Raw genomic sequence first — 56,438 nt, 5'->3', positions numbered from 1 at the left:
CCTGCGCATTCCCCCGCACTCCATCGAAGCAGAGCAGTCCGTCATCGGCGGCCTGCTGCGCGATAATGCCGCCTGGGACCGCATCGCCGACTTCATGCATGCGGAAGACTTCTACCGTTACGATCACCGCATCATCTTCGAACAGATGGTTCGCCTGATCAACGCCGGCAAGCCGGCCGACGTGATCACGGTCTATGAAGCCTGCAACCAGCTCGGCAAGGCCGAGGAAGTGGGTGGCCTGCAATACCTGAACGCGATGGCGCAGAACACGCCGTCGGCCGCCAATATCCGCCGCTACGCCGAGATCGTGCGCGACCGCGGCATCCTGCGCCAGCTGATCACCGTCGCCGACGAGATTTCCGGCAATGCCTTCAATCCGCAGGGCAAGGAAGTCAAGCAGATGCTCGACGAAGCGGAATCGCGGATCTTCGCCATCGCCGAGCAGGGCGCCCGTGGCGCCCAGGGCTGGCTGGCGGTGCAGCCGCTGCTGACCCAGGTGGTCGAGCGCATCGACGAACTGTACTCGCGCGAAAACCAGGGCGAGATCACCGGCGTGCCGACCGGCTTCATCGACCTCGACCGCATGACCTCCGGCCTGCAGCCGGGCGACCTGGTCATCGTCGCCGGCCGTCCATCGATGGGCAAGACCGCGTTCTCGGTGAACATCGGCGAGAACGTCGCGATCGAGGCCGGCCTGCCGGTCGCCGTGTTCTCGATGGAGATGGGCGGCGCCCAGCTGGCCATGCGTATGCTCGGCTCGGTCGGCCAGCTCGACCAGCACCGCCTGCGTACCGGCCGCCTGCACGACGAGGACTGGCCGCGCCTGACGCACGCCATCCAGAAGATGAACGATGCCCAGCTGTACATCGACGAAACCCCCGCATTGAACCCGATCGAGATGCGCGCGCGGGCACGCCGCCTGGCGCGCCAGTGCGGCAAGCTCGGCCTGATCATCGTCGACTACCTGCAGCTGATGCAGGGTTCGAAGCCGGGCGACAACCGCGCCTCCGAGATTTCCGAGATCTCGCGCTCGCTCAAGGGCCTGGCGAAGGAACTGCAGTGCCCCGTGATCGCGCTGTCGCAGCTGAACCGCTCGCTGGAACAACGCCCCAACAAACGTCCCGTGATGTCCGACCTGCGCGAATCCGGCGCTATCGAACAGGATGCGGACGTGATCATCTTCCTGTACCGCGACGAAGTCTATAACCCGGATTCGCCTGACAAAGGCACCGCCGAGATCATCATCGGCAAGCAGCGTAATGGCCCGATCGGGGCGATTCGTCTGACCTGGATTGGCCAATACACCAAATTTGGCAATTACAGCGGCAACCTGTCTATCTACCAGGGCGACTAAGCCGCATACCGCGGCCAGCGTCACGCCGCATACCATGCCGTCGCTTTTCCCGGAGCGTCGGCAATACCGAGAGAAAAACGGAGAAAAACAATGTTTGGACGCTTTTTGCCTAAAGAAGGCAATTTCTTTGAACTGTTCAACCAGCACGCGGCCTTGTGCGTGAAGGGTGCCCATGAAATGGTCGGCCTGATGACCAATTTCGACGATCTGGAAACCCGTACCCATGCGGTCGAAACGATCGAAAAACAGGCCGACAAGATCACCTACGCCACGGTCGACCTGCTGCACAAGACCTTCATCACTCCGCTCGACCGCGACGACATCCACAAGCTGATCACGCGCATGGACGACATCCTGGACATGATGGAAGACGCGGCCCAGACCGTGTCGCTGTACGACCTGCATGCGGTGACGCCGGAGGCGAAACGCCTGGCCGAGCTGTGCCTGTCGTGCTGCCTGAAGGTGCAGGAAGCGGTCTCGATGCTGCACGATATGGACAATGCGCCAAAGATCGTCGCCATCTGCGAAGAGATCGACCGCTTCGAGTCGGACGCCGACCACGTGATGCGCGCCGCCATGTCCAAGCTGTTCCGCGACGAACCGGACGTGCGCAACCTGATCAAGATGAAGGCGATCTACGAGATCCTGGAAACCGTGACCGACCGCTGCGAAGACGTGGCCAACATCATCGAAGGCATCATCGTCGAAAACGCGTAAGCGTCGTTCGAGCGAAACAACCATGGATACTGTTAACATCAGCATTTATGTGCTGGGCATGCTGGTGGTGCTGGCACTCATCTTCGACTTCATGAACGGCTTCCACGACTCGGCGAACTCGATCGCCACCGTCGTGTCGACCGGCGTCCTGAAGCCGCAGCATGCCGTCGCGATGGCCGCCTTCTTCAACTTCATCGCGATCTTCGTGGTCAACATGAAGGTCGCGCAGACCATCGGCAAGGGCACCATCGACCCGAGCGTGGTCGATCACTATGTCATCTTCGGCGCCCTGGTCGGCGCGATTTCCTGGAACCTGATCACCTGGTACTACGGCATCCCGTCCTCGTCCTCGCACGCCCTGATCGGCGGCCTGGTGGGCGCCGCGGTGGCCAAGGCCGGCACCGGCTCGCTGATCTCCGGCGGCCTGCTCAAGACCGTCGCCTTCATCGTCGTCGCGCCGCTGCTGGGCTTCGTGCTCGGTTCGGTCATCATGCTGATCGTGGCCTGGGTCTTCGTGAAGGCGACGCCGCGCAAGGTCGACGGCCTGTTCCGTAAACTGCAGCTGGTCTCGGCCGCGGCCTACTCGCTGGGCCACGGCGGCAACGATGCACAAAAAACCATGGGCATCATCTGGATGCTGCTGATCGCCGCCGGTTATGTCAGCGCCAACGACGCCCATCCGCCGGCCTGGGTCATCATCTCGTGCTACGCCGCGATCGCCTTCGGCACGCTGTTCGGCGGCTGGCGCATCGTCAAGACCATGGGCCAGAAGATCACCAAGCTCAAGCCGGTGGGCGGCTTCTGCGCCGAGACCGGCGGCGCGATGACGCTCCTGATGTCGAGCGCCTTCGGCATTCCGGTGTCGACCACCCACACCATCACCGGCGCGATCGTCGGCGTGGGCGCCGCGCAGAAGGCCTCGGCCGTGCGCTGGGGCGTGGCCGGCAACATCGTATGGGCCTGGATCTTCACCATTCCGGCATCGGCGTTCATCGCCGCGGTGGCGTGGTGGATCGGCACCCACATCATGTGACAAGCGCTGGGCGCAACGAAAAAGCGGAGCTGAATGGCTCCGCTTTTTTTACGCCTTGCGCGATCTACCCGAGATCGACTTCCAGTCCCTCGTAGGCGAGGAAGACCTGCAAGCCATCCAGCCGCCCCTCGTAGCGCGCCATCACCCCGGCAAACACCGCTTCCAGTTCGTCGTCCCCGCGCGTCGGTTCGTGATGCGTGCAATAGAGCGTGCGCGCGCCCACCCGCAGCGCCATGTCGAACGCGCCGTCGAAGGTGCCGTGGCCCCAGCCGAGCTTGGACGGGTATTCCTCGCGCGTGTAGGAGCAGTCGACGATCAGGGCGTCCACGCCGCGCATGACGGCGTCCATGCGGCGTTCGCGCTCGCGCAGCTGCTCTTCGCAGGCGGCGTGCCCGGCGCTCCCGGCCGGGTGCGGGTTGGGCCAGGGCTCGTGGTCGCCGGTGAAGAACAGCGACTTGCCGTTGCAGTCGATGCGGTAGCCGAGGTTGAGCACCGGATGGTTCATCGCCACGTTCGACACCACGGCGTCGTGCAGCGCGATCGGCACGCCGACATCGAGCGTGCGGTAGTCGAGGGTGGCGCTCATCTGCGCTTCGCCGACAGGGAAATAACTGTTCTGCAGCTGCGCGTTCATCACGTGCTCGATGCCGTGGCCCGTGATTTCGTCGTGGGCGCCGTGCAGGCGCACCCGGTTGCCCTTGACGAACAGCGGCGCGAAGAAGGGCAGGCCGTGGATGTGGTCCCAGTGGCTGTGGGTGATGAAGATATTGGCCGCCACCGGCCCTTGCTGGACCAGGTGCTGGGCCAGCGGGAACAGCCCGGTGCCGCCGTCCAGGATCAGGAGGGCGCCGGCGTCGGTGCGCACCTCGATGCAGGTGGTGTTGCCGCCGTAGCGCGCGGTGCGCGGACCCGGCGAAGGGATCGATCCACGCACTCCCCAGAACCGGAATTTCATTGCTGCTCTCCCGTCACGATCACTTGAGTTTTATTCTATCCAGCCTCGATCATAGCGGTATGTATCCTTCCGGCATAGACATCAATTAACGCGCAGTATTTGTTCAGGATCAGGCATCGGACGCATCGCGCACCCGCGCCAGCAGCAGTTCGCGCTCGGCCGCATTGGCGGCGAGCGCGGCCGCGCGCGCGAATTCGGCGCGGGCTTCCGGCCGGCGGCCGAGCTTGAACAGCAGGTCGCCGCGCACACTCGGCAGCCAGTGGTAGCCGTCCAGCCGGCCATCCGCAAGCAGCCGGTCGGCCAGCGCCAGGCCGGCCGCGGGGCCGTCGGCCATGCCCACCGCCACCGCGCGGTTGAGCTCGACGACGGGGGAGGGCTGGACCACGGCCAGTTCGCCGTACAGGTCGGCGATGCGGCGCCAGTCGGTCAGCCCGGCACGGTGGGCGCGCGCGTGGCAGGCGGCGATCTCGGCCTGCAGCACATAGGAAGCACGCGGGGCGCCAATGCGCGCGGCGCGCTCGAGGGCGGCCAGGCCGCGCCGCACCAGCACGCCGTCCCAGCGCGCGCGGTCCTGGTCGAGCAGCAGCACCGGCCGCCCGGCCGCGTCCAGGCGCGCCGCCATGCGCGACGCCTGCAGTTCCATCAGCGCCACCAGGCCATGCACCTCGGGTTCGTTCGGCGCCAGCTCGGCCAGGATGCGGCCCAGGCGCAGCGCCTCGTCGACCAGGGCCGGGCGCATCCAGTCGTCCCCCGCCGTGGCGGTATAGCCTTCGTTGAAGATCAGGTAGACCGCCTCCAGCACGGCGCCCAGGCGCTGGCCCAGCTCGGCTGGTGGCGGCAGTTCGAACGGCACCTTCGCCTCGCCCAGGGTGCGCTTGGCGCGCACGATGCGCTGGGCCATGGTGCTCTCTGGCACCAGGAAGGCGCGCGATCTCGGCGGTGGCCAGGCCGCCGAGCAGCTTGAGCGTCAGGGCCAGGCGCGCGTCGAGCGACAGCACCGGGTGGCAGGCGGTGAACATCAGGCGCAGCAGGTCGTCCTTGACCACGTCGTTGCGCCGGGCGTCGAGGTCGTCCACGAAATCCGGCACTGTCAGGGCCTCCTGGGCCTCGAGGTCGAGGCCGATCTGTTCCAGTTTCTGGCGCAGGCTGCGGTCGCGCCGCAGCAGGTCGAAGGCGCCGTTGTGCGCGGCCGTGAGCAGCCAGGCGCCGGGACGGTCGGGGATGCCGTCGTGCGGCCAGCGCTCCAGCGCCGCCACCAGGGCGTCCTGGGCCAGCTCCTCGGCCAGCCCGACGTCGCGCACGATGCGCGCGACGCTGCCGACGATGCGGCCGGATTCGATCCGCCACAGCGCGGCGATGGTGTCCTCGACCCTGCCTGTCATTGCGCCCGCATGCGTTCGATGGTCTCGGTGGGGGCGAAGTCGTCCAGTTCGAACAGCTGGCGCACTTCGATCTCGGCTTCCAGGCCGGGGCCGCGCGGGTTGGGAAAGCGGCGCGTCCATTCGAGCGCTTCCTCGCGCGAACGGACCTGGATCAGGGTATAGCCGGCGATCAGCTCCTTGGTCTCGGCGAACGGGCCGTCGACGACGCGCCGTGCGTTGCCTTCGTAGCGGATGCGCCAGCCCTGGCTGGTGGGCTTGAGTCCATTGCCGTCGAGGAGGACGCCGGCGCGCGCCAGCTCCTGGTGGTAGTCGTTCATTTCGGCGAGCAGCGGCTCTTGCGGCATCTCTCCCGCTTCGGACGCGGCGCTGGCCTTGACGATGATCATGAATCGCATGGGGTTCTCCGGTGGTGGTGAGTGGCCCGCGGCGGCAGGCCTTCATGCTCCACGACGAACGGCGTTCAGCGTATTCGACAGCCCTGAAAAAATAATCACCGCATGAAGCAGGGGGCCAGCGCGCGCACTTCGACCGTGGCCCATTCGGCGGCCGGGCACTCGGCGGCGAGCAGGACCGCCTCGTCGCGCGAGTCGACGTCGACCAAGAAGAACCCGCCCACCATTTCCTTGGCCTCGGCGAACGGGCCGTCGACGATGCGCGGCTTGCCGGCGGGGACGGTCACCCGCACCGCGCTGTCGAGGGACGCGAGCGACTCGGCCGCCAGCAGCAGGCCGCGTTCCTTCAGGTCCTCGCCCCAGCGCAGCATGCGCTCGTAGGCGGCGCGTCCTTCGGCGTCGCTGCGGGTGGCGCGCTGGCCGATCGGCTCGTGGATGAGCAGCATATGGGGCATAAGGTCTCCTTTGGGCGGGATCTGTCTGGACGCGTGGACGGCATGGCCGACCACCCTATGGTAGCGCTGTTTGCGGTTCAGGCAAAAAAAACGCCCGCCGGTGAGGGCGGGCGTTTGGCGGCACTGCCGCCTCTTGCAGGCGGCCTGCGGCGTTACAGCACGTCGCTGGCGTGGTCGGCCAGGCGCGAGCGTTCGCCGCGCGCCAGGGTCACGTGGCCGCCGTGGCTCCAGCCCTTGAAGCGGTCGACCACATAGGTCAGGCCGCTCGAACCTTCGGTGAGGTAAGGCGTGTCGATCTGCGCGATATTACCCAGGCACAGGATCTTGGTGCCGGGACCGGCGCGCGTGACCAGGGTCTTCATCTGCTTCGGCGTCAGGTTTTGCGCCTCGTCGATGATCAGGAACTTGTTCACGAAGGTGCGGCCGCGCATGAAGTTGAGCGACTTGATCTTGATGCGCGAGCGGATCAGGTCTTGCGTGGCGGCGCGGCCCCAGTCGCCGGCATCGCCGTCCGACTTCATCAGCACTTCGAGGTTGTCGTCGAAGGCGCCCATCCATGGCGACATCTTCTCTTCCTCGGTGCCCGGCAGGAAGCCGATGTCCTCGCCCACCGGCACCGTCACGCGGGTGACGATGATCTCGTTGTAGAGCTTGGTCTCGAGCACTTGCGCCAGGCCGGCAGCGAGGGCCAGCAGGGTTTTACCGGTGCCGGCCTGGCCCAGCAGGGTGACGAAGTCGACCTCGGGATTCATGAGCAGGTTGAGGGCGAAGTTCTGTTCGCGGTTGCGCGCCGTGATGCCCCAGACGTTGTTCTTGTTGTGGCTGTAGTCGCGCAGGGTCTGCAGCACGGCGGTCTTGCCGTTGATCGACTTGACCTGCGCGTACAGCGGCGACTGGCCATCCTTCGGTTCGAGGAACAGGAACTGGTTCACCAGCAAGGTCGGGATCAGGGGGCCGGTGACGCGGTAATAGGTCGCCGAGCTGCCGTTCTTGTTTTCCTGCCAGGATTCGACGTCCTTGCCGTGCTTGTCCCAGAAGTCGTCCGGCAGCTGGACGATGCCCGAGTACAGCAGGTCGGTGTCTTCCAGCACGTGGTCGTTGAAGTAATCCTCGGCCGGCAGGCCGATGGCGCGCGCCTTGATGCGCATATTGATGTCTTTCGACACCAGCACGATGGCGCGGCCCGCCATCTGCTGCTCGAGCGCGCGCACGACGCCCAGGATCTGGTTGTCGGCCTTGCCGGACGGCAGACCTTCGGGCAGGGCGGCGCTGTTCAGGCGGGTCTGGAACAAGAGGCGGCCCTTGGCATCCTTGTTGCCCAGCTTGGACAGCGGAATGCCCGACTCGATGGCGTCGTCGTCGACGTTGGCGATCAGGGCGTCGAGCGTGCGCGAGACCTGGCGCGCATTGCGCGCGACTTCGGACATGCCCTTCTTGTGGTTGTCCAGCTCCTCGAGCGTCATCATCGGCAGGTAGACGTCGTGCTCTTCGAAGCGGAACAGCGAGGTCGGATCGTGCATCAGCACATTGGTGTCGAGCACGAACACCTTGGTGGCGCCGGAGCGGTCGGCCTTGCGGCTGGTGGACGACTTGATGGTGACTTCGACCGGCTTGTGCTTGGCCGGATGCGGTTGATCGGCGTCGGTCTCGCGCAGCCTGGCTTGTGCAGGGGCGGCTTCAGGCCAGTTCTGCTTGCCTTGCCTGGTGGTCTTGCGGGCCGGTTGCCCAGCCTGTTCGGCGACGGCTGGAACGGCTGCGACGGGTTTGGCAGCCGCGGGCGCTTGCGCCGCGGCCAGGGTGTCTTGCGCCTTGCGGCGTGCGCGCGATTTCGGCGTCGGCACGGCCTGGCCGCTGATCAGGTCTTCGACGTCGTCGTTGGCCTGGGCCGAGACGGGACGTACCGGCGATTTGCCGGGTTCGGCCTTCGGGTAATCTTTTGCCAGCAGCATGGTCGCTGGCTGGGTAGGCATCTTTGGCAGTGGCATCAGGTTCTCAATCTAAAAAAAGTCTGGATGGCCGTGCGCGCGCGGGCCACGTGGCGCGCTGCCGCACGGAGTCGATGCTACTAACGGGAATGGCGGATGAGCCGCCGGGGTGATTGCGAGGAAAAATGTCTGCAGTACGGCCGAGCCCGGAAATGCTCCGGCCCGGCGGGAAACCAGATTGGAAGAATGTGGATGAATTACGGGTTGACTCAAAATAAGGGGTAGCGATCCAGCAGGTTGAACAAACTGGAGCCATCCGTAATTCAGGGCTGGCTCTTCAAAAATTCCAGCACTTCGGTGACGTGATCATTGACTTTCACGCCACGCCATTCTTTCACCAATCGGCCTTGAGCGTCAATGACAAACGTACTGCGCTCGACCCCACGCACTTGTTTGCCATACATATTCTTCATCTTCATGACATTGAATTGCGTGCAGACGGTTTCGTCCGGATCGGAGATCAGTTCGAAGGGCAGGCCCAGCTTGGCCTTGAAGTTCTCGTGCGAGCGCAGCGAATCGCGGCTCAGGCCAACGATCTCGGCGCCCAGCGCCTGGAACTCGGGCCAGGCTTCGCGAAAGGCGATGCTCTCGGTGGTGCAGCCCGGCGTATTGTCCTTGGGGTAGAAGTACAGCACGGTGTACCTGGCGGGACGGCCAGGCAGCTCGAAAGTCTGGCCACCGGTCATCGGGGCGGAAAATGGGGCGATGGTTGCTTGGCTCTCGGCCACGGGCTTCTCCTGGGCAGTGACAGCGCGCTGCGCTGCAAATATTAACCTCCCGGCGCATGGTGGCGGGGAGCGGCACTGGCATGATAATCCGGCGGTGCCACCTGCCGCTAGTGCTCCGGCTGGCCAGAATCACACTATTTACCCCGATTTGGAAATGTTTCTGGAGATTTAAGATCCGGCTAACGAAATCAGGCGCCGATAATCAGGGCCAGCGTTACCTTGCGTCCTTCACCCATCAGCACGTTATAGGTGCGGCAGGCGGCCTGGCTGTCCATGCTTTCGACGCCGACGTGCATGGCCGACAGGCTGGCTACCAGGCGCGGGTGCACGAAGCGCTGGCGCTCGCCGGTGCCGAGGATGACGACGTCGGGCGCGTCCTTCGCGATCTCTTCGAAGTGGGCGGCGGTCAGGTCGTCGAAGCGGGTCACGTTCCACGGCCGCGGCGGGATCTCCGGGAGCACCGTCAGGCTGTAATTGAAGCGTTCGGCATTGATTTCCACGCCCGAGGCGTCATAGCCGGTCACGGTCTGGTATTGTTGGGTGTTGTCGGAATGAAGCTTCATGGCGTTGGCTGAATCCGGTGGGCTGGCAAAGGCCCATTGTAACCGGATCGGCAAGGTTGCCTAAACGGGGCGCTTTCGGCAGAATGGTATTTTTCGCACTGCAACAGAGCACGCTCACATCTGAGGAAATTTTGAGACCGATCGCCAAATCCAACAAGCTCGACGACGTCTGCTACGAAATCCGCGGGCCGGCCCTGGACGTGGCGCGCCAGATGGAAGAAGACGGCCAGAAGATCATCAAGCTCAACATCGGCAACCTCGCCGTGTTCGGCTTCGATGCGCCTGACGAGATCGTCAGCGACATGATCCGCAATATGCATGGCGCGGCCGGCTATACCGATTCCAAAGGCATGTTCGCGCCGCGCAAGGCGGTCATGCATTACACGCAAGAGAAGAACATCGCCGGCGTGGGCATGGACGACATCTACCTGGGCAATGGCGCCTCGGAGCTGATCGTGATGTCGATGCAGGGGCTCTTGAACAACGGCGACGAAGTGCTGGTGCCGGCGCCCGATTACCCGCTGTGGACCGCGGCCGTGAGCCTGGCCGGCGGCGCGCCGGTGCACTATGTGTGCGACGAGCAGTCCGGCTGGCTGCCCGACATCGAGGACATGCGGCGCAAGATCACGCCGAACACGCGCGCGATCGTCGTCATCAATCCGAACAACCCGACCGGCGCCCTGTACCCGCGCGAAGTGCTGCTCGACATCATCGAGCTGGCGCGCCAGCACCAGTTGATCGTCTACGCCGACGAGATCTACGACAAGACCCTGTACGACGGCGCCGAACACGTCTCGATCGCCTCGCTGGCCGACGACGTGCTGTTCGTGACCCTGAATGGCCTGTCGAAGAACTACCGTTCCTGCGGCTACCGCGCCGGCTGGATGGTGGTCTCGGGCGAGAAACGCCACGCGAAAGGCTATATCGACGGCCTGAACATGCTGGCCTCGATGCGCCTGTGCGCCAATGCGCCGGGGCAGTTCGCCATCCAGACCGCCCTTGGCGGCCACCAGAGCATCAACGACCTGGTGGGGCCGGGCGGACGCCTCTTGAGGCAGCGCGACCTCGCGCATAAATTGCTTACCGATATACCGGGCGTGTCCTGCGTCAAGCCAAAAGCCGCGCTCTACATGTTCCCGCGCCTCGATCCGAAGATGTATCCGATCACGGACGACCAGCAGTTCATCTGCGAACTGCTGTCCGAGGAAAAAGTGCTGCTGGTGCAAGGCACCGGCTTCAACTGGATCGCCCCGGACCATTTCCGGCTGGTGTTCCTGCCCAATTCCGACGACCTGACCGACGCTTGCGGACGCATCGCGCGCTTCCTCGACGGTTACCGACGACGCCACGCCTGAACCGGACGGGCGTCCTGACCATCAAGAGATACAGATTTTATGAAACCGATTCAAGTTGGCCTCCTGGGCATCGGCACCGTGGGTGCCGGTACCTTCAACGTCCTTCAACGCAACCAGGAAGACATCCGCCGCCGCGCCGGACGCGGCATCGAGATTGCAATGATTGCGGCGCGCAATATTGAACGCGCGCGCGAAGTGACCGGCGGTGCGGTCGAGATCGTGAGCGACCCGTTTGCGGTGGTCAACCATCCGGACATCGACATCGTCGTCGAATTGATCGGCGGCTACGAACTGCCTCGCGAGCTGGTGCTGAAGGCGATCGCCAACGGCAAGCACGTCGTGACCGCCAACAAGGCGCTGCTGGCGCTGCACGGCAACGAGATCTTCGCCGCCGCCCAGGAAAAGGGCGTGATGGTGGCCTTCGAGGCGGCCGTGGCCGGCGGCGTGCCGATCATCAAGGCCCTGCGCGAAGGCCTGACCGCGAACCGCATCGAATCGGTGGCCGGCATCATCAACGGCACCACCAATTTCATCCTGACCGAGATGCGCGAGAAGGGTCTGGATTTTGCGACCGTGCTCAAGCAGGCGCAGGAGCTGGGCTATGCCGAGGCCGATCCGACCTTCGACATCGAGGGCGTCGATGCGGCCCATAAACTGACCATCATGTCGGCGATCGCCTTCGGCATTCCGGTGCAGTTCGACAAGGCCTATGTGGAAGGCATCAGCCAGCTGCAGGCGGCCGACATCCGCTACGCCGAACAGCTCGGCTACCGCATCAAGCTGCTGGGCATCACGCGCCGCACCCATACCGAGTCGGGCGAGGGCGTCGAGCTGCGCGTGCACCCGACCCTGATCCCGGCCGCGCGCCTGATCGCCAATGTCGAAGGCGCGATGAACGCGGTGCTGGTGCAGGCCGACGCGGTCGGCGCCACGCTGTACTACGGCAAGGGCGCCGGATCGGAGCCGACCGCATCGGCCGTGATCGCCGACCTGGTCGACGTGACCCGCCTCCTGACCGCCGACCCGTACAGCCGCGTGCCGCACCTGGCGTTCCAGCCGAACCAGATGACCGACGTCGCGATCATGCCGATGTCCGAGATCACCAGCAGCTATTACCTGCGCGTGCACGTGCAGGACAAGCTGGGCGTGATGGCCGACCTGACCCGCATCCTGGCCGACGCCGGCATCTCGATCGACGCCGTGCTGCAGAAGGAGCCGGGCGACCAGCTTGATATCGACATCATCATGCTGACGCACCAGACGCGCGAAAAGAACATCGACGCGGCGATCGCCAAGATCGAAGGATTACCGGCGGTGATCGGCAAGGTGACGCGGATTCGCCTGGAAACGCTGGGCTGACCTGACCGGCCATGCCACTGGAGCCGCCGTTGCCCGTGCTGGGCAACGGCGGTTTTTTCATGGCGGCGGCATGCCTTCATGGGCCAGCAACGTCGCTGGATACGGCTCGAAACGGCGCGGCAATTCCTCGTCATCGTCGAGGAGGGCGGTGGTGAGGAGCAGCAAGTCCTGCTCGATGTGCTCGAACAGCGCATTGGCAACGCTGGCGTAGCTGATGTGGAAGTTGGCGGAAGTCATCCGCGGATTCTACCTGCGCTGCATTGCACCAATGTGCCAGATCAAGCCCAATTTGACCGGCTTCAATCGTCAATCGCCCGCATGGCACTGTTTCGGTGCGCACGCTTGCCGTCGGCCGCGGTTTGTGCTCGCGCAAATGCTTCGTACTGTAGAGCAAGACCGGCGGTATTACATGCGGATACGCAAGCATGAATGTGAGAAACAGCGTTTGTTCCGCCATGCCTGCCGTTGTACATTACGCACTCCATCACAGCCGAGCTTTCGAGCATGAGCCTACCGAATCAGTTTTCCCTGCTGACCCAGCGCCGTTTCGGCCCGTTCTTCTGGACCCAGTTCCTGGGCGCCTTCAACGACAATCTGTTCAAGACCGCGCTGCTGGTCGTCATGACCTATGACGCGATCAACTGGACCACGCTCGATCCCTCCCTGCTCAACAACCTGATCCCGGGGCTGTTCATCCTGCCCTACGTGCTGTTCTCGGCCACCTCGGGCCAGATCGCCGACAAGTTCGACAAGGCGAAGCTGGCGCGCATCGTCAAGATCGCCGAGATCGCGATCATGCTGGTGGCCGGCATCGGCTGGATGACGCACACGCTGTGGCTCCTGATCGCGGCGGTGATCGGCATGGGCATGCATTCGACGCTGTTCGGTCCGGTGAAATACGCGTATCTGCCGCAGAACCTGAAGCCCGACGAGCTGGTGGGCGGCAATGGCGTGGTCGAGATGGGGACCTTCGTCGGCATCCTGCTGGGTGAGGTGGCCGGCGCGATCCTGGTCGGCTACAAGCCCAACGGCATCATGCTGGTGGCCGGTGCAACCTTGCTATTCGCCGTGCTGGGCCTGGCCGCCGCCTGGCGCATTCCGCCATCGCCGGCGCCGGCGCCCGAACTGCGCATCAGCCGCAATTTCATCGCCGAATCGTGGCGCAACCTGGCGTATTCGCGCCAGAACCGCACCGTGTTCCTGTCGATGCTCGGTAATTCCTGGTTCTGGTTCTATGGCGCCTTGCTGCTGGCCCAGTTCCCGGTGTTCTCGAAAGACTATCTGATGGGTGACCACAGCGTGTTCGTGCTGCTGCTGACCGTGTTCTCGCTCGGCATCGGGCTCGGCTCGCTGCTGTGCGAGCGCCTGTCGGGCCACAAGGTCGAGATCGGCCTGGTGCCGTTCGGCTCGATCGGCCTGTCGGTATTCGGCATCGACCTGTATTTCGCCAGCGAAGCCTTTATTGCCAGCACGACGGTGGTGGACTGGACCGGCCTGCTGAACCAACCCGGCGCCTGGCGCATCCTGGGCGACCTGGTGATGATCGGCGTGTTCGGCGGTTTCTTCATCGTGCCGCTGTTCGCCCTGATCCAGACCCGCTGCGACCAGAAGCACGTGTCGCGCACGATCGCCGGCATGAACATCCTGAACGCGATCTTCATGGTCGCATCGGCCGGGGTCGCCATCCTGCTGCTGGGGCAGGGCTTCAGCATCCCGGAACTGTTCCTGACCACGGCCCTGCTCAATGCGGTGGTGGCGGTGTACATCTTCTCGCTGGTGCCGGAATTCCTGATGCGCTTCCTGGCCTGGCTGTTGATTCACACCGTGTACCGGGTGCGCACCATCGACACCGCGCGCATCCCGAGCGAAGGCCCGGCGGTGCTGGTGTGCAACCACGTCAGCTACGTGGACGCGATCGTGATCAATGCCGCCAGCCCACGCCCGATCCGCTTCGTCATGGATCACCGCATTTTTAAAACGCCGTTCCTGCGCTGGATTTTCCGCGCGGTGAACGCGATCCCGATCGCGCCGGCCAAGGAAGATCCGTGGACGATGGAAAAGGCGTTCGTCGACATCGCCCATGCGCTGCATGATGGCGAGCTGGTGTGCATCTTCCCGGAAGGGCGCCTGACCTCGACTGGGGAGATGAACGAGTTCCGCCACGGCATCACGAAAGTCATGGAGCGCAGCAAGGTGCCGGTGATCCCGATGGCGCTGCGTGGCCTGTGGGGCAGCTGGTTTACCCGCGACAAGAGCAATCTGTTCGAGCGCAGGATTTCGCGCGGCATGCGCTCGCAGCTGGCGCTGGCGGTCGGCCAGCCGGTCGCGCCCGAGCTGGCGACGCCGGCCTACCTGCAACAGCAGGTGATGGCGCTGCGTGGAGAGTGGAAGTAGAGCCTGCCAAACCCTGTCCAGTGAAGATCTTGCACGGTATGGCAAAAACGCAAGATTTTTTCGCTGGCTCTGATATAATTATCGACTAGTCGGGGCGTAGCGCAGCCTGGTAGCGTACGTGCATGGGGTGCACGGGGTCGGAGGTTCGAATCCTCTCGCCCCGACCAAAGTATCAGTGAAAAAGCCAGCTTTCGAGCTGGCTTTTTTACGTCCATTTTCACGTCAAGACCCTAATCCTCGCGACCCCGGCGCCAGCTCGTCCAGTACGCCCAGCAACTGGCCGACGTCCACCGGCTTGACCAGGTGCCTGGTAAACCCGGCCCGTTTCGACGCCGCCATGTCCTGCGGCTGGCCGTAGCCGCTCAGCGCGATCATGGCGGCGCCGGCCACCAGCGGCGCCGCGCGCAGCTCTCGCACCAGCCGATAGCCATCCATATCCGGCAAGCCGATATCCAGCAAGCAGACGTCGAAACTGTCTTTCTGCACCCGCCGCAGCGCCGCCGTCGACGAATCCTCGACCTGCACCCGGTGCCCCACCGCCGACAGGACGATGCCCAGCGATTCGGCGGCGTCGCGGTTGTCGTCGACGATCATGATGCGCAGCGTCGAATGCGCCGCCAGCGCGGCGTCGTCCTCGCGTCGCCTCGCGTCGTCACCAGCGCCATCCACGCCGAGCGGCAGGACCACGCTGAAGCAGCTGCCCCGTCCCGGCCCGTCGCTGTGCGCTTGCACCTGCCCGCCATGCAGGCTGACCATGCTGCGCACCAGCGCCAGCCCCAGTCCGAGACCGCCCTGGGCGCGGTCCGGCGTGCGCTTGGCCTGCGTGAACAACTCGAACACATCGGGCAGCAGCGCGGCATCGATGCCGATGCCATTGTCCTTCACGCTCAGCTTCACCTGGCCGGCGTCCGGCACGGCGTCGGCGCACACTGTGATCTCGCCGCCGTCCGGCGTGTACTTGGCCGCATTGTTGATCAGGTTGGCCATCACCTGCACCAGCCGCTTGCGGTCGCCGGTGACGGTGACGTTGGCCGCGCCGAGGCGGGTCGACAGCGTGTGGCCCTTCTTTTCGATCAGCGGGCGCGCCTGCTCGATGGCGTTCTGGATCACCGACTTGAGGGCGACCGGTTCGCGTTCCAGCTCGACCAGGCCGCGTGTCACGCGCGAGACGTCGAGCAAGTCGTCCACCAGCTCGACCATGTGCCGCACCTGGCGCCCGATGACGTCGCTGGCGTGGGCGATGCGCTTCGGGTCGGCGCCGGACAGTTTCAGCATCTGGGCCGCGGTGCTGATCGGCGCCAGCGGGTTGCGCAGCTCGTGGGCCAGCATGGCCAGGAACTCGTCCTTGCGCGCGTTCGCCGCTTTCAGTTCTTCGGCGGCCAGCTTCTGGTCGTGCATGTCGGTGACCGTGCCCATCCAGCGGATGATGCGGCCGGCCTCGTCTCGCACCGGCAGCGCGCGGTTCAGCACCCAGCGGTATTCGGCGCCATGGTGGCGCAGCCGGTGCTCGAGCTCGAACAAGGCGCCGCTTGCCACGCTGCCGGCCCACAGCGCCAGCAACGCGGGCAGGTCGTCGGGATGGATGGCGGCGGTCCAGCCGGTCGGATCCACGTTCGACAAGCCGGTGAAGTCGCTCCAGCGCCGGTTCGTATAATCGTTCGCGCCGTCGGCCCGGCACGACCACACCATCTGCGGCATCGCATCGGTAATGGTGCGGAATTTTTCTTCGCTCTCGCGCAGCGCGCGCTGTGTGTCGACCTGGGCCGTGAGGTCCATCGAAGCGGCCACCGCGCCGGTGATGGCGCCATCCTCGGTGCGGATCGCGGTGGCCCGGGTGAGCAGGATGCGGCGCTCGAGTGGGCGGCCGAAGGGTTCGATCTCGACCACGTCGGCCTCGACCTGCTCGCCGCGCAGCGCGCGCGCCAGCGCCCACTCGTCCGACCGTATCTGCCTGCCGTGGCGCTCCGAGCCGTCGGCCCACCAGCCACGCCATTCGGCGTACTGGTCCTGGCTTGTCGGCATCGGGTGATCGCCCCACAGCTGGCGGTTCATGCGATTGACGGACGACAGCGCCCCATGCTCGTCCACGTAGACGATCCCCACCGGGGCCGAGCTGAGCAGGGCGTCGAGGCGGCGGTCGGCCTCGGCCTGGCTGGCCGCGGCGCGCGCCGCCATCTCTCTGGCCTGCAGCGCGCGCTCGGCGTTCTTCTGGTCGGTGATGTCGGTGAACAGCAGGGCCACGCGGCGCTTGACCGGATGGGCGATCGGGCTGGCGTAGACGGTGAACCAGCGGCCCATCGCCTGCGAGTATTCCTCGAAGCGGCGCGCCACGCCGGTGCGCGCGACCTCGTCGTAGGTGGCGATCCAGCGCTGTTCCAGGTCCGGCACCAGCTGGCGCGCGGTCTTGCCCACGCTGTCGACCAGACCGGTATGGCGGGCAAAGGCGTGGTTGGCTTCCACGAACACATAGTCGACCGCATGACCCTGTTCATCGTGCACCAGGTCGATCAGGCAGAACGCATCGTCCATGGTTTCGATCAGCGCATGGTTCGTCTGCTCCAGGCGCTGCCGCAGCAGGTGGTCTTCGGTGACGTCGTTGCAGATCACCAGCACCCCGTGGATGCCGGCTTCGTCCTCGATCGGGCTGTAGCCGTAGGTCCACTATACGTCTTCGCGGCGGCCGTTGCGGGTCAGCGGGACCAGACGGTCTTCGTACCAGGCGCTGGCGCCTTCGCGCATGACGCGCTCGATGTCCGGTCCGATCAGGTCCCAGGCTTCTTCCCAGCACGGGCGGCCGGGCTGGCCGAGGGCGACCGGATGGCGCTCCGGGCCCAGGGTCTGGCGATAGCCGTCGTTGTAGAACTGGATCAGGTCGTCGCCCCACCAGATGAACATCGGATGATTGCTCGACAGCAGGACCCGCAGCACGGTCTTCAGGGTCGAGGGCCAGCCATCTGGCGGGCCGAGAGGGCTGTTGTTCCAATCGTAGGCGCGCATGAGGGCGCCCATCTCGCCGCCACCGGCCAGGAAGCTGAAACTCGAGTTCAAAGTGTGTGAAATAAAAGGTGGGTAGCCGTAAACGATACGGGTCGATTGATCCACCGGCAATTGTAATGGTGTGTGGTAATACCTGCTTGCGCGGCGGTTCCTCCGGTGCGGCGCTCAGCCCGTCGCCTCGTCGACCTGCTGCTGCTCAGCCAGGTACCTGTGAATCTGGGCCACCACGGCCGCGCCTTCGCCGGCCGCCGCGGCGACGCGCTTGGTCGAGCCGGCGCGCAGGTCGCCCACGGCGAACACGCCCGGCACACTGGTCTCGAGATCGCGTCCGCCATGCCGCCCCGTGGCCTCATAGCCGGTCAGCACGAAGCCCTTGCGGTCCAGTTCCACGCCGCATTCGCGCAGCCAATCGCTGTTGGGGTCGGCGCCGATGAACAGGAACAGGTGGTGGGTGTCGAACACCACCGGCGGGCCGCCGCTGCGGCTGCGGCAGTGCACCCGTTCCAGGCCGGCGTCAGTGCCCTCGAGCGCGGCCAGTTCGAGCCGGGTGTGCAGCACGATGTTGGCGCTCGCCCGGATGCGCTCGATCAGGTAGCTCGACATGCTGGCCTCGAGACCGTTGCCGCGCACCATCAGGTGTACGGTCCTGGCGTGCGCGGCCAGGTAGACGGCGGCCTGGCCGGCCGAGTTGCCGCCGCCGACCAGCACCACGGTCTGCTGGCGGCACACCCTCGCTTCGACCGGCGAGGCCCAGTAGTACACGCCGCGGCCCTCGAAACGGGCCAGGTCGGCGAGGTCGGGCTTGCGGTAGCGCGCGCCGGCCGCCAGCACCACGCTGCGCGCCCGCGCGCAGGCGCCGTCGTCCAGTTCCACGCGCAGCGGCCGTTCGCGGCACAGCAGCCGCATCGCCGGCGCCGGAATGGCGATCTCGGCGCCGAACTTGCTGGCCTGGACGAAGGCGCGGCTGACCAGGGCGTGGCCCGAGATGCCGGTGGGGAAGCCGAAGAAGTTCTCGATGCGCGCACTGGCCCCGGCCTGGCCGCCATAGGCGCGCTGTTCCAGCACCAGCACCGACAGGCCTTCCGAGGCCGCGTACACGGCCGTGGCCAGGCCGGCCGGGCCGGCGCCGACCACCAGCACATCGTAGACCATGTCGCGCGTGATGCGCGGCATGGTGCCCAGGAAGCGGCCCATCTCGAGCAGGCTCGGGTTCTTGATCACGAAGCCGTCGGGCATGGCGACCAGCGGCCAGTCGTGCTCCTGGCGCCAGTGCTCGCGCACCAGCTGGGCGGCGTCCTGGTCGGCGTCCGGGTCGCGCCGGGTATAGGGTTGCGCATTGCGCGACAAAAAGCTCTCGAGCTCGAACAGGCGCGCATGGCCGGACGGCCCGATCAGGATCGGCCCGGTCGGCTGTTCGCCGATCAGGCGCGCGCGGCGCAGCATGAAGGCGCGCATCACGCGCTCGCCCAGCACCGCCTCGGCCATCAGGAGCGCACGCAGCGCCTCGGGATCGAGCACCAGGGCTTCCAGGCGGCCGACCGCCACGCCGTCGACCAGCGGCGGCCGGCCCGACAGCTGCGACACTTCGCCGGTGAACTGGCCCGGTTCGAACAGGTGCACCTCGACCCGGTGGCCGAGGGCATTGCTGCGGCTGCAGCGCAACTGGCCGGACAGCACCACGACCATGCCGGGAGAATCGACCAGGGCCCGGAACACGACGTCGCCGTCGTGCCAGGCGCGCTCGGTGGCGAAACGGCGGATGCGCTTGAGATCGTCTTCGCCGAGGACGGGATAGACCTGGTGGCCGCGCGTTTTCAGGTCGATCAGGTAGAGCGGATCGATGATGGACGGTTCCGGCAGGGATTCTGGCGTGTCGTTCATGGCGGCTCTCGGCTGGTCGCGTCGGATCTGACGCAGGCGAATGCATGGTAATGCAGCCGGGCCGTTTTGTGCGCTATCTCCTGGGGTGGGTGCGCCATGGTTTATTTTTACTGGTAAGCCGCCGCCGGTTCAGCGCTGGCGCTGCAGTCGCAACAGCAGCCAGCCGGCCACCGTGGTGAAGGCCGCGACCAGGCCCAGCGCGATCCAGAAGCCGTGGCTCTCGTCGGCCAGCGGGATGCCGCCCACGTTCATGCCGAGCAGGCCGGCGATCAGGTTGATCGGCAGCGCCATCACGGTCACGATCGTCAACAGATACAGGCTGCGGGCATTGTCCTCGTTGACGCGGGCGGCGATTTCTTCCTGCAGCAATTTGATGCGCTCCTGCAGCGCGGCCAGGTCGCTCAGCACCACCGTGAATTCCTCGGTCGCCTGGCGCAGGTCCTGGCGGTCGTCGCCATCGACCCAGCCTGGTGGGCGCTGCAGCAGGCGGAACAGGGCGGCCGGTTCCGGCGCCAGCAGCCGCTGCAGGCGCACCAGCACCCGGCGCAGCGAACCGAGGTCTTCGCGCTGGCGGGTGAGGCGCCCGGCCAGCAGCCGGTCTTCGATGGTATCGACCCGCGCCACCGCCTCGCGCACGATGTTCACCAGCACGTCGGCCTGGTCGCGCAGCAGGTGGATCAGGAGCTCGCTGGATGAGCGCAGCGGGGCGCCCTGGCGCACGTCCTGGCGCAGGCGCTCGATCGAGGCCAGGGGCTTCCTGCGCGCGCTGATCGCTACCTGCGGCGTGACGTGGACCCACAAGGTCGAGATCTCGGCGCTGTCGAGCGAAAAACCATGCAGCACGTCGTTGACGACGGCGATCAGGGCATTGTCGGCCAGCTCGAGGTGGGTCGAGCGCGAACCCTGGTGCAGCGTCTCGTAGAACTCGTCGGCCAGCATGGCGTGGCCGCGCAGCCAGCGTTCGCTGGCGGTGTTCGACAGGTTGAAGTGCAGCCAGATGAACTGTTCCGGTTGCGGTTCGCGCATCCAGGCCAGGGCCTCGTGCACGCCGATCGGCGTCGCGGTCGTGTCGCGCCGGAACAGGAAGCCCCATACCAGGCCCGAATCGTCGGAGCCGTAACTGAAGCCGGGAGCCGCCATCTGCGCCATTGACCTTCCTGGATGAATGAACGATGGGCAATTGTAGAGCGTTCTGACGGCGCGATGTTGGCTGTCGGCGACGTGCGTGGCAACCTTGCGATGTCATCAAGTTGAAACCATCGGCCGCTAAGATTGCTCCTGTGTCTCTCCGCGTGATCCCTCAACCGGATACTGCGTTTTTCCGTCGGCCTCACGGTCGGCGGTTTTTTTTATGTGAGGCTCCCGGCGCGCATGGGATGTCTCGAGGAAAGGAAACAGATGCACATCTCTCAGATCGATCGCCGCGGCGCGGCGCCGGGCGACATGGCTGACAATAGCCTTGCCAATCCCTATGCGGGCGCAACCCACGTGGTGCGCCAGGGCATCCTGATCCAGGCGAGCCTGGGCACCCGCAGCGCCGTCGAATTCCTGAAGCAGCATGGCGTGCACGGCGCGGTGATCCACCGCGTGCTGTTGGGAGAGCAGGTGCGCCAGGATGACCACGCGTCGCTCGGCGACCGGGCGGCGCTCGACGATCGTGCGGTGATCGACGATCCCAGGATGTAGTCGAGGGCCTGCAGCCGGGGTTCAGGCGTGCTCGGTCAGTTCGCGCAGGATCGCGCACTGGCCGGCGGGCCGCGTCGAATCGCAGCGCGCGCGCAGGCGCGACAGTTCGGCGCGCAGCGCCCTCAGCTCCAGGATCTGGCGGTCGATCTCGGACAGCTGGTGGTCGACCAGCGCGTTGACGCCGCTGCAGGAACGTTCCGGCTGGTCCTGGTAGCCGAGCAGGGTTTCCACTTCGCCGAGCGACATGCCCAGCGACCGGCAACGGCGGATGAAATGCAGCCGCTCGGCGTGGTCAGCGCCATACATCCGGTAGTTCGCCTGCGACCTGAGCGGCGGCGGCAGCAATCCCTTTTGCTCGTAGAAACGGACAGTCTCGGACTGGCAGCCCGTCAGTTTCGCCAGTTCACCAATACGCATCAGCATGTTCATCCCTTGACCTTGTAGTAGCTACAGGGATTCTAATGGAGTTACTGCCATTGGAGGTGCGATCATGTCCGCTTGCTGTTCCGGATCCTGCAGTCCGACCACGCCGCCGCCCGACGGGCGCTACCGCAAGGTGTTGTGGGCGGCATTGCTCATCAATTTCATCATGTTCGGCGTCGAGCTGGCCAGCAGCCTGGCGGCAGGCTCGGTGTCGCTGCTGGCCGACTCGGTCGACTTTCTCGGCGACGCCGCCAATTACGGGGTGTCGCTGTTCGTGCTGGGCATGGCCGTGGTGTGGCGTTCGCGCGCGGCCTACGCCAAGGGCGTCGTGATGGGCGTCTTCGGCGTGCTGGTGCTGGCGCGCGCCTTGTGGCTCGGCCTTGACGGCCACCTGCCGCATGCCCAGACCATGGGAGCCGTCAGCCTGCTGGCGCTGGCCGCCAACGGCGCGGTGGCGGCCATGCTGTACGCGTTTCGCAACGGCGACGCCAATATGCGCTCGGTGTGGCTGTGCACCCGCAACGACATGATCGGCAACCTGGCCGTGATGCTGGCGGCGCTGGGCGTGTTCGGCGCCCGCGCCGGATGGCCGGACATCGTGGTGGCGAGCATCATGGCGTGCCTCGGCCTGTCGGCGGCGCGCCAAGTGATGCGGCAGGCGCGCGCCGAGCTGCGGGCGCAGGCGGCGGCACGCTCGCCGGTGGCGACGCCGATGCCGATGCCCGTGCCAGCGACCCTGCCCACACCAGCGCCGGCGTCGTCGCCGGTGTCGATCGTCGAGATCCGGCGCCGCTGAACGGGGGCATCCGGGCGCCAGCAAATGCCGCCAGTCCCCGTCAGCCCGGCGACCGTGAACCCGCCTGCGGCCGTAGGTCCTCGCGCTCGCCGTGCTCGGCGATCAGCATGGCCGCGCTGTACAGGTCCGGCGCGATGCGCGTGGGCAGGCGGCGTGGCCCCAGGCGCCATTCGGTCTCGCCGCCGTTGTCGATCAACAAGGTGCGGCAGCCGGCGCGGTTGCCGGCCTCGACGTCGTGCAGGATGTCGCCGATCATCCAGGATGCGCGCAGGTCGATGGCATGCTCGTGCGCCGCGCGAAGCAGCATGCCGGGCGAGGGCTTGCGGCAGGCGCAGGCGAAGGCATAGTCGCTGACGGTGCCGAGCGGATGGTGCGGGCAATAGTAATAGCCCGCGAGGGCGAGCTGCTCGCGAAACAGCAGGTCGTGCAGGCGGTCGGAGACCGGACCCATCGCCGCTTCGGTGAAACAGCCGTGCGCGATGCCGGACTGGTTGCAGACCACGAACAGGCGATAGTCGAGCTCGGCCAGCAGACGCAGCGCCGCGCCGGCGCCGCTCACCAGGCGGATGCGGCGCGGCTCGGCATTGAATGGGATGTCGTCGACCAGCGTACCCTCCTGGTCGAGAAAGATGGCTTTCATGCGCTTACGCGAAACGCACGCGGTAGCGCACGGCGCCGGCCAGGCGCCAGAACACCGACAGTGGCGGCAGCAGGACCGAGGTGATCGCCATCTCGGCCACGTGCGAGGCGCTGTGGGCCGTGCCCTTCAGGCGGCGCAGGCACAGGCGCACCGTGAGCGCCAGCCAGACCAGGGTGGCGGCCAGGGCCAGCCAGCGCACGCCCAGCACCCAGCAGGGCAGGGCCAGCAGCAGGGCGGCGACGATGGCGTAGTGGTCCCAGCACGGACGCGCTTCGATGCGTTCGCGGTACAGCGTCGGGTGCTTCTTGTACAGCAGCGCGTCGAACACGGCATGGCGGATCTGCAGCAGGCTCGCGCCCCAGGGCGCCGGACGCACCGGGTGCACGGCCAGCGCCTGCGGCGCGCGCACGATGCGGATGCCTTGTTCGAGCAGGCGGAAGTGCAGGTCGGCGTCGCTGCCGCGCTGGACGCTGAAGCGCTCGTCGAAGCCGTCGAGCCGTTCGAGCACCGGCTTGTGGAAGAAGCAGTTGGCGCTGGTGAAATCGGCCAGTTCGTGCGCATGCGCGCTGCGCTGACGGTCGGTGGGGCGCGCCGGCACCGGGGTCTCGATGCGCCCGCAGACGACGGCGGCGCCGCCGTCGAAGGCGGCCAGCCCCTGGGCCAGCCAGTCGGGGCTGGGCACGGCGTCGTCGCTGGTGAAGGCGATGACGCTGGCGCGCGCCGCGCGCCAGCCGCGGTTGCGCGCGGCGCCGGGACCGCGCGGGCCGGTGTTGGCGACATAGGCCAGCCGCGGCCCACGGTCGAGCGTGCGGGTGCGCCAGCCGGCCACCAGGTGCAGCGTATTGTGGTTGGGTTCGTCGTCCACGACGATGACTTCGACGCTGCGCGGATCGACGCTCTGGCGCATCAGGGCGTCCAGGCTGCGGTCGAGCAGGTCCATGCGGCCGCAGGCGGGCAGCACGACCGATACCGTGGGGATGGCGGCGGGCGTGGCGTTATTCGGGGCGTCGTCCATTGCAGGCATGCGAGGTCTCCTCGTTCTCTCCGCTGGTCTCGCGCCACGGCACGATCGTGGCGATGTCGAGCGGTTCGATTGCCTTGCGTACGACGCGGTTCCGGCGCTCCGGTACGGCTTGGAGATGGATCAAGGAAGGGCGGTCTCGTAGCGTCGGCGGGCGACCCGCCAACCCTACGGTAGATCGGCCGCTCAGCCGCGCGAGAACCCGGTGTCGTCGTCCATCTTGCGGTCGCCCGCCAGCTTGTTGGCGCCGCCCGGGCTGCGCGGGTAGCCGCCGGCGGCGTCGTTCGACTGGTGCACCGGATTCGGATCGGCATGCATGCTGCCGCCCACCTGATAGCCTTCGCCCTCGGTGCGCGGGCCCGAGTTGCCCGGGCTGCGCGGCAGGCCGCCGGACACATTGTTCGACTGGTGCACGTTCTCGCTGCCCGTATCGCGCGCGCCGGCGCCGGTCTGCGAACCCTGGCGGTCGGTGCTTTGCTGGACTGCGCTGGCGCTGGCGTCCTGGGTGTCGGCGCGGTTGTCGTCGGCGCCCTGGCGGTTGCCGTAGATGTCGCCGTGCTGCACGCCCGGCACGCCGGCCTCGGTGCCGAGCGGGTCCGGCGCCACGGTGCCCGGCACGCGGCCGTCGCGGCCCGGCTCGTTGCGGTGCAGCTCCGGCTGCGCCGGGTCTTGCGGATTCAGGGTGTCGGTGGTCCGGGTCGCGCCCTGGCGGTTGGCGACGTCTTCGTTGAGCGAGACGCCGGTGTCGCGCTGGCGGTTGCCCACCGGCTGCTCCAGCTTGCCCCAGGCATCCGAGTGCATTTCCATCTGGCGCTGGTGGCTGTCGGTGATGCCTTGTTGCGGTCCCGAGCCGCCGGTCTGCTGGGTCTGCATCGAGCCGCCCGGCAGGTCGCCCTGGCGCGATTGGCCGCTGCCGTCCGGGCTGCCGCCCAGTCCGGCCTGGTCGTGGCCGCCGGCATGCGCCATGCCGGTGCCCGACTGGCCACCCTGTTCGCTGGCGCCGCGCGGGTAGGTATGGTCCATCGGGCCGCTCTGGGTATTTCCTTTGGAACCTGGCGTCCATTTTTCATTGGCGCCATTATTGGTCTGGTTATTGGTTTCGCTACGTTGATTCGCGTCCATGTTGGTCTCCTGTGCTTGGTGAGCGGGCAGGTCGAAGTCCTGCCGGATAACACCATGATGCGCGCCGACAGCCTGGCACAGAATAGGAAGAGGTAGGGGAGGTATGTAGGACTGGTCCTGACGAGTTTGTTGACTACTGGCAGTTATTTTTCGAAGTGCATTATTTGTCGCTCAAAGTCCTACAAAGTCATCTGAAATGCTCCTATAGCCGCATCGGAGATGGCTGCCTAAGATGGGCTTCGACTCATCGTTCGCCGGCGAATGGCCGGCGGCGATCGGGTCTCAAGCCTGCCGCAGGACGCGGCGGTTTCCACAAGTGCTGTATAAGGGAGAACGTCATCATGGCCTCAAGCAATCAAGGTAACAAGCAATCGGGCAACCAAGGCAACAGCCAGAGCAGCGGCACCCGCAATCGCGGCTTCGCCTCGATGGATCCGGCGCGCCAGCGCGAAATCGCCAGCCAGGGCGGCAAGGCCGCCCATGCCAAGGGCACCGCCCACGAATTCACGTCGGAAGAAGCACGCCGCGCCGGTAGCTTGAGCCACGGTAATCGTCAGTCGGCCAACGCCAGCGCCGGCGGCGCGTCGCGCAGCTCGAGCTCCTCGAGCAAGAGCGGCAACCGCCAGAGCGCCCAGGGCGGCAACCGCAGCGGCGGCTCGAAAGAGTAAGCATGCGGCCGGCTGAGCCGGCGACAGCCAAGAAACGGGGAGCCATGGGCTCCCCGTTTTGCTTTGGTTTTGCCTCTAATACACACAAAACGGGAAGGGGATAGGTTAGAATCGCAGCGCCTTTTTCAACCTTCCCCAAGGATCAAGTCGTGAAACCAGCGGTCATCCGTCAAGTCAAGAGCCTGTCCATGTCCTGCGACCGGGTCGGCAACCTGTTGCTCACCAAGTTCTCCAGCCAGGGCGCGAGCGACCTGTGCATCCACATCCCGGCCTCGATCGTGTTCTGGCTGCTCAAGCACCTGCCGGTCAACCGCGATCCGCAACTGAAGGCGCCGCCCGCTGGTCCCGGCATCACCCAGGCCGATTGGGACAGCCCCTACGTGCCGCGCGCGCAATACGTGAACTGCAAGGAACTGCCGGGCGCGATCCGCATGACCTTCGTGCTCGACCGCAAGCCCGAGCTGACCGTCGTGCTCGACCGCGGCAACGTCGAACTGATGCGCCAGATCATGGCCATGTACACCAAGGACCTGATCGACCTCGACGCGCAGTAAAAACACGCGTCCCCGCCCCGGCCCGGTATCAGCGGTCGGCGTGGCCGATCCGGTATCATGGCCGGCGCTGCTTATGCACTGATCGTCGGGCAGGCGCCCGACGCCCCGATATTTGCACACCGTCCACCGCGACGGGCCATGAAAGGATCCCACGATGCCCATCAAGATCAGCACGATGTTCGACTCCGGCTCGATCGACGTCGTCCGCGCCGACAATCCCAAACAGATCGACCTGAACCTGCGCAAGGATTCGCACGCCGACATCCACCAGTGGTTCCACTTCCGCCTGCAGGGCGCGCGCGGCCAGGCGGTCACGATGCGCTTCCTGAACGCCGGCCAGGCCACCTATCCGAAGGGCTTCGAGGGCTACCAGGCTGTCGCGAGCTACGATACCGAGAACTGGTTCCGCGTTCCCACCAGCTTCGACGGCCAGGTGATGACGGTCGAGCACACCCCGGAACTGGACAGCGTCTACTACGCCTATTTCGAGCCCTACACCTGGGAACGCCACCTGCGCCTGCTGGGCGAAGTGGCCGAGAACCCGATCGCGCGCGTGCATGACATCGGCAGCACGGTCGACGGCCGCGACATGAACCTGGTCGTGATCGGCAATCCGCAGGCAGAGAAAAAGATCTGGGTCATCGCCCGCCAGCACCCGGGCGAATCGATGGCCGAGTGGTTCGTCGAAGGCATGATGGATGCGCTGCTCGACAACGCCAATCCGGTGGCGCGCAAGCTGCTGCAGCGCGCGGTGTTCTACATCGTGCCGAACATGAATCCGGACGGCTCGGTGCGCGGCAACCTGCGCACCAATGCCGCCGGCGCCAACCTGAACCGCGAGTGGATGAACCCATCGCTCGAACGCAGCCCGGAAGTGTACTGCGTCAAGAAGAAGATCGAGGAAGTCGGCATCGACATGTTCTTCGACATCCATGGCGACGAGGCGCTGCCCTACAACTTCGTGGCCGGCTGCGAGATGCTCGAAGACTTCACCGCCGAGCGCGCGCTGGAGCAGAGCACTTTCATCGATCGCTATATCTCGTGCAGCCCGGACTTCCAGAAGGAATACGGTTACGCCGCCAGCAAGTACAACGACGAGCTGCTGACGCTGGCCTCGAAGTACGTCGGCCACCACTACAAATGCCTGTCGCTGACGCTCGAGATGCCGTTCAAGGACAACGCCAACCTGCCCGACCCGCACGTCGGCTGGAACGGCGCGCGCAGCGCCGGCCTGGGCGCGGCGATGCTGCAGCCGATCCTGCAGGCGCTGGGCTGATTCCATGGGCGTCGAAATCGAACGCAAGTTCCTGCTCGCGAGCGAGGCCTGGCGCCAGCTGGGCACGCCCGTCCTGCTGCGCCAGGGCTACCTGACTGCCGACCCGATGCGCACGGTGCGCGTGCGCATCGAGGGTGAGCAGGGCGTCCTGACCATCAAGAGCAAGAGCGAAGGGGCGTCGCGCGGGGAATGGGAGTATCCGATCCCGCTCGAAGACGCCAGCGAGCTGCTCGACCGCCTGTGCGAGCGGCCGCTGGTCGAAAAATACCGGCGCCGCATCGAGCATGCCGGCTTCATTTGGGAAGTCGACGAGTTCCTGGGCGAGAACGCGGGCCTGGTGGTGGCCGAGATCGAGCTGCCGGCCGAAGACGCCGTCTTCGACAAGCCGGACTGGATCGGCCAGGAAGTCACCAGCGACAAGCGCTATTACAACTCCAACCTGATCCGTTCTCCGTATTCCACCTGGACCGATACCGAATAATGACGACCGCTTCGCCCACCATGCTACGCCGCAGCCTGCTCGCACTCTCCCTCACCACCGCACTGGGCCTGGCGCTGCCGGCCGCCGGCGCGTTTGCCGCCGACAATGCTTACTTTCCACCGGCCGGCGAATGGGCCCGCAAGGACCCGGCCCAGCTGGGCATGGACCCGGCGGCCCTGGCCGCGGCCGTCCAGTTCGCGCAATCGCGCGAGACCGAGCGTCCGCTCGACCTGTCCGACCAGGAAGCCATCTTCGGTACCCGCCTGGGCTCGATGCCCACCAGGCGCGCCCATACCAACGGCGTCGTGATCTACAAGGGCCATGTGGTGGCCGAGTTCGGCGACACGCGCTTCGTCGACCCCACCTATTCGGTGGCCAAGAGCATGCTGGCCACCGTCGCCGGCGTGGCGGTGCGCGACGGCCGCATCGGGGTCGGCGACCCGGTCGCGAAGACGGTCGATGACGGCGGTTATGCCACGCCGCACAATGCGCAAGTGACCTGGAAGCAGCACCTGCAGCAGGAATCCGAGTGGGAAGGCGAGTTGTGGGGCAAGCATTCCAATTTCATCGGCAAGCAAGCTTTCGGCAAGGGCGAGAAGAAGCCGCGCGCGATCAAGGCGCCGGGCAGCTTTTACGAGTACAACGACACCCGCGTGAACCGCTTCGCCCTGTCGCTGCTGCGCGTGTTCGGCCAGTCGGTGCCGGACGTGTTCCAGCAGCAGGTCATGGATCCGATCGGCGCCTCGTCGACCTGGAAGTGGGTTCCTTACCATAACAGCTACGTGGAAGTGAACGGCAAGCAGGTGCCATCGGTCAGCGGCGGCACGCGCTGGGGCGGCGGCATGTGGATCGACAGCTGGGACATGGCGCGCTTCGGCTACCTGTGGCTGCATCAGGGTAACTGGGCCGGCAAGCAGATCCTGCCCGCTTCTTACGTGAAGGAAGCGCTCGCCCCGAGCGCCCACGGCCCGGATTATGGCTATCTATGGTGGCTCAATACCAAGGGCAAGAACCTGCCGGGCATGCCGGCCACCGCCTTCGCGGCGCTGGGCGCGGGCAGCAACGACATCGTCGTGTCGCCCGAGCATGACCTGGTGATCGTATGGCGCTGGCATGCCGGTAACGCGGCCGAGTTCGCCACGCGCGTGATCGCCGCGATCCGTAAGTAAAGACGTTCTATATCCGCAACGTGGGCCGCTCCAATTGTGCGGGGCAAAACGGGACTTGAATGATATATTTTTATCATTAATCCCACCCGCGATGCGGTGTTGTGTGTCCTCTGGTTAGACCCGACAATTTGTTCTTGCAGTCGGCCGGTCGGGTCGAGGTCAGGCATACGCTCCGGCATTGCCAACACCACCAGGACACACAAGAATGAGCAAGAATATCGCCATCGTTGGCGCTGGATTCTCCGGGGCCGTGATCGCAAACCAGCTGGCGCAGGCCGGCTATACCGTCGACGTGTTCGAATCGCGTCCCCATATCGCCGGCAACTGCTATTCGGAACGCGATGCCGAGACCGGCGTCATGGTCCACGTCTACGGCCCCCACATCTTCCACACCGATAACGAGCGCGCCTGGGAGTTCGTCAACCGCTACGCCGAGTTCAAGCCCTACGTCAACCGCGTCAAGGCCATCACCGGTGGCAAGGTATTCACCCTGCCGATCAACCTGTTGACCATCAACCAGTTCTTCAACAAGACCATGGGCCCGGCCGAGGCGCAGGAATTCCTGCAGAACCTGGGCGACAAGTCGATCGAGAACCCGACCACCTTCGAAGAGCAGGCGCTGCGCTTCGTCGGTCGCGAGCTGTACGAAGCCTTCTTCAAGACCTATACGATCAAGCAGTGGGGCCTGCACCCGAGCGAGCTGCCGGCCAGCATCCTCAAGCGCCTGCCGGTGCGTTTCAATTACGACGACAATTACTTCAACCACAAATACCAGGGCATGCCGGCCGACGGCTACACGGCGCTGGTCCAGAACATCCTCGACGTGCCGGGCGTGACCGTGCATTTGAGCACGGCCTTCGACCCGCTTGAGAAGGGCAACTACGCCCACGTGTTCTATAGCGGCCCGATCGACGCCTGGTTCAAGCACGAAGAGGGCCGCCTACCTTACCGCACGCTGGACTTCGAAACCTTCCGCGCCGATGGTGACTACCAGGGCAATGCCGTTATCAATTACTGCGACGACGAAAAGAAATACACCCGCATTACCGAGCACAAGCACTTCTCGCCGTGGGAAAAGCACGAGAAAACCATCTGCTACGCCGAGTACAGCCGCCAGTGCGAAGAGAAGGACGTCCCGTACTACCCGATCCGCCAGACGCGCGAGAAGGCGCAGCTGGAGCTGTACGTGAACAAGGCGAAGAACGAAGACAACGTCACCTTCGTCGGCCGCCTGGGCACCTACCGCTACCTGGACATGGACGTCACCATCCACGAAGCGCTGCTCACTTCCGACAAATTCCTGGAGACCGCGAAGAACGGCGAGCGCATGCCGGCCTTCACCATCGATCCGATGGCGTAAAGGCCGTCAAGCTCACGCAGCGAAACCGCCGTCGATCAGCAGGTCGGCGCCGGTGACGTAGGCCGCTTCCGGTCCGGCCAGGTAAGCGACCATGGCCGCGATCTCTTCGGGGCGGCCGTGGCGCTTGATCGCCATATAGTCGTGCAGGCCGGCGCCGAACTCGGTCTTTTCCGGGTTCATGTCGGTGTCGACCGGGCCGGGCAGCACATTATTGATCGTGATGCCGCGCGGCCCCAGCTCGCGCGCCAGTCCCTGGGTCAGGCCGCTCAGCGCCGACTTGCTCATCGCATACACCGACCCGCCCACCATCGGCATGCGCAGCGCATTGGTGCTGCTGATGTTGACGATGCGTCCGCCTTCCTTCATGTGCGGCAGCGCCGCCTTCACGCCGGCGAACACGGCGCGCACGTTGACGCCCACCGTCTTGTCGAAATCTTCCAGCGTGAAATCGTCGATCGGCCCGAACACGGCGACGCCGGCATTGTTGACCAGGATGTCGATGCGGCCACGTTCTTGCGCGACATGGGCGATCGCGGCGTCGATCGCGGCCGGATCGGCGGCATCGCTGCGGATCGCCTCGGCGCTGCTTCCCTGGGCCTGGATGTCCGCCACCAGCGTCTCGGCGGCGCCGGCCGATTGCTGGTAGGTCAGCGCCACGTGCGCGCCCTGGCTGGCAAGCCGGCGCGCAATCGCCGCGCCAATGCCGCGCGAACCGCCGGTGACCACGGCAACCTTGCCTTCGAATGCTTTGTTCATGATGGACTCCCTGAGAATGATTGGACGAGTCGGCAGTATGCTGCCGACCAGGAGTTGAAACTAGCCGGTCCAAAGTCGTATGACTTTCAACCAGAGGTATAAAATCTCCGGATCGTCACCATCCAGACACCGCCATGCCGGAATCGATCAGTCACCTCGTCTCGTTCATCTACAGCGCCGAGGAGCGCGGCTTTTCGCCCGCCGCGCGCCGCCTCGGCCTGAGTCCGGCCGCGGTCAGCAAGAACGTCGCCCGCCTCGAGCAGCACCTGGGCGTGCGCCTGTTCCAGCGCACCACGCGCCAGCTGCGGCTCACGGCCGAGGGCGAACGCTATCTGCACGAAGTGGCCGAGCCCTGGCGCCGGATCGAGGAGGCGACCCAGGCCACGCGCCAGGGCGCCGGCCAGCCCGGCGGCACCCTGAAAATCGGCATGGCGCCGCTGGTCGGGCGGACCTATTTCGTGCCGATGCTGGAAGATTTTCTCGCACGCTATCCGGCCATCGTTCCCGACCTGCATTTCGATAACCGCCAGGTCGACCTGGTCAAGGAGGGCTTCGACGTGGCGATCGGCGGCGGCGTCGACCTGAACGAGGGCATGGTGGCGCGCGAACTGACCAGGGTGCGCAGCGTCGTCGTGGCCAGTCCGGCCTACCTTGAGCGGCGCGGCTGGCCGCACGATCCGGACGGCCTGGCAAGACACGACGGCATCGCCCGCCGCGCCGTGGGCAGCGGCCGGCTGCTGTCCTGGACCTTGCGCCATGGCGACGGCCGGCAGGCGCCGGTCGACCTGCGCACGGCGCTGGTGTGCGACGATCCCGAGGCGATGGCGCAGACGGCGCTGGCTGGCATCGGGATCGCGGTATTGCCGTTGCCGCACGCGCAAGCATTCCTGCGCAGTAGAGCGCTGGTCGACGTCTTGCCGGGCTGGTTCGTGGAGGGGCGGGCGCTATGCCTGTATTACGCGAGCCGCAGGCTGTTGCCGGCCAAGACGCGCGTCTTCATCGACTTCGTCGTGGCACGTTTCGAGGAGCAGGGGCTGGCGCGGCAGTTCATGACGCCGGAGCGTGCGGCAGGGGAGGGAGGAGAGGCTCCCGCCGCGGCGGGAGCCTGAACGACATCAGTGGAAGTGCTCGGTGCCGGCCGGCGCGTCTTCCGGCATTTCGGCATGCACCAGCTCGCCGGTCGGGTCGGCGAACAGCGGCGCGCCGCAGTCGTCGCAGTACTCGGCCACGTAGCGCTCGTTAATGCGCTTGATGTGGGCGATGCCGGCGTCGTTGAGGTGGGCCGCGATCTCGTTGATCGGGGACAGCGGCGTGGCGGTGACCGCCAGCGGGCCTTCCATCGGCGTGCCGTTCTCGTCTTCCTGGCCATACAGCGGCCAGACGATGCCATACACCACGTCGGCGCTCTGGCGCATGGTGAACGAGACGCGGTACTCGTCGATCTGGATGTCCGGCGACTCTTCGCCGAAGCCGGCGATCACGGCGCGCAGGTCGGACGCTTCCACGCCCAGCGTATTGGTCAGGTAGTGCACGGCGGCGCGGATCGAGATCGGGCGGATCAGTTTATCGGCTTCGCGGCAGGCCACGTAATAGGCTTCCGGCAGCAGCAGCTCGATGCCGCAGCCCGGCAGCAGGCGCGCGATATTCGCGGTGGCCTGGGCGCGCCACTGCTCGAGGCTGCGATTGCGCTCTTCGGCGAAACGCACGTGGTGCTGCGGCTCTTGCCAGCGGAACAGCGGCTCGCCGGCCGGGGCCACGATCGCGATCAGGAGGTAGCGGGTATCGGCCAGGAAGGGCGCGGTTTCGTCCAGGTGCTGGGCCGGCTTGATGGTGCCGCCCTTGTGGGCGGCGGCGGCCAGCTTCTGCGTCAGCGCCGCGGTTTCGGCGTGGGTGCGCGGCAGCTGGTCGAGCGAATATAAGGTAGGCGCAATTGCCATCTTGGTGCCGTCGGCCAGCAGGTGCGCCGAGAAGTGGGCGCCCAGGGTCGACAGCAGGTCGTTCGGGATGGCGCCGGTGGCGATCGAGAACCGGGTCCAGGCCAGGATCGGCGCCGCGACCAGCAGCGCCTGCCACGTGACGTCGCCGTGCTCGCCTTGTTCGACCATGGTGGCCGATTCGCTAACGGCCTCGACCGTATCCATCAGCACGTCGTAGGAGGCCAGGTCGTCCTTGAACAGGGCGTTCAGGGCGGCATCGATGCTGTCCTGATGATTGGTCTTGAGCAGCTTTTGCAGGCAGGTGTCGAGTTGGCGTTCCCACGCCCGCTCTTCGGCACGGCTGGCGGCTTGCATGAGGGCTTGCGAGAGGCTGACGAGGCGCTGGCTTTCTGCGGAAAGTTTTGGAGTTGAATCTTTGGAAGGACGACGCATGGCGCTGGTGGGTCTCTTGTCAGTGAATGTTTCGAAAGTCCGAGGGGTTGATGATAAACCCATATCCCCGGTATTGTAGTTGATTCGGCCACAGGTCATGAACAATGGCTGTCATGGAGGCAGGACGAAAGCCATATGACGGGCGCGCACGCAAACGCTTGCACAATGCGCGAACAGGGTACATAATGAGAATAATTCTCATTCAAACATGTTTGGGAAGAGCGATTGGAGTGTTCATCAAGTTGTGTTTCCAGCTTGTGTTGCAGTAGCCGCCGGCGACCGGGAAAGCGCTGGCGGATGTTTCTCACGGAGTACCACCCCCGCCGGGCAACCGGATTCTGCCCTCCTGGCTATGTCAGGAGGGATTTTTTTGTTGGTTCGACAAAAGAAGAACGACATGATGCTGCATATTCCCGGCGTGCTGACGCCGGACCAGGTGGCCCATCTCCGCGCGCGCATGGCCGGCGCGCCGGAATGGCTCGATGGCCGCGAGAGCGTCGGCCCGCAAGGGGCGAAGGTCAAGCGCAACCGCCAGCTGGGCGAGGGCACGCCGCTGGCCGTCGAGCTTGGCCAGATCGTGAGCGCGGCCCTGATGGCGAACCCCATGTTCTTTTCCAGCGCGCTGCCGCTGCGGATGCTGACGCCTTACTTCAATGCCTACGGCGGCGGCGAGCACTACGGCTTGCACGTCGATGGCGCCATCCGCGCCCAGCGCGGCGGGGGGGCGCCGGTGCGGGCCGACGTCTCGACCACCGTGTTCCTGAGCGAGCCGGAAGAATACGAGGGCGGCGAGCTCGAAGTGGTCGACCTCTATGGCACCCACGAGGTCAAGCTGGCGGCGGGCGATGCGATCGTGTATTCGTCGGGCAGCGTGCACCAGGTGCGGCCGGTGACAAGTGGCGAACGGGTGGCGTCTTTTCTCTGGACCCAGAGCATGGTGCGCGACGACGGCAAGCGGGCGATGCTGTTCGATCTCGATACCCAGATCCAGAAGCTGCGCGCGCAGCACGGGGAGTCGGAGATTACGGTGGGGCTGACGGCGCATTATCACAATCTGCTGAGGATGTGGGCCGAGGTGTGATGTCTACAAGGCGGACCTTCGCCGCTCGTTTTTGAGACATTGGTAGTTCGTTCTGTAAAGCAGTGTCGAGAAATTTGCCCGTTCTCAAAGATGCTCTCTCAGGAGTTGCCAGAATCTATGCTTGTTCCGGTGGGAAATAACTGGAGGATAGCGTGGGCATGGCTCCTGACCTCAGCAGTCTCCTGCAGTATGAAAGCGGCCTGACTGCCGATAACCGTCCAATCAGGCTGAGGCTATTTGGCCAGGACAAACAGAACAGCAATATCCTGCTCCCTCAATCCATTCATGGTACGGAAACCGTATGCGGTGGGTTCAAATACCAGATCGATTGTGTAGCAAGCTCGTGCCGGCTCCCACTGAAGGAATTTATCGGACTGCCGGCTACCCTCGAATTCGTCACTGACCGGGGACGGCTGAGACAAGTTAGTGGGGTCATCGCGCAAGCCAGTTCAGGTGAATCCGACGGGGCGATCTCCAGCTATCGCGTCATCCTTTGCGATGTGATGACGATCATGGACCAGCGCGTCAATACGCGCGTCTTCCGGCGCTTGAGTTGGCCTCAAATCGTAGTGGTCGTGCTGAAAGAATGGCTTCAGATATATAGTGCGCAGGCTGGGGCCTTCGACTACGAGTTCGCAGACGGTTTTCGTCTTGAAAACTATCCCGAGCGTGAGCAGACAATACAGTTCAACGAATCCGATGCGGCATTCGTGCGGCGGCTTCTCGGCCGTTCCGGTATTGCCTGGTTCTTCCGACCCGGCAGTAGCCGCGTCTTGCAACAGAACGGTCAGGCGAGCGAATCCACGCCAGCCCACACGCTGGTGCTGTTCGACGCCCATAGCACGCTTGCCCGGAACGATGCGGGCGTAGTCCGTTATCACCGCGATGATGCCACCGAAGAGCGCGATTCCGTCACGCGTTGGGGAGCAGTGCGCAAGTTCCAGGCGGGCAATGCGAGTGTATTCAGCTGGGACTACAAACAACCGGGCAATGTTCCGGTCATGGTTACCGAGGTGCCGGGAAAGATCGATCAAGGGCGATCAGGCAACCCGCTGGCCTGCGCGGTGCAGGAATACATTGTCGAATCTCCGCATGTCGCAACGGACAGCGACCAACTGTACCGCCACGGATTATTGCGCATGCAGCGCAAAGAACTTGATTCGAAATGCTTTATCGGTGAGGGAACCGTGCGCGATTTTCGCGTAGGGGAATACTTCACGATCATGAATCATCCCGAGATTGACAGCCATCCCGTGGGAGAGCGCGATTTCGTCATCACCGCGCTCGACGTCAGGGCGCGAAACAACTTGCCGAGAAGCCTTGAAGAACGGGTGCAGCGTCTGTTCGCGTGCAATGGCTGGGAGGTCAAGCAAGGCGAGCCTGCCGAAGGCTGGAGCACGAATCCATTCCAGATGCGATTCGAAGCCGTACGACGAGCCATTCCGATTGTCCCGGCATTCGACCCATGGAATGATCTGCGCGACCCTGGTCTTCAGGTCGCACTCGTGGTCGGAGGACAGAACGAGGTCGTTCACTGCGACGAATATGGCCGCGTCAAGATCCGGTTTCCAGCAACACGTCCGGTTGATCATCAGCACGCTGGCGGCGCCGGCGCGTCGGACACGGACACGGATTCAGCCTGGGTCAGGGTGGCAAGCCAATGGGCTGGGACGGGAGATTCACATTGCGGCAATCTGACTCTGCCGAGAGTCGGGACCGAGGTGCTGGTCGCGTTCATCGGCGGCGACCCGGACAAACCGATCATCATCTCTCAGCTTTACAACGCGCGTGCCTTGCCGCCACCTTTGAGCAAGAACGCGAACCTGCCGACGACGCGGTTTTTGTCCGGCATACGAAGCCAGGAGATTCAGGGATGGCGCGCCAATCAACTTCGGTTCGACGACACGCCGCGCGAAATCAGCGCGCAGCTGGCGAGCGACGACGGCGCGTCGCAACTGAATCTTGGCTGGTTGACGCATCCGAGGGGGGAGCGCCGTCAGCCCCGTGGCGAAGGCGCGGAGCTGCGCAGCGACCATGCGGTGGCGATTCGCGGCGCTAAAGGTGTGCTGATCACTGCCGCTGGCAGTGCCAAGGCCGAAGGCAATCAATTGGATCGGGCCGAGTTGACTGGACTTGCCGACGGACTGCGTGACATTGCCGACCAGTTGGCGAAGCTCGCCGAAACCCATTCCAAAGATACTGGAAATGGGCCTCTGCTTGGTCAGTTGGTGGACAAGCTCAGGCATCTGGAACGTGGAACCAATGTGGGCGAGGGTGGGGCTGGCGGTGCACCTATTGTCGCCGTCAGCGGACCGGCGGGGATTGTCATGGCAACCGCGGAAAGCCTGGCGCTGGGAGCCGAGAAGAATATCGACCTGATTACGGCTGCGGATACGCACCTGGCTGCCGGTGGGAGGACTTCGGTACGCGCGGCCATGGGACTCAGTGCTTTTGCGAACGACGGTGGCATCAAGCATGTTGCGGCGCGCGGCGATGTGCACACGGAGGCGCAGGATGGTGTCATCAATCTGATAGCGCAAAAGGTCATGGAGCTGATCAGTAACACCGACTGGGTCAACATCAAGGCCAGAAAGGGTGTCCGGATCTATGGCGGTGGCAGTGAACTGAAGATCAGCGCTGAAGGCATTGTCGGCAATACGACCGGCAACAGCCATATGTACGCAGCCGATCATCAGACCTTTGCGAAGAAGGCTTCCGAGGTGCAGTTCCCTGACGAGCTGCCGCATCACGATATCTGTATTCCCTGCATGCTTGCGGCGGCGCGTGCGCATAGTCCACTGGTGGAGGCCGAATGAGCGGCAGCGACGGAGAACTGTTCATATATGTCTTGATCGATAACGGCCTGTTGCATGACGTGTCGGCTGGTTATGCGGAGGCCGATGCAAAGAGTCGCCCGGTCTGGCTGGAACCAGTTTATGCAGAACGTGCGCTGGAGGTTAGTCCGCTCCTGATCGATGTCGAGGCGGCTTATGAAGCCGGCGACATCGAGAAAGTCATGGGCTATATGAGTGCGGCTAAGCCGGCATTACACGCGTCGATCATCGAGAGCAACTTGAAACTTGGAGAGCTCGTCCATCATCTGCGCCGCTTCATTTTCATTGTCGACCCAAACGGTAAGCAGTTCACGCTCAGATATGCCGATTGTGCGGTGCTCGGGCCGCTCTCATCTCTACTGACGCCGGCACAGTGGCAGGAAATGAGAGGGCCGATGGCCCGTTGGGCAGTACACGATAGATCAGGATCGGTAATCCATTTGCCGTCGGTCGAATCAGATGCGCGAGCACGGACGCCACTCATCCTTGATTGGGAACAGTTAGCGGCGCTCGACGAGGCCAGTGAACCTGACCATCTCATCGCGAAAGCGAAATTGATGCGCCACGGCGGCGATTTTCCTGGCAACGCCGTCGAACAGCATGCCTGGGCACGAAGTGCTCGTCAGGTATGGTGTGCAGTAGGTAATTCTAATCCACAATTTTTGACAATTTTAACTGAAGCAGCATTAGCGACGCGGGGAAGCATCCTAAACAGATCAGAGACTCGAGACTGTCTTAAACTAAGTGATATTGACCTATTTGCTGCCGGGCTGAATGAAATTGTAGCGCGAATGCAGTGGCGTTAAGTCAGTCGGCTGATCCAGAAAATGAGGTTTTTCGCCGTTGTCATAATGGGGTATCTGATGAAAATATTTATTCCAAGTTTTGTCCGATGGCGTATCGCTGTTTTATTTGTAGTTATTGGGTCATTGTTAGGGGTTGGTGTGTTGATCTACAAAAGCTTCAGGGTCGATAAAAACTTCTCTACTACTTTAACTGGAGCTCATCATCTTGGTTCAGATTATTATATTAATAAATTCTACATAAATAAAAGTATCAGCGACAATGTCGGCGAGGGTGGTGGAGGTGGCAGTAAAGTATGTTGTTTAAGCTTGCCGAGAAAATGGAATCCGGCATTGACGGCAGATGTTCGTTGGGAGGTGATCCATATTCATAGGGCATCTAATCCCACCGTTCAAGACACTGCAGAGGTCGAAGGAATATATCGGGCGCAGGTGCCAATCGAGCCGTATGAGGGACCGGGAAATTTCTATGTGCATTTTTTTCCGGGCAAACGGGTGCGTATTGTTGTGAGCGAAACTACGCCCAGTGGCGAGTTGCACCCAATTCGATGGGATGACAGCCAAGCTAGCAACAACGCTACTGTGGGGTATCGAGTTGAGGGGATATTTACCGACGAAGAAATTGCTGAGAACCAACGGGAAGTTGATCGTGATAGAAAGCAACACGGGGGGGTGGCGATGATGCGCGACGATGTTCTTGTATTGCCGACCAAAACTTCGCCTGCGTCGAAAATAAAGTTAGTGATGCCGCGATTTGAGCCCGATTTCAAAAAATGTGAGGTTAATCTAAATATCGGAATATTTTTCGATGGAACTAATAATAACAAAGATCGCGATCTTGGTAGTCGTTCAGATACTAATATTGCAAGATTGCATGAGATATATAAATCTGATGATAAAATTGGATATAGCCGCCTATATATTCCAGGGGTTGGTACGATGTTTCCGGAGATCGGTGAGCATGGAGAAAGCAATCTCGGAAAAGGATGTGCATTCGGCTGTGAAGGTCGAGCTATATTCGGATTATTGGCGATTTTCAATTTTTTGCAATCGCGATGTTCGAGCACTGTCATGTTTGGTGATGACGCTATTCTTGCACTCTGTCGTAACGGCCCTAACGTAACTGATTCAATCGATCGCAAACAGCTTGCCAAATTTGGCGTGAATAGTGGACTGTTACAGCCGAATCTGGGAAGCTCTAGTATTCGTCGCGAGTTTCTCATGCAACAGGCCGGAAATTTGGAGGCAAGACTCAAGAACAGTAAGCTTCGTCTCGTCGAGTGCTTCATTGACGTTTTTGGTTTTTCCAGAGGTGCTGCGGAGGCACGTGTATTTTGTAGCTGGCTGAACGAATTGCTGATTGGCGGCCGCTTAGCTGGCGTACCACTGCAGTTTCGTTTCGTAGGAATCGTAGATACTGTCGCTTCGGCCGGATTTTGGTCTGGTACAACGGCACTGGCTATGAACTCAACCGGGGGGCATGGGGCATGGGCAAGTGCTGAATCACTGCTTATCCCAGCTTCAGTGCAAAACTGCGTGCATATGGTGGCTATGCATGAGCTACGGCGGAATTTTCCTCTAGACGCGATCGGAGTTGACGGCAAACTTCAGCCAGGGTGTTTTCAGTTTGCGTATCCGGGTTCGCACAGCGATGTCGGGGGAGGCTATCGGCCCGGTGAACTGGGACTTGCGGTAGGTGATGACTCTCAAAAGCTGTCTCAAATACCGTTGAACCACATGCTGGATTGCGCGATAGCAGCAGGCGCTCCGTTCACCAGGCCTGCGATTTCGCCTAGTGGCTTTAACTCACTTGCGATCCATCCCGACTTGACCAAGGCATTTGATGACTTCATATCACATGCCACGCTTGCTCCACGTCCAATGTACCAATGGCTCCAGCCGTACCTTAACTGGCGGTGGCAAGTTCGTGATCGCTTTCACACGACCAATCAGGTCAAGCGGGCAAATCAGGCCGACAAGGAAATCCTGCTAACCTTTAACAAGAGTTTGATCAGTGATGCAGCTGCGATGACGCGAAGCGCTGGGATGAGTATTAGCAAACGAACGCTTGCAGTTTTCAAAGACGTGTTGTTTGCGGGGGCCAGAAGGGACTTGGTGACAACGTCGTTTCTCGAGCCGGAGGCTCGATCAGTACTTGCGCTAGCCCAAAAGTCCGCTCCGACATCGCCGTCTCTAGCTGCATTCTTTGATAACTATGTCCATGATTCGCTGGCCGGCTTCAATTCGCCGAGCCTGGAAATGCCTGGTTACTGGCGTTATCGCCGAGTCTTCCTCGGTACCGACGATCACGTCATCGCGGCTAATCAGGATGACGACACCGCACGCAGCGCCGCATGACCCACACCAAATAGGTTCACTATGAAAGATGAGAACGGACGAGGTGTCATCCGACTCGGTGACAAGACCACGCATGGCGGCGAGGTGATCTCCGCAGTGAAGGACTTCACGGTACTCGGCAAGTGCGTTGCAGTAGAAGGCGACACTACCTTCTGCCCCAAATGCAAAGGCCAGTTCCCGATTCAGCCCAGCGGCAGCACCCGCAAGCATCACGGCAAGCAGGTCGCATATGACCAGGACCTTACTGCGTGCGGCGCCAAGCTCATCTCTTCAATATGACTCTCTCCGCCAATGTGTAACGCTCTTGAAAATGGCATGCAGGACAGGTTCATGCAAAACAAAGGGCTGGAACCCTCCCGGATTCCAGCCCTTTTGCCATCCAGGCAGCCCGCCGCAGCGGGCCTTCCAGAATTAAGCAGCCAGCAACTGACGCAGCACGAACGGCAGAATGCCGCCATGCTTGTAGTAGTCGACTTCGATCGGGGTGTCGATACGCAGCAGCACCTGCACCTCTTGCGATTCGCCGTTTTCGCGGTGGATCACCAGGGTCGCCAGTTGTTGCGGCTTGATCTCGCCTTCCAGGCCCTTCAGGTCGTAGGTTTCCTTGCCGGTGATGCCCAGCGACTCGACGCTGTCGTTGCCGATGAACTGCAGCGGCAGCACGCCCATGCCGACCAGGTTCGAGCGGTGGATGCGCTCGTACGAACGCACGACCACGGCCTTCACGCCCAGCAGCTGGGTGCCCTTGGCAGCCCAGTCGCGCGACGAGCCGGTGCCGTATTCTTCGCCGCCGAAGATCATGGTCGGGGTGCCCGCGGCCACGTACTTCATTGCAGCGTCGTAGATCGACATCTGTTCGCCGGTCGGCTGGTGCAGGGTGATGCCGCCTTCGACCGCGGAGCCATCTGCCTTCGGCGGGATCATCTTGTTCTTGATACGCACGTTGGCGAAGGTGCCGCGCATCATGATCTCGTGGTTGCCGCGGCGCGAGCCGTAGGAGTTGAAGTCCGCCTTCAGGACGTCATGTTCCTTGAGCCACTTGCCTGCTGGACCGTCTTCTTTGATCGAGCCGGCCGGCGAGATGTGGTCGGTGGTGATCGAGTCGCCGAACACGCCCAGCGCGCGGGCGCCGGTGATGCCGGTGGCGGCCGCTTTCGGGGTCATCTCGAAGTCGGCGAAGAACGGCGGTTCGGCGATGTAGGTCGATTCAGGCCAGTTGTACACCTGACCTTCGGTCGACGACACGCGTTCCCACAGCGCGCCAGGGTTGCCCTTGACGTCGGCGTAGTTCTTCTTGAAGACGTCCGAGTTCATCGCGAAGCGCATCAGTTCGCCGATTTCCTGCGACGACGGCCAGATGTCGCCCAGGTAGACGTCGACGCCGTTGCTGTCCTTGCCCACCGGCTCGGTCATCAGGTCCTTCGTCATGTTGCCGGCGATCGCGTAGGCGACGACCAGCGGTGGCGAGGCCAGGAAGTTCGAACGGATGTTCGGGTGGATACGTGCTTCGAAGTTGCGGTTGCCCGACAGGACGGCGGCAGCGACGATGTCGTTCTGGGTGATCGCGGCGTTCAGTTCCGGGGTCAGGTCACCGGCATTGCCGATGCAGGTGGTGCAGCCGTAGGCGGTCACGCCGAAGCCCAGCTTGTCCAGGTAAGGCAGCAGGCCGGCGGCGGTCAGGTACTCGGTGACCACGCGCGATCCCGGCGCCAGCGACGACTTGATGTGCGGCGCCACGGTCAGGCCGCGCTCGACGGCTTTCTTGGCCAAGAGGCCCGCAGCCAGCAGCACGCTCGGGTTCGAGGTGTTGGTGCACGAGGTGATGGCGGCGATCAGGATGTCGCCGTTCTTCACGCGCACGCCGTTGGTGGTCTCGTAGACCTTGTGCAGGTCGTCCGGGTTCTTGTTGAAGCCGTTCTGGGTGGTCGGCTTGCTGAACAGTTCGGTGAAGGTGTTCTTGACGTGGCCCAGTTCGATACGGTCTTGCGGACGCTTCGGACCGGCCAGCGATGGGGTCACGGTCGACAGGTCGAGTTCCACCACGCGGGTGTAGTCGATCTCGCCTTCCTGCGGGATGCCGAACATGCCCTGGGCCTTGTAGTAGCCTTCGAAGGCAGCCAGTTCTTCTTCGGTACGGCCGGTGCCGCGGAAGTAGTCGACGGTCGCTTCGTCCACCGGGAAGAAGCCCATGGTCGCGCCGTATTCAGGCGCCATGTTGCCGATGGTGGCGCGGTCGGTGGTCGACAGCGAACGGGTGCCTTCGCCGAAGAACTCGACGAACTTGCCCACGACTTTCTCTTTGCGCAGCAGTTCGGTGATGGTCAGCACCAGGTCGGTCGCGGTGCAGCCTTCGCGGAGTTTACCCTTCAGGTTGACGCCGATGACGTCCGGGGTCAGGAAGTAGACCGGCTGGCCCAGCATGCCGGCTTCGGCTTCGATGCCGCCCACGCCCCAGCCGACGACGCCGACGCCGTTGATCATGGTGGTGTGCGAATCGGTGCCGACCAGGGTGTCAGGGTAGTACATGTCGCCCTGCTTCATGACGCCGCGCGCCAGGTATTCCAGGTTGACCTGGTGGACGATGCCGAAGCCCGGCGGCACGACGCCGAAGGTGTCGAAGGCTTGCATGCCCCACTTCATGAACTGGTAGCGCTCGTTGTTGCGCTGGAATTCCAGTTTCATGTTCAGGTCGAGCGCGCCCGGCTCGCGGAAGTGGTCGATGGTGACCGAGTGGTCGACCACCAGGTCGACCGGCACCAGCGGCTCGATCTTCTTCGGATCGGCGCCCATCTTGGCGGCGACGTTGCGCATCGCGGCCAGGTCGGCCAGCAGCGGCACGCCGGTGAAGTCCTGCAGCACGACGCGGGCCACGACGAACGGGATCTCGTCGGTACGCTCTGCGGTCGCACCCCAGTTGGCGACTTGCTTGACGTGCTCTTCGGTGACCTTCTTGCCGTCGCAGTTACGCAGCACGGACTCGAGGACGATACGGATCGACACCGGCAGGCGCGACAGGTTCACACCGAGGTTTTCCGCCAGCGCCGGCAGCGAATGGAACTGGCCGCTCTGGCCTGCGCCGATCGGGAATTCCTTCAGTGTGTTCAGAGTGTTGCGAGACATAATCTCTCCTTCAGTGGGAATATTGTTATTTCAACAGCAGCGTTCACGGAAATAACGGACCAGATATAACTTCGGGCGACAGAACGGCGCGGAGATCCGGGAAAATCCGCGCCGCACTTTCAAGTCTTGCTCGCCTCCGGTTCCGCGGTCGCCACGATCGCGGACTGTTCGGCGTTCTTGCATTCATTGGCCAACTGGCGGTTAAGCTTCGAATCGAGCAGGATGCCCTTGGACGGGATACCAATCCAGATCAGGCCATAGTGCGGATTTTCAAAGCGCAACGCGCCGGTGGTGGTGCCGATGCGGGCCAGGCGGTGCAGGCGCTGCTTCCAGCGCAGCGCGATATGGCTGTCATCGGCGTCGTTGGTATAGATCGTGATCTTGTTGCCGAGTTCGCAAGCGTATTCGGTCACCTTGGTGTCGGTGATGTCCGGCTCGTCGACTTCGAGAGGATTGGCCGCCGCGGCGGCAGCCGCGGCAGCCGCTGCAGCCGCCGCCGCAGCCTGCGCCTTCTTCGACGGTTTCTTCTTGGCTTGCGCCTTCAGGACTTTCTCCGCTTTCGGATGCGTTTCCTTGGCGGCTGCAGCGCTTGCCGGCGCACACACGACGGCGGCCGCGAGCGCGACAGCGCAGGCGGCGACGAATTTGGGGAGAAGGGTGGACATGGGTCGGATTATTCGCTGTCGGGGAGGTTGACGATTGCCGCAGCGGCTTCCGGCAGCGCGAGGCCTGCCAGTTTGGCACGCTGCAACACCGACCAATAATATCGGTAGCTCGCACGGTCGTGCAAGCGGCCATGTTGAGCAATCGGTCCCCAGTCCGCCGCCATCGCCTCCGTCAGGATATTCGTCGCTTCATTCACCTCGGACAGGCGCGGCGTGAACGCCTTGAGGATCGGCTTGATCTGGTCCGGATGGATGCTCCACATCCGGGTAAAGCCGAATTCGGCGCCGGCGCGCTGGGCGTCGTTGGCGACAGTCGGGCTGTCCTTGATGTCGGTCGTGACGTTGTGCGACGCCACCTTGCCGTGGGCGTGGCAGGCCGCCACCATCTCGAGCTTGGCGCGCACCACCAGCGGGTGGGTGAACTGGCCCGGGGTGCGCATCGCGCTCGCGGGGATGGCTCCATAGTGGCTCGACACAAAATCCATGATGCCGAACGACAGGCACTCGACCTGGGGCAGGGCGGCGATGTCGTAGGCTTCGCGCAGCGCGCCGTGGGTTTCGATCAGCACGTGCACCGGCAGGTCTGGCCGGCCGGCGGCCTGGGCGTGCTGGTTGATCAGGTCGATCGCGCGCGTGACTTCCATCGCGCTTTCCACCTTGGGCAGCACCACGTAGGCCAGGCGCTTGGCCGCGCCGCCGACGATGAATTCGACGTCTTTCGCGAAATGGGGGCTGGCCGGCTCGTGCAGGCGCGCGCCGATGCGGCCGAAATGGTTGTCGTCGCTGTTGACGAGCTGCGCCACCAGGATGGCGTGTTCCAGTTCGCTGCCGGCGGTGGCGCCGTCTTCGCAGTCGAAGGTGATGTCGAACAGGGGGCCAAGCTCTTGTTGCAGGGCCATCGATTTGCGCATCAGCTTCTCGGAGCCGGCGTAGTGGTCGCAGGCGGGGAGAAGGAGTGGCTGGCGTTTGCCCTGGAATAAAACCTCGGAAGGGTGCATATCTCTCACAACATGAAACGGCCGTGCCAGTTGAATGGCACGGCGCGGTCGACGCGCGGCAAATGCCGCGCGCCATGATTCAAACTCAGCCCAGCAGGTGAGCGACGCCGGCTTTCTCTTCTTCCAGCTCTTTCAGGGTCAGGTTGATGCGCTCTTGCGAGAACGCATCGATGTCCAGGCCCTGGACGATGGTGTATTCGCCATTCTCGGTGGTGACCGGGAAGCCGAACATGGTGCCTTCAGGGATGCCGTAGGAACCATCCGATGGGATGCCCATGGTGGTCCACTTGCCGCCCGTGCCCAGCACCCAGTCGCGCACGTGGTCGATGGCGGCGTTGGCGGCCGACGCAGCCGACGACAGGCCGCGCGCTTCGATGATGGCGGCGCCGCGCTTGCCGACGGTCGGCAGGAAGGTGTTGGCGTTCCATTCCTGGTCGTTGATCAGGTCCTTGATCGACTCGCCGCCAGCGGTGGCGAAGCGGTAGTCGGCGTACATGGTCGGCGAGTGGTTGCCCCACACGACCATCTTCTCGATGTCCTTGACGGCCTTGCCGGTCTTGGCGGCCACTTGCGACAGCGCGCGGTTGTGGTCCAGGCGCAGCATGGCGGTGAAGTTCTTGGCCGGCAGGTTCGGGGCCGATTTCATCGCGATGTAGGCGTTGGTGTTGGCCGGGTTGCCGACCACCAGCACCTTGACGTTGCGCGAAGCGACGGCGTCCAGGGCCTTGCCTTGCACGGTGAAGATCTGGGCGTTCGCTTCCAGCAGGTCCTTGCGCTCCATGCCCGGGCCGCGTGGGCGGGCGCCAACCAGCAGGGCGACGTCAGCGTCCTTGAAGGCGGTCATCGGGTCGGAGTGGGCGGTCATGCCTTCGAGCAGCGGGAATGCGCAGTCGTCGATTTCCATCATGACGCCCTTGAGCGCCTTCTGTGCCTTCTCGTTGTCGATCTCGAGCAGCTGAAGGATGACCGGCTGGTCCTTGCCCAGCATGTCGCCGTTGGCGATGCGGAACAGCAGGGAATAGCCGATCTGGCCGGCCGCGCCGGTGACGGCGACGCGCATTGGGGTTTTAGCCATGATGAATCTCCAAAGTGGGAATGAAAACGGTTTGCGCCGAGGTCGACGCCGAGCATACGCCTGTCTGGTTACAAGTTACTTTCACTGCGGTTTGATGAAGCTGCAATGATACCAAAAGCGCACTTCAAGCCTTCAAGGTCGAATGACGGGTGTCGCGCGCGTACAATGATGTCAAGAGTGGCGCCGACTCCCGGTCGGCCATGAGTGTATTCCTCTGCCGTTTGGTCTGTCAATTCAATATCATATGTCTTATATAAGACACATATCTAAAGACCTCTAATACTGGACGGTCATGCTCTTTTGTGGTGAAATCGCGGTCTATGAATTCCGCCCCGTCCAATCCGGCCGTTGATCCTGTCAGCAGTGGCTCGCCGTCGTTCCGGCCCCTGTACCAGCAGATCAAGGCACTGATCACCCAGAGCCTGCAGGCCGGTGAATGGAAACCTGGCGAACTCATGCCGAGCGAAGTCGAGCTGGCGGCCCGTTTCAAGGTCAGCCAGGGCACCGTGCGCAAGGCAATCGACGAACTGGCCGCCGAGAACCTCGTGGTGCGGCGCCAGGGCAAGGGCACCTTCGTTGCCAGCCACGCCGAAGAGCGCGCCCATTTCCGCTTCCTGCGACTGATGCCCGATGAAGGCGTCCCCCATCATCCCGAGAACCGCTTCCTCGAGGTCAAGCGCATCCGTGCGCCGGCCGAGGTCGCGCGCCTGCTCGAGCTCAAGTCGGGCGACGCCGTGGTCTACATCAAGCGCGTGCAGTCGTTCGACGGCCAGCCGACCATCCTGGAAGAGCTGTGGCTGCCGGGCCAGCTGTTCAAGGGCCTGAGCGCGGAGCGGCTGCAGGAATACAAGGGGCCGATGTACGGCCTGTTCGAGACGGAATTCGGCACGCGCATGATCCGCGCGACCGAAAAGATCCGGGCGGTATCGGCCGACGCGGCCACGGCCGAGCACCTGAAGGTAGCGCCCGGCACGCCGCTGCTGTTGGGCGAGCGGGTGTCGTTCACCTACGGCGACAAGGCGGTCGAGCTGCGCCGCGAGCTGTACTCGACCGCGAAACACCATTATTTGAACGAGTTGTCGTAAGGAGAATAAAACAGAAAATAGACGAGTAAATATTCTCTGTTTTCTGTCTTTTCAAATAATTCGGAAAATAGCAAGTGGAATAAAACTCCCCTCTGCGGCGATCGCGTGAATGCGATTAAAATATATTGGTTTTGGGTACGCGACGGACATGACCCGGTTCGCCGCTCGCTGTCCCGCTGGCTTGGTCCCACTTTCCCGGACCGGGCCTTGAAATCGGCAAGAATGCAGGGTTCATACAAAAATTTGTCATAAATGGGAGGTGTACCATCATGTCGGAAGCCGTGAGAGAAGCAAGCAAGAAAGGGCGGCCGGTGTATCGCAACGTCGGAATCGGCGATATCACGACGAAATATCGCATGCCGCCATCGGCGATCGTGTCGATCCTGCACCGCGTCAGCGGCGCCGGGCTGTTCCTGCTGCTGCCGTTCCTGCTGTATTTGTTCCAGCAGAGCCTGCTGTCGGAATCGTCGTTCGGCTACTTTGCCGGCATCGTCTCGCACCCGCTGGTCAAGATCATCCTGCTGGGCCTGTCCTGGGCTTACCTGCACCACTTCACCGCCGGCATCCGCCACCTGTTCATGGACAATCACTTTGCCCTGGACAAGGACGCCGCCCAGAAGACCGCGCGCTGGGTGCTGATCATCAGCCTGCTGCTGACCGCCCTGGTCGGCCTGAAACTGTTCGGAGTGTTCTAAACCATGGCAAGCAAGAATAATATCGGCCAGCGCCGCCTCGTCGTCGGCGCCCATTATGGCTTCCGCGACTGGCTGGCCCAGCGCGTCACCGCGATCCTCATGGCGGTCTACACCGTCGTCCTGCTGGCCATGTTCCTGTCCGGCCAGAATTTCACGTATGAAGGTTGGGCCGGCCTGTTCGCGAAACAGTGGTTCAAGCTGCTGTCGATGGTCACCTTCCTGGGCCTGTACTACCACGCCTGGGTCGGCATCCGCGATATCTGGATGGACTACGTCAAGAACGTCGGCCTGCGCCTGACGCTGCAATTCATCACCATCTTCTGGCTGGTGGGCTGCGTCGCCTATACCGTGCAAATTCTCTGGAGTGTGTAATCGTGGCAGCAATCAAAACTGCAATTCCTACCCGTCGTTTTGACGCGGTCATCGTTGGCGCCGGTGGTTCCGGCATGCGCGCCTCGCTGCAACTGGCCGAAGCCGGCCTGAACGTCGCAGTCCTGTCGAAAGTCTTCCCGACCCGCTCGCACACCGTCGCGGCGCAGGGCGGCATTGGCGCCTCGCTGGGCAATATGAGCGAGGACGACTGGTACTGGCACATGTTCGACACCGTCAAGGGTGGCGACTACCTGGGCGACCAGGATGCGATCGAATTCATGTGCCGCGAAGCCCCGAAGGTCGTGTACGAGCTCGAACACTTCGGCATGCCGTTCGACCGCAACCCCGACGGCACCATCTACCAGCGTCCGTTCGGCGGCCACACCGCGAACTTCGGCGAGAAGCCGGTCCAGCGCGCCTGCGCCGCGGCCGACCGTACCGGCCACGCGCTGCTGCACACCCTGTACCAGCGTAACGTCCGCGCCCGCACCCACTTCTTCGTCGAGTGGATGGCCCTCGACCTGATCCGCGACGCCGAAGGCGACGTGGTCGGCGTGATGGCCCTGGAAATGGAAACCGGCGACGTGATGATCCTGGAAGCGAAGACCACCATCTTCGCCACCGGCGGCGCAGGCCGCATCTTTGCCGCCTCGACCAACGCCTTCATCAACACCGGCGACGGCATGGGCATGGCGGCGCGCGCCGGCCTGCCGCTGCAAGACATGGAGTTCTGGCAGTTCCACCCAACCGGTGTCTCGGGCGCCGGCGTCCTGATCACCGAAGGCGTGCGCGGCGAGGGCGGTATCCTGATCAACTCGAACGGCGAACGCTTCATGGAGCGCTATGCGCCGACCCTGAAGGACCTGGCGCCGCGCGACTTCGTGTCGCGTTCGATGGACCAGGAGATCAAGGAAGGCCGCGGCTGCGGCCCGAATAAAGACCACGTGCTGCTCGACCTGCGCCACATCGGCAAGGACACCATCGAGAAGCGCCTGCCTTCGATCCTGGAAATCGGCCACAAGTTCGCCAACGTCGACGCGACCAAGGAACCGATTCCCGTCGTCCCGACCATCCACTACCAGATGGGCGGCATCCCGACCAATATCCACGGTCAAGTCGTCGCGCCTGACGGTACTGGCGGCCAGAAGATCGTCAATGGCCTGTACGCGATCGGCGAATGCGCCTGCGTCTCGGTCCACGGCGCGAACCGCCTGGGCACCAACTCGCTGCTCGACCTGGTGGTCTTCGGCCGCGCGGCCGGCAACCACGTGGTGGCCTCGAACCTGAAGCAGAAGGCGAACAAGCCACTGCCTGCGGACGCCGCCGACTTCGCGCTGGCGCGCCTGAACAAGCTCGAGACCTCGACCGGTGGCGAGAAGGTGCAGCACGTCGCCAACGACATCCGCGCCACGATGCAGAAATACTGCGGCGTGTTCCGTACCCAGGAACTGCTGGATACGGGCGTGAAGGAAATCATGAAGCTCGACGAGCGCCGCAAGCACGTGTCGTTCCAGGACAAGTCGAAGGTGTTCAACACCGCCCGCGTGGAAGCGCTGGAACTCGACAACCTGATCGAGACCGCCAAGGCGACCATCGTGTCGGCAGCGGCCCGTCCGGAATCGCGCGGCGCCCACGCCCACAGCGACTACCCGAACCGCGACGACGCGAACTGGATGAAGCACACCCTGTTCTTCTCGGAAGGCAACCGCCTCGAGTACAAGCCGGTGGTGCAGAAACCGCTGACCGTCGACACCTTCAAGCCGAAGGCCCGTACTTTCTAATATTTTCCATGGCCGGAACCGATGTTCCGGCCCAGAACAGGTAATCAAATGGCACGCACCGTCCAACTGAAAATCTACCGCTACGATCCGGACAAGGATTCGAAGCCCTACATGCAAGACGTGACCGTCGAGCTGCAAGACACCGACAAGATGCTGCTGGACGTCCTGCAGCGCATCAAGTCGGACGTCGACGACTCGCTGGCCCTGCGCCGCTCCTGCCGCGAAGGCGTGTGCGGCTCGGACGCGATGAATATCAACGGCAAGAACGGCCTGGCCTGCACCACCAACCTGAACGAGCTGACCCAGCCGATCGTGCTGCGTCCTCTGCCGGGCCTGCCGGTGGTGCGCGACCTGATCGTCGACATGACCAACTTCTTCAAGCAGTACCACTCGGTCAAGCCATACCTGATCAACGACTCGATCAAGCCCGAGAAAGAGCGCCTGCAGTCGCCGGAAGAGCGCGAAGAGCTCGACGGCCTGTACGAATGCATCCTGTGCGCCTGCTGCTCGACCTCGTGCCCGTCGTTCTGGTGGAATCCAGATAAATTCGTCGGCCCGGCCGGCCTGCTCCAGGCTTACCGCTTCATCGCCGACTCGCGCGACGAAGCGACCAACGACCGCCTGGACAACCTGGAAGACCCGTACCGCCTGTTCCGCTGCCACTCGATCATGAACTGCACGGACGTGTGCCCGAAGGGCCTGAATCCGAACAAGGCGATCGGCAAGATCAAGGAACTGCTGGTTCGTCGCGCCATTTGATGGTCGCGTAACGCATGCGGCGCCGTCATAAGGCGTCGCATGCATTCAGTCCGGTATGCAGACGTGCGTCGAGCTCGCACGCGTTCGACGCACGTGTGCATCACCCGCTTTGGGCTTAAATGTGCCGAAGCAATACAGTAAAAGTACCGTACTGCCGAAACGCGGCAGCCGGAGTATGATGTCGAACCAACAACGGACTCTAGTGTGAAACCTAGTGCAAACGCGCATCAATCCGATCCCGCCAACCGTGCCCGCCTGCGTTGGCGCGCACGCCGGGGATTGCTCGAGAACGATCTGATTCTCACGCGCTTCCTCGATGCGCACGAAGAAGAAATGACCGACGAAGAGGTCGATGCGCTGACCCGCCTGCTCGATCTGGCGGACAACCCGTTGATGGACCTGCTGCTGGGACGCTCCGAGCCTTCCGGCGAAGTCGACCTGCCGCATGTGCGTGCCCTGTTGGCGCGGTTGCGGCAAGCGTAAGCGAAATTGGGCATCCGGTCTGCCTCGCGGGCTGGTCGCGGCGCCCTCCGGTTTCGTTTTATTTTGTAGACCCACTCCCACAAGAAGGAAGTGCCATGAACATCTCTGATACCAAAGCCACCCTGTCGTTCTCGGACGGCAGCCCGTCGGTCGACATGCCGATCTACAAGGGCACCATCGGCCCGGACGTCATCGACATCCGCAAGCTGTACGGCCAGACCGGCAAGTTCACCTACGACCCTGGCTTCATGTCGACCGCTTCGTGCAATTCGAGCATCACCTACATCGACGGTGACAAGGGCGAACTGCTGTACCGCGGCTACCCGATCGAGCAACTGGCCGTCAACTGCGACTTCCTGGAGACCTGCTACCTGCTGCTGAACGGCGAGCTGCCGAACGCCAAGCAGAAAGAAGAGTTCAGCGACACCGTGACCAAGCACACGATGATCCACGAGCAGATGAACTTCTTCTTCCGTGGCTTCCGTCGCGACGCGCACCCGATGTCGGTGCTGGTCGGCACCGTCGGCGCGCTGGCGTCGTTCTATCACGACTCGCTGGACATCAACGACGCCAAGCAGCGCGAGATCTCGGCGATCCGCCTGATCGCCAAGCTGCCGACGCTGGCGGCCATGGCCTATAAATACTCGATCGGCCAGCCGTTCATGTACCCGCGCAACGACCTGTCGTACAGCGCCAACTTCATGTACATGATGTTCGCCAACCCGTGCGAAGAGTACAAGGTCAACGACGTGCTGGTGCGCGCCCTGGACCGCATCCTGATCCTGCACGCGGACCACGAGCAGAACGCATCGACCTCGACCGTCCGTCTGGCCGGTTCGTCGGGCGCCAACCCGTTCGCCTGTATCGCAGCCGGCATCGCCTGCCTGTGGGGCCCGGCGCACGGCGGCGCGAACGAAGCCGCACTGAACATGCTGAAAGAGATCGGCTCGGTCGAGAACATCCCGGCCTTCATCGAGAAGGTCAAGGACAAGAACTCGGGCGTGAAGCTGATGGGCTTCGGTCACCGCGTGTACAAGAACTTCGACCCGCGCGCCAAGCTGATGCGCGAAACCTGCCACGAAGTGCTGAACGAGCTGGGCCTGCAGGACGATCCGCTGTTCAAGCTGGCGATGGAACTGGAAAAGATCGCCCTGAACGACGAGTACTTCGTGTCGCGCAAGCTGTACCCGAACGTCGACTTCTACTCGGGCATCGTGCAATCGGCCCTGGGCATCCCGACCTCGATGTTCACCGGCATCTTCGCCATGGCCCGCACCATCGGCTGGATCGCCCAGTGGAACGAAATGATCGCCGATCCGGAACAGAAGATCGGCCGTCCACGTCAGCTGTTCGTCGGTTCGCCGGTGCGCGACGTGCCAGCGATCGACAAGCGTTGATTCGACGCGCTGTCACTGGAAAAGCGGGCTTCGGTCCGCTTTTTTTGTGCCCGTCGCACCAGCAGGCAGTGGCCGATCATTCGTCCGTCATCGGGAAGGCTTTCGCCTGGCATCGAGGACAATACAGGTAGAGCGTCCGGCCGTCGCTCAGCTTGAGCGAACCGGCGCGATACCGCTGGATTGCCCAGGTACCCGTGAGGCCATTATTGAAGGTTATCTCGCCGCTCGCATGGCAGGGGGACCAGTCGAGCATGTGCAGGTAATCGTGTTCGGTGACGTGGGACGCTTTATCGATGTAGGCACGGATTTCATGATAACTGAGCTTGAAATCGGCGCACTGGTCCGCCGGTTCGCCTGATGCGGGGGATGTCGTGCCACTGTTTCGGATCGTGATCGTGCTGATCGGGGAGAGATGCGTGTTGCCCATATTTGGTTCAGTCCCTACACCATCGACCGTAGCCGGGGGCGCGCCTGCTGCGAGGGCAAGGAGCAATGGAGCAATTACCATAACGCGCTTCTCGCTTCAGTCGGGTTTTTGCGGGAGACGACCGGGTGTCGGAATATCTCAGTCGTCGGTATTGCAGAACTCCGCGTTCGATCAGAGGCGCTGCCACCGGACACGCGCATTGACAATGTAGCCGTCCCTGTTCACATGAAGCATAAGCCCCCTCATTTGAAAGGTTACTTTGACGACAGGAAGCATGGAACAACTGTGCTGGTGAGGTCTTGCGGCTAAACAGTTAATTCACAACGTCCCATGCCAGCAAGCGACGCTGGTAAACGCTTGGCGTACACCCGAACGCTTCCCGGAACACGGCAATGAAAGCGCTGGCCGTGGAATAGCCCAGGTCGAGCGCGACCGTTCCCACCGGCTCGCCTGCCGCCAGCATCTCGAGCGCGCGCATCAGCCGTGCGCGCTGGCGCCAGGCAGTGAACGTAAAACCCGTCTCCATGACGAAACGCCGGCTCAGCGTACGGCTGCTGAGCGCCCCCCAGGTCGCCCAGGCATCGAGATCGCGCTTCGATGCCGGATCGTCGACCAGTGCGCTGGCGATGCGCTGCAGGCGCGCATCCTGCGGCATCGGCAAGCCAAGCGGTTCCGGCGGCAGGTCGCGGATCTCGTCCATGATGACGCCGGCGATGCGCTCCTGCGCCGGCGTCAGCGCCCGGTGGCGCTCCAGCGGCCAACTGGCGGCGCGCATCACGGCTTCACGCAGCAGGTTCGAAATGCGGATGGTGCAGGCGGACGAGGGCAGGTCGGCGCATGAACTCTCGGCCACGTAAGCGCCCCAGCCCTCGAAGGGGCCGTGCGAGCGCGCCGAATGCACGTGGTGCGGAGGCAGCCAGACGGCGTGCACCGACGGCACTACCCAGACGGCGTCGGCCACGCCGATCGTCAGCAGGCCGCGCATCGAGGCGAACAGTTGGCCGCGCGCGTGGGAGTGCGGTTCCGATTGGCGCATGCTGTCGTCGCGCCCGGCGGCGACGATGACGGACGGCCCATCGGCCCAGTTGACCAATCCATGGTCGACGACGAAGTTACTCATGCTGAGATTGTGGCGCCATTTCGTTATTCGATGGCGTGGTTGCTGTACAGCCGCCATCGATCCCGATGCTACCCTGCTTCCATCATGACTACAAGGAACAAACCCATGTCCACGATGGAGGCATTCCCGGCCGTTCCGGGCGGCGTCGATCTCGACGCCCTGTACGCGGCGCCCGCCGAGCGGATCCAGAAGGCCGTGCTCGACCGCCTGGTCGACGTGCACGAGCAGTACCTGCAGGTCGCCACCTTCTTTTGCCTGGCGACGGCCAGCGGCAACGGTCTCGACGCCTCACCGCGTGGCGGTCCGCCCGGTTTCGTGCGCGTGCTCGATCCGCACACCGTCGCCTTCGCCGACTGGCCCGGCAATAATCGCATCGAGTCGATGCGCAACCTGGCGCAGGACGAACGCATCGGCATGCTGTTTCTGTTCCCTGGCCTGGACGTGTTCTTGCGCATCAACGGCATCGCGCGTGTCAGCGCCTGGCCCGACTTGCTGGCGACCCTGAGCGAGAACGGCAAGATGCCGAAAAGCGCGACCGTGGTGCGCCTGAACGAAGTGCTGTTCCATTGCGGGAAGGCGGGCAATCGGGCGAGGCTGTGGGAGCCGGAAAGCCGGCTGGAGCGCGGCGCGGTGCCCACGCCCGGCCAGGTCCTGGCCCGGCTCACCGGCATCTCGCAGGAAGAAGGCGCCCAGCTCGACACGCACTATGCGCACGCAGTGCGTCACGACCTGTATTAGGCGGCCGTCGACACTTGAAAAAGTGGTAATCTCGCCTTCGTCTACATATTTGCCGAAGGAAAGATATGCGTCTCATGCGTTTTGCCCCGCATTTTGTCCTGACTGCGGCCGCACTGGCGGCTGGCGTCGCCAACGCGTCGCCGCTCGAGCCGCGCAACGGCGCCGAATTCACCACCCTGGCCGCGCCGCAGGCAACCCAGGCCGTCGGCAAGAAGGTCGAGGTGATCGAGTTCTTCGCCTACCACTGCGGCGCCTGCAACGCATTCGAGCCGACCCTCGTCAACTGGGCGAAGAAGCAGGGCGACAATATCGTCATGCGCCGCATTCCGCTACCGTTCCAGGGCCCGCTCGACCCGGAAGCGCGCCTGTTCCTGACGCTGGAAGCGATGGGCAAGCTCGACGAATACCATCACCGCGTGTTTCGCGCCGTGCACGTCGAGCGCAAGCGCCTGATGAAGGACGACGACATCATCGCCTGGGCCGCAGCGAACGGCCTGGACAAGGCGAAATTCATGGAAGCCTGGAATTCGTTCGGCGTGCAGACCAGGCTCAAGCGCCTGTCGCAGATCGCCAATGCCTACAAGGTGAGCGGCACGCCGACGGTGGTCATCGATGGCAGGTACGTCGTGTCGCCGGATGCGGTGCGCCAGGCCAACAAGATCCAGGACGTGGGCCAGCTGATGACGGCCACCGGCCAGGTGCTCGACGCCCTCGTGAGCAAGGCCGCTGCCACCAAGTAATCAAGCGATCGTCCAGCCGCCGGTTGACTGGACGAC

At 63.6% G+C, this 56,438-nt stretch carries 53 protein-coding genes, 1 tRNA gene and 1 pseudogene (1 of these 55 cut by a window edge); 30 read left to right on the top strand and 25 right to left on the bottom strand.

Going from position 1 to position 56,438, the window contains the following annotated elements:
- The 3 genes from ABIB42_RS09330 to ABIB42_RS09320 all read left to right on the top strand — a co-directional run.
- Positions 1–1,354: the 3' portion of a replicative DNA helicase gene (locus ABIB42_RS09330; RefSeq protein WP_005666075.1), read on the top strand. 44 nt of this gene lie to the left of the window's left edge; only the last 1,354 of its 1,398 coding nucleotides appear in the window; the start codon falls outside the window, past its left edge; it ends in the stop codon at positions 1,352–1,354.
- Positions 1,355–1,444: 90 nt separating this feature from the next.
- Positions 1,445–2,071, top strand: coding sequence for a DUF47 domain-containing protein (locus ABIB42_RS09325; RefSeq protein ID WP_005666076.1), 627 nt, complete (start codon positions 1,445–1,447; stop codon positions 2,069–2,071).
- Positions 2,072–2,093: 22 nt separating this feature from the next.
- Positions 2,094–3,104, top strand: coding sequence for an inorganic phosphate transporter (locus tag ABIB42_RS09320; protein ID WP_005666078.1), 1,011 nt, complete (start codon positions 2,094–2,096; stop codon positions 3,102–3,104).
- Positions 3,105–3,168: 64 nt separating this feature from the next.
- On the opposite strand, the gene ABIB42_RS09315 is transcribed toward ABIB42_RS09320, so the two are convergent.
- The 7 genes and pseudogenes from ABIB42_RS09315 to ABIB42_RS09285 form a co-directional block, all read right to left on the bottom strand.
- On the bottom strand, positions 3,169–4,059 hold the full coding sequence (locus tag ABIB42_RS09315; protein WP_005666079.1) for an MBL fold metallo-hydrolase: 891 nt from the start codon (positions 4,057–4,059) through the stop codon (positions 3,169–3,171).
- A gap of 109 nt (positions 4,060–4,168) precedes the next feature.
- Positions 4,169–5,441 (bottom strand): annotated as a pseudogene (locus ABIB42_RS09310) (RNA polymerase sigma factor).
- On the bottom strand, positions 5,438–5,836 hold the full coding sequence (locus ABIB42_RS09305) for a YciI family protein (protein WP_273034344.1): 399 nt from the start codon (positions 5,834–5,836) through the stop codon (positions 5,438–5,440). Before ABIB42_RS09305 ends, ABIB42_RS09310 begins: the two are co-directional and overlap by 4 nt.
- A gap of 95 nt (positions 5,837–5,931) precedes the next feature.
- Positions 5,932–6,288: a YciI family protein gene (locus ABIB42_RS09300; protein WP_312486529.1), complete on the bottom strand. Its 357-nt coding sequence runs from the start codon at positions 6,286–6,288 to the stop codon at positions 5,932–5,934.
- Positions 6,289–6,440: 152 nt separating this feature from the next.
- Positions 6,441–8,273: a PhoH family protein gene (locus ABIB42_RS09295; RefSeq protein ID WP_313632837.1), complete on the bottom strand. Its 1,833-nt coding sequence runs from the start codon at positions 8,271–8,273 to the stop codon at positions 6,441–6,443.
- A gap of 263 nt (positions 8,274–8,536) precedes the next feature.
- Positions 8,537–9,001: a peroxiredoxin gene (locus tag ABIB42_RS09290; RefSeq protein WP_313632835.1), complete on the bottom strand. Its 465-nt coding sequence runs from the start codon at positions 8,999–9,001 to the stop codon at positions 8,537–8,539.
- Between the two features lie 188 nt (positions 9,002–9,189).
- On the bottom strand, positions 9,190–9,564 hold the full coding sequence (locus tag ABIB42_RS09285; protein WP_005666095.1) for an Mth938-like domain-containing protein: 375 nt from the start codon (positions 9,562–9,564) through the stop codon (positions 9,190–9,192).
- 131 nt (positions 9,565–9,695) lie between these two features.
- Here ABIB42_RS09285 and ABIB42_RS09280 point away from each other — a divergent pair, with 131 nt between their 5' ends.
- A complete protein-coding gene (locus ABIB42_RS09280) occupies positions 9,696–10,919 on the top strand; it encodes a pyridoxal phosphate-dependent aminotransferase (protein ID WP_313632833.1) in 1,224 nt (407 codons plus the stop codon).
- A 39-nt stretch (positions 10,920–10,958) separates the two neighbouring features.
- A complete protein-coding gene (locus tag ABIB42_RS09275; protein WP_005666099.1) occupies positions 10,959–12,278 on the top strand; it encodes a homoserine dehydrogenase in 1,320 nt (439 codons plus the stop codon).
- Positions 12,279–12,335: 57 nt separating this feature from the next.
- On the opposite strand, the gene ABIB42_RS09270 is transcribed toward ABIB42_RS09275, so the two are convergent.
- A complete protein-coding gene (locus ABIB42_RS09270; protein WP_005666101.1) occupies positions 12,336–12,515 on the bottom strand; it encodes a hypothetical protein in 180 nt (59 codons plus the stop codon).
- 267 nt (positions 12,516–12,782) lie between these two features.
- Here ABIB42_RS09270 and ABIB42_RS09265 point away from each other — a divergent pair, with 267 nt between their 5' ends.
- On the top strand, positions 12,783–14,672 hold the full coding sequence (locus ABIB42_RS09265; protein WP_429248247.1) for an MFS transporter: 1,890 nt from the start codon (positions 12,783–12,785) through the stop codon (positions 14,670–14,672).
- A 90-nt stretch (positions 14,673–14,762) separates the two neighbouring features.
- A tRNA-Pro gene (locus ABIB42_RS09260) sits at positions 14,763–14,839 on the top strand.
- 55 nt (positions 14,840–14,894) lie between these two features.
- Here the strand turns inward: ABIB42_RS09260 and ABIB42_RS09255 are convergent.
- The 4 genes from ABIB42_RS09255 to ABIB42_RS09240 form a co-directional block, all read right to left on the bottom strand.
- Positions 14,895–17,279, bottom strand: coding sequence for an ATP-binding protein (locus ABIB42_RS09255; protein ID WP_429248246.1), 2,385 nt, complete (start codon positions 17,277–17,279; stop codon positions 14,895–14,897).
- A 54-nt stretch (positions 17,280–17,333) separates the two neighbouring features.
- Complete coding sequence (locus ABIB42_RS09250) at positions 17,334–17,720, bottom strand: hypothetical protein (protein WP_313632826.1); 387 nt, start codon at positions 17,718–17,720, stop codon at positions 17,334–17,336.
- A 114-nt stretch (positions 17,721–17,834) separates the two neighbouring features.
- A complete protein-coding gene (locus tag ABIB42_RS09245; RefSeq protein ID WP_429248245.1) occupies positions 17,835–19,550 on the bottom strand; it encodes an FAD-dependent oxidoreductase in 1,716 nt (571 codons plus the stop codon).
- 129 nt (positions 19,551–19,679) lie between these two features.
- Positions 19,680–20,699: a transporter gene (locus tag ABIB42_RS09240; RefSeq protein WP_429248244.1), complete on the bottom strand. Its 1,020-nt coding sequence runs from the start codon at positions 20,697–20,699 to the stop codon at positions 19,680–19,682.
- 249 nt (positions 20,700–20,948) lie between these two features.
- Between ABIB42_RS09240 and ABIB42_RS09235 the strand changes: the two genes are divergently transcribed.
- Positions 20,949–21,236, top strand: coding sequence for a hypothetical protein (locus tag ABIB42_RS09235; RefSeq protein ID WP_005666111.1), 288 nt, complete (start codon positions 20,949–20,951; stop codon positions 21,234–21,236).
- 21 nt (positions 21,237–21,257) lie between these two features.
- Here ABIB42_RS09235 and cadR read toward each other — a convergent pair whose 3' ends face one another.
- Entirely contained in the window at positions 21,258–21,665 is a 408-nt protein-coding gene (cadR, locus tag ABIB42_RS09230) for a Cd(II)/Pb(II)-responsive transcriptional regulator (protein WP_313632821.1), read from the bottom strand.
- A 61-nt stretch (positions 21,666–21,726) separates the two neighbouring features.
- On the opposite strand from cadR, the gene ABIB42_RS09225 reads away from it, so the two are divergent.
- Complete coding sequence (locus tag ABIB42_RS09225; RefSeq protein WP_429248243.1) at positions 21,727–22,455, top strand: cation transporter; 729 nt, start codon at positions 21,727–21,729, stop codon at positions 22,453–22,455.
- 40 nt (positions 22,456–22,495) lie between these two features.
- Here ABIB42_RS09225 and ABIB42_RS09220 read toward each other — a convergent pair whose 3' ends face one another.
- The 4 genes from ABIB42_RS09220 to ABIB42_RS09205 are packed head-to-tail and all read right to left on the bottom strand — an operon-like array spanning position 22,496 to position 25,238.
- Positions 22,496–23,095 (bottom strand): D-glycero-alpha-D-manno-heptose-1,7-bisphosphate 7-phosphatase, encoded by a 600-nt coding sequence (locus ABIB42_RS09220; protein ID WP_005666117.1) that lies wholly within the window; start codon positions 23,093–23,095, stop codon positions 22,496–22,498.
- A 4-nt stretch (positions 23,096–23,099) separates the two neighbouring features.
- Positions 23,100–24,119, bottom strand: a complete 1,020-nt coding sequence (locus tag ABIB42_RS09215; protein ID WP_184239786.1) for a glycosyltransferase family 2 protein — start codon at positions 24,117–24,119, stop codon at positions 23,100–23,102.
- Positions 24,091–24,243 carry a hypothetical protein gene (locus tag ABIB42_RS09210; protein WP_184239785.1) on the bottom strand — a complete coding sequence of 51 codons (153 nt, stop codon included), beginning with the start codon at positions 24,241–24,243 and terminating at the stop codon, positions 24,091–24,093. The genes ABIB42_RS09215 and ABIB42_RS09210 overlap by 29 nt, the downstream gene beginning before the upstream one ends.
- 59 nt (positions 24,244–24,302) lie before the next feature.
- Entirely contained in the window at positions 24,303–25,238 is a 936-nt protein-coding gene (locus ABIB42_RS09205) for a hypothetical protein (protein WP_312165589.1), read from the bottom strand.
- 341 nt (positions 25,239–25,579) lie between these two features.
- Here ABIB42_RS09205 and ABIB42_RS09200 point away from each other — a divergent pair, with 341 nt between their 5' ends.
- From ABIB42_RS09200 to glf, 6 genes are all read left to right on the top strand, one after another.
- The gene (locus ABIB42_RS09200; RefSeq protein WP_005666123.1) at positions 25,580–25,906 is read left to right on the top strand and encodes a KGG domain-containing protein; all 327 of its coding nucleotides are present in this window, start codon (positions 25,580–25,582) and stop codon (positions 25,904–25,906) included.
- Positions 25,907–26,055: 149 nt separating this feature from the next.
- Positions 26,056–26,460, top strand: a complete 405-nt coding sequence (locus ABIB42_RS09195; protein ID WP_005666125.1) for a hypothetical protein — start codon at positions 26,056–26,058, stop codon at positions 26,458–26,460.
- Between the two features lie 154 nt (positions 26,461–26,614).
- Complete coding sequence (locus tag ABIB42_RS09190) at positions 26,615–27,736, top strand: M14 family metallopeptidase (RefSeq protein WP_005666127.1); 1,122 nt, start codon at positions 26,615–26,617, stop codon at positions 27,734–27,736.
- 4 nt (positions 27,737–27,740) lie between these two features.
- On the top strand, positions 27,741–28,217 hold the full coding sequence (locus ABIB42_RS09185) for a CYTH domain-containing protein (protein ID WP_184239784.1): 477 nt from the start codon (positions 27,741–27,743) through the stop codon (positions 28,215–28,217).
- Positions 28,217–29,386, top strand: a complete 1,170-nt coding sequence (locus ABIB42_RS09180; protein WP_005666132.1) for a serine hydrolase domain-containing protein — start codon at positions 28,217–28,219, stop codon at positions 29,384–29,386. The genes ABIB42_RS09185 and ABIB42_RS09180 overlap by 1 nt, the downstream gene beginning before the upstream one ends.
- A gap of 205 nt (positions 29,387–29,591) precedes the next feature.
- Positions 29,592–30,746, top strand: a complete 1,155-nt coding sequence (gene glf, locus ABIB42_RS09175; RefSeq protein WP_005666133.1) for a UDP-galactopyranose mutase — start codon at positions 29,592–29,594, stop codon at positions 30,744–30,746.
- A 12-nt stretch (positions 30,747–30,758) separates the two neighbouring features.
- Here the strand turns inward: glf and ABIB42_RS09170 are convergent, their stop codons facing one another.
- Positions 30,759–31,502 (bottom strand): SDR family oxidoreductase, encoded by a 744-nt coding sequence (locus tag ABIB42_RS09170; RefSeq protein WP_429248242.1) that lies wholly within the window; start codon positions 31,500–31,502, stop codon positions 30,759–30,761.
- Positions 31,503–31,636: 134 nt separating this feature from the next.
- On the opposite strand from ABIB42_RS09170, the gene ABIB42_RS09165 reads away from it, so the two are divergent.
- Complete coding sequence (locus ABIB42_RS09165; RefSeq protein ID WP_005666136.1) at positions 31,637–32,611, top strand: LysR family transcriptional regulator; 975 nt, start codon at positions 31,637–31,639, stop codon at positions 32,609–32,611.
- Positions 32,612–32,617: 6 nt separating this feature from the next.
- Here the strand turns inward: ABIB42_RS09165 and ABIB42_RS09160 are convergent, their stop codons facing one another.
- Positions 32,618–33,871, bottom strand: coding sequence for a DUF2863 family protein (locus ABIB42_RS09160; protein WP_005666138.1), 1,254 nt, complete (start codon positions 33,869–33,871; stop codon positions 32,618–32,620).
- Positions 33,872–34,268: 397 nt separating this feature from the next.
- Here ABIB42_RS09160 and ABIB42_RS09155 point away from each other — a divergent pair, with 397 nt between their 5' ends.
- The 5 genes from ABIB42_RS09155 (at position 34,269) to ABIB42_RS09135 (ending at position 41,226) form a co-directional block, all read left to right on the top strand.
- Positions 34,269–34,952: a Fe2+-dependent dioxygenase gene (locus ABIB42_RS09155; protein WP_040776078.1), complete on the top strand. Its 684-nt coding sequence runs from the start codon at positions 34,269–34,271 to the stop codon at positions 34,950–34,952.
- A 158-nt stretch (positions 34,953–35,110) separates the two neighbouring features.
- On the top strand, positions 35,111–37,768 hold the full coding sequence (locus ABIB42_RS09150; RefSeq protein WP_429248241.1) for a type VI secretion system Vgr family protein: 2,658 nt from the start codon (positions 35,111–35,113) through the stop codon (positions 37,766–37,768).
- Positions 37,765–38,592, top strand: a complete 828-nt coding sequence (locus tag ABIB42_RS09145; RefSeq protein ID WP_429248240.1) for a DUF4123 domain-containing protein — start codon at positions 37,765–37,767, stop codon at positions 38,590–38,592. Before ABIB42_RS09150 ends, ABIB42_RS09145 begins: the two co-directional genes overlap by 4 nt.
- Before the next feature lie 57 nt (positions 38,593–38,649).
- Entirely contained in the window at positions 38,650–40,947 is a 2,298-nt protein-coding gene (locus ABIB42_RS09140; protein WP_429248239.1) for a phospholipase effector Tle1 domain-containing protein, read from the top strand.
- 21 nt (positions 40,948–40,968) lie between these two features.
- Positions 40,969–41,226 carry a PAAR domain-containing protein gene (locus ABIB42_RS09135; RefSeq protein WP_184239776.1) on the top strand — a complete coding sequence of 86 codons (258 nt, stop codon included), beginning with the start codon at positions 40,969–40,971 and terminating at the stop codon, positions 41,224–41,226.
- Between the two features lie 132 nt (positions 41,227–41,358).
- Here ABIB42_RS09135 and acnA read toward each other — a convergent pair whose 3' ends face one another.
- The 4 genes from acnA to ABIB42_RS09115 all read right to left on the bottom strand — a co-directional run bounded on the left by acnA (position 41,359) and on the right by ABIB42_RS09115 (position 46,805).
- Positions 41,359–44,067: an aconitate hydratase AcnA gene (gene acnA / locus ABIB42_RS09130; protein WP_005666152.1), complete on the bottom strand. Its 2,709-nt coding sequence runs from the start codon at positions 44,065–44,067 to the stop codon at positions 41,359–41,361.
- Between the two features lie 119 nt (positions 44,068–44,186).
- On the bottom strand, positions 44,187–44,732 hold the full coding sequence (locus tag ABIB42_RS09125; RefSeq protein ID WP_005666153.1) for a hypothetical protein: 546 nt from the start codon (positions 44,730–44,732) through the stop codon (positions 44,187–44,189).
- Between the two features lie 8 nt (positions 44,733–44,740).
- Complete coding sequence (locus ABIB42_RS09120; protein WP_005666155.1) at positions 44,741–45,730, bottom strand: HpcH/HpaI aldolase/citrate lyase family protein; 990 nt, start codon at positions 45,728–45,730, stop codon at positions 44,741–44,743.
- 85 nt (positions 45,731–45,815) lie between these two features.
- Entirely contained in the window at positions 45,816–46,805 is a 990-nt protein-coding gene (locus tag ABIB42_RS09115) for a malate dehydrogenase (RefSeq protein WP_219864711.1), read from the bottom strand.
- Between the two features lie 320 nt (positions 46,806–47,125).
- Here ABIB42_RS09115 and ABIB42_RS09110 point away from each other — a divergent pair, with 320 nt between their 5' ends.
- The 7 genes from ABIB42_RS09110 (at position 47,126) to gltA (ending at position 53,377) form a co-directional block, all read left to right on the top strand.
- Positions 47,126–47,890, top strand: coding sequence for a GntR family transcriptional regulator (locus ABIB42_RS09110; protein WP_005666157.1), 765 nt, complete (start codon positions 47,126–47,128; stop codon positions 47,888–47,890).
- Between the two features lie 269 nt (positions 47,891–48,159).
- Positions 48,160–48,585: a succinate dehydrogenase, cytochrome b556 subunit gene (gene sdhC, locus ABIB42_RS09105; protein ID WP_005666158.1), complete on the top strand. Its 426-nt coding sequence runs from the start codon at positions 48,160–48,162 to the stop codon at positions 48,583–48,585.
- A gap of 3 nt (positions 48,586–48,588) precedes the next feature.
- Positions 48,589–48,957: a succinate dehydrogenase, hydrophobic membrane anchor protein gene (gene sdhD / locus ABIB42_RS09100; RefSeq protein ID WP_005666160.1), complete on the top strand. Its 369-nt coding sequence runs from the start codon at positions 48,589–48,591 to the stop codon at positions 48,955–48,957.
- Positions 48,958–48,959: 2 nt separating this feature from the next.
- A complete protein-coding gene (gene sdhA / locus ABIB42_RS09095) occupies positions 48,960–50,738 on the top strand; it encodes a succinate dehydrogenase flavoprotein subunit (protein WP_005666162.1) in 1,779 nt (592 codons plus the stop codon).
- 48 nt (positions 50,739–50,786) lie between these two features.
- Complete coding sequence (locus ABIB42_RS09090; protein ID WP_320476523.1) at positions 50,787–51,497, top strand: succinate dehydrogenase iron-sulfur subunit; 711 nt, start codon at positions 50,787–50,789, stop codon at positions 51,495–51,497.
- Positions 51,498–51,701: 204 nt separating this feature from the next.
- Entirely contained in the window at positions 51,702–51,980 is a 279-nt protein-coding gene (locus ABIB42_RS09085) for a succinate dehydrogenase assembly factor 2 (RefSeq protein ID WP_071361883.1), read from the top strand.
- Positions 51,981–52,075: 95 nt separating this feature from the next.
- Positions 52,076–53,377 carry a citrate synthase gene (gltA, locus tag ABIB42_RS09080; protein WP_071361884.1) on the top strand — a complete coding sequence of 434 codons (1,302 nt, stop codon included), beginning with the start codon at positions 52,076–52,078 and terminating at the stop codon, positions 53,375–53,377.
- 76 nt (positions 53,378–53,453) lie between these two features.
- On the opposite strand, the gene ABIB42_RS09075 is transcribed toward gltA, so the two are convergent.
- Both ABIB42_RS09075 and ABIB42_RS09070 read right to left on the bottom strand, forming a co-directional pair.
- Positions 53,454–53,804, bottom strand: coding sequence for a hypothetical protein (locus tag ABIB42_RS09075; protein ID WP_005666167.1), 351 nt, complete (start codon positions 53,802–53,804; stop codon positions 53,454–53,456).
- A 313-nt stretch (positions 53,805–54,117) separates the two neighbouring features.
- Entirely contained in the window at positions 54,118–54,924 is an 807-nt protein-coding gene (locus ABIB42_RS09070) for an AraC family transcriptional regulator (protein ID WP_005666168.1), read from the bottom strand.
- Between the two features lie 105 nt (positions 54,925–55,029).
- On the opposite strand from ABIB42_RS09070, the gene ABIB42_RS09065 reads away from it, so the two are divergent.
- Together ABIB42_RS09065 and ABIB42_RS09060 are read left to right on the top strand one after the other, a co-directional pair.
- Complete coding sequence (locus tag ABIB42_RS09065; RefSeq protein WP_005666169.1) at positions 55,030–55,662, top strand: MSMEG_1061 family FMN-dependent PPOX-type flavoprotein; 633 nt, start codon at positions 55,030–55,032, stop codon at positions 55,660–55,662.
- Positions 55,663–55,727: 65 nt separating this feature from the next.
- On the top strand, positions 55,728–56,402 hold the full coding sequence (locus ABIB42_RS09060) for a thiol:disulfide interchange protein DsbA/DsbL (RefSeq protein ID WP_005666171.1): 675 nt from the start codon (positions 55,728–55,730) through the stop codon (positions 56,400–56,402).
- Positions 56,403–56,438: the final 36 nt, after the last annotated feature.

The organism is Massilia sp. UYP32, assembly GCF_050434365.1.
In the GTDB taxonomy this organism is placed as follows: Bacteria; Pseudomonadota; Gammaproteobacteria; order Burkholderiales; family Burkholderiaceae_D; genus Telluria; species Telluria timonae.
This window is presented reverse-complemented; position numbering and strand designations above follow the sequence as displayed.

Excerpts from the sequence above, each read along its gene's own strand:
- ABIB42_RS09125 (WP_005666153.1), bottom strand. The coding sequence starts at position 44,732 with ATGTCCACCCTTCTCCCCAAATTCGTCGCCGCCTGCGCTGTCGCGCTC.
- ABIB42_RS09060 (WP_005666171.1), top strand. The coding sequence starts at position 55,728 with ATGCGTCTCATGCGTTTTGCCCCGCATTTTGTCCTGACTGCGGCCGCA.
- ABIB42_RS09315 (WP_005666079.1), bottom strand. The coding sequence starts at position 4,059 with ATGAAATTCCGGTTCTGGGGAGTGCGTGGATCGATCCCTTCGCCGGGT.
- ABIB42_RS09300 (WP_312486529.1), bottom strand. The coding sequence starts at position 6,288 with ATGCCCCATATGCTGCTCATCCACGAGCCGATCGGCCAGCGCGCCACC.
- ABIB42_RS09115 (WP_219864711.1), bottom strand. The coding sequence starts at position 46,805 with ATGGCTAAAACCCCAATGCGCGTCGCCGTCACCGGCGCGGCCGGCCAG.
- ABIB42_RS09185 (WP_184239784.1), top strand. The coding sequence starts at position 27,741 with ATGGGCGTCGAAATCGAACGCAAGTTCCTGCTCGCGAGCGAGGCCTGG.
- ABIB42_RS09265 (WP_429248247.1), top strand. The coding sequence starts at position 12,783 with ATGAGCCTACCGAATCAGTTTTCCCTGCTGACCCAGCGCCGTTTCGGC.
- ABIB42_RS09190 (WP_005666127.1), top strand. The coding sequence starts at position 26,615 with ATGCCCATCAAGATCAGCACGATGTTCGACTCCGGCTCGATCGACGTC.
- ABIB42_RS09225 (WP_429248243.1), top strand. The coding sequence starts at position 21,727 with ATGTCCGCTTGCTGTTCCGGATCCTGCAGTCCGACCACGCCGCCGCCC.
- cadR (WP_313632821.1), bottom strand. The coding sequence starts at position 21,665 with ATGAACATGCTGATGCGTATTGGTGAACTGGCGAAACTGACGGGCTGC.
- ABIB42_RS09245 (WP_429248245.1), bottom strand. The coding sequence starts at position 19,550 with ATGAACGACACGCCAGAATCCCTGCCGGAACCGTCCATCATCGATCCG.
- ABIB42_RS09275 (WP_005666099.1), top strand. The coding sequence starts at position 10,959 with ATGAAACCGATTCAAGTTGGCCTCCTGGGCATCGGCACCGTGGGTGCC.
- ABIB42_RS09325 (WP_005666076.1), top strand. The coding sequence starts at position 1,445 with ATGTTTGGACGCTTTTTGCCTAAAGAAGGCAATTTCTTTGAACTGTTC.
- ABIB42_RS09200 (WP_005666123.1), top strand. The coding sequence starts at position 25,580 with ATGGCCTCAAGCAATCAAGGTAACAAGCAATCGGGCAACCAAGGCAAC.
- gltA (WP_071361884.1), top strand. The coding sequence starts at position 52,076 with ATGAACATCTCTGATACCAAAGCCACCCTGTCGTTCTCGGACGGCAGC.
- ABIB42_RS09075 (WP_005666167.1), bottom strand. The coding sequence starts at position 53,804 with ATGGGCAACACGCATCTCTCCCCGATCAGCACGATCACGATCCGAAAC.
- ABIB42_RS09235 (WP_005666111.1), top strand. The coding sequence starts at position 20,949 with ATGCACATCTCTCAGATCGATCGCCGCGGCGCGGCGCCGGGCGACATG.
- glf (WP_005666133.1), top strand. The coding sequence starts at position 29,592 with ATGAGCAAGAATATCGCCATCGTTGGCGCTGGATTCTCCGGGGCCGTG.
- sdhC (WP_005666158.1), top strand. The coding sequence starts at position 48,160 with ATGTCGGAAGCCGTGAGAGAAGCAAGCAAGAAAGGGCGGCCGGTGTAT.
- ABIB42_RS09170 (WP_429248242.1), bottom strand. The coding sequence starts at position 31,502 with ATGAACAAAGCATTCGAAGGCAAGGTTGCCGTGGTCACCGGCGGTTCG.
- ABIB42_RS09205 (WP_312165589.1), bottom strand. The coding sequence starts at position 25,238 with ATGGACGCGAATCAACGTAGCGAAACCAATAACCAGACCAATAATGGC.
- ABIB42_RS09065 (WP_005666169.1), top strand. The coding sequence starts at position 55,030 with ATGTCCACGATGGAGGCATTCCCGGCCGTTCCGGGCGGCGTCGATCTC.
- ABIB42_RS09305 (WP_273034344.1), bottom strand. The coding sequence starts at position 5,836 with ATGCGATTCATGATCATCGTCAAGGCCAGCGCCGCGTCCGAAGCGGGA.
- ABIB42_RS09285 (WP_005666095.1), bottom strand. The coding sequence starts at position 9,564 with ATGAAGCTTCATTCCGACAACACCCAACAATACCAGACCGTGACCGGC.
- ABIB42_RS09295 (WP_313632837.1), bottom strand. The coding sequence starts at position 8,273 with ATGCCACTGCCAAAGATGCCTACCCAGCCAGCGACCATGCTGCTGGCA.
- ABIB42_RS09155 (WP_040776078.1), top strand. The coding sequence starts at position 34,269 with ATGATGCTGCATATTCCCGGCGTGCTGACGCCGGACCAGGTGGCCCAT.
- ABIB42_RS09120 (WP_005666155.1), bottom strand. The coding sequence starts at position 45,730 with ATGCACCCTTCCGAGGTTTTATTCCAGGGCAAACGCCAGCCACTCCTT.
- ABIB42_RS09215 (WP_184239786.1), bottom strand. The coding sequence starts at position 24,119 with ATGCCTGCAATGGACGACGCCCCGAATAACGCCACGCCCGCCGCCATC.
- ABIB42_RS09110 (WP_005666157.1), top strand. The coding sequence starts at position 47,126 with ATGAATTCCGCCCCGTCCAATCCGGCCGTTGATCCTGTCAGCAGTGGC.
- ABIB42_RS09180 (WP_005666132.1), top strand. The coding sequence starts at position 28,217 with ATGACGACCGCTTCGCCCACCATGCTACGCCGCAGCCTGCTCGCACTC.
- ABIB42_RS09135 (WP_184239776.1), top strand. The coding sequence starts at position 40,969 with ATGAAAGATGAGAACGGACGAGGTGTCATCCGACTCGGTGACAAGACC.
- ABIB42_RS09165 (WP_005666136.1), top strand. The coding sequence starts at position 31,637 with ATGCCGGAATCGATCAGTCACCTCGTCTCGTTCATCTACAGCGCCGAG.
- ABIB42_RS09160 (WP_005666138.1), bottom strand. The coding sequence starts at position 33,871 with ATGCGTCGTCCTTCCAAAGATTCAACTCCAAAACTTTCCGCAGAAAGC.
- acnA (WP_005666152.1), bottom strand. The coding sequence starts at position 44,067 with ATGTCTCGCAACACTCTGAACACACTGAAGGAATTCCCGATCGGCGCA.
- ABIB42_RS09220 (WP_005666117.1), bottom strand. The coding sequence starts at position 23,095 with ATGAAAGCCATCTTTCTCGACCAGGAGGGTACGCTGGTCGACGACATC.
- ABIB42_RS09320 (WP_005666078.1), top strand. The coding sequence starts at position 2,094 with ATGGATACTGTTAACATCAGCATTTATGTGCTGGGCATGCTGGTGGTG.
- ABIB42_RS09070 (WP_005666168.1), bottom strand. The coding sequence starts at position 54,924 with ATGAGTAACTTCGTCGTCGACCATGGATTGGTCAACTGGGCCGATGGG.
- sdhD (WP_005666160.1), top strand. The coding sequence starts at position 48,589 with ATGGCAAGCAAGAATAATATCGGCCAGCGCCGCCTCGTCGTCGGCGCC.
- ABIB42_RS09240 (WP_429248244.1), bottom strand. The coding sequence starts at position 20,699 with ATGGCGCAGATGGCGGCTCCCGGCTTCAGTTACGGCTCCGACGATTCG.
- ABIB42_RS09270 (WP_005666101.1), bottom strand. The coding sequence starts at position 12,515 with ATGACTTCCGCCAACTTCCACATCAGCTACGCCAGCGTTGCCAATGCG.
- ABIB42_RS09090 (WP_320476523.1), top strand. The coding sequence starts at position 50,787 with ATGGCACGCACCGTCCAACTGAAAATCTACCGCTACGATCCGGACAAG.
- ABIB42_RS09145 (WP_429248240.1), top strand. The coding sequence starts at position 37,765 with ATGAGCGGCAGCGACGGAGAACTGTTCATATATGTCTTGATCGATAAC.
- ABIB42_RS09140 (WP_429248239.1), top strand. The coding sequence starts at position 38,650 with ATGAAAATATTTATTCCAAGTTTTGTCCGATGGCGTATCGCTGTTTTA.
- ABIB42_RS09150 (WP_429248241.1), top strand. The coding sequence starts at position 35,111 with ATGGCTCCTGACCTCAGCAGTCTCCTGCAGTATGAAAGCGGCCTGACT.